Source organism: Bacteroidota bacterium, from assembly GCA_041658205.1.
Lineage (GTDB): Bacteria > Bacteroidota > Ignavibacteria > UBA10030 > UBA8401 > UBA8401.
The window spans coordinates 749,730-807,400 of sequence record JBBAAO010000001.1 but is presented as its reverse complement, the minus strand read 5'-3'; the positions used below and the strand labels follow the sequence as shown (position 1 = coordinate 807,400).

Genomic DNA, 57,671 nt, shown 5'->3' with positions numbered 1-57,671 from the left:
ATCTTTCTTCTTCTTCGTGTTCAGCTCATCCATCAGAACATCAACGCGGTACCTCGCTTTACACTGTTTGCAGTCCACCATAGGATCAGTGAAATTTGCAACGTGACCGGACGCTTCCCACACTTTCGGATGCATCAAGATGGATGCATCAACACCTTCCACATCGTCGCGAAAGGTCATTGATCTCCACCAAGACTGCTTAAGATTGTTTAAGAGTTCAACGCCCAATGGACCGTAGTCCCAGCATCCGTTGAGTCCTCCGTAAATTTCACTTGATTGGAAAACAAATCCGCGGCGCTTTGCAAGCGACACGATCTTTTCCATTACCGAGTTTGCTTCTTTGGCAGCGATGATGAAACTCCTTTCTTTACAACAGTAACTGGTTCTTTACTAAAGATAAAACTTTTTAAAATCACTTCTTTATTTTTAATTTGAACAATCGAGGTCTTCTCTTTTGCATTTTCAAAAGAAATAATCTGCGCTTCAAATGATTCCAGCGAATCTTTCATTGCCCGCACGAACAGGATCGGATCGAATGATGACGGTATAAACACACGAACATCGTTCCGATTTTTGATCGGACGGATGTTCTCCTTTTTTAATCCAAACGAACGGAGCGTTGTATCGGCCATGCGATATACTCTGTCGCCGGATATTGGATTGGTCGATGAAGGCATCAATGAAAATGTATCGCTTTGCGCGTTTTGTGTCTCTCGCACAAAGGAAAGGATCAATCCAAGCGTTGCAAGCGCGGCGATAATGTATATTCGTTTATCCATTAGATTCGTGCTTCGCTTCTTACTCTTTTTGTAAAGATGGAAACTTTTCCTTTTCCATATTTTTCGATTAACACTTTGGCAAGATCAAAATCCCGTCCGACATCCGTCGGCGAATGTGCATCGGAACCAAGAGTCAAAGGAATATCGCATTCGGACAAAATTTTCAAAATGGATTCACTCGGATACATTTCTTTTACCGGTTTTCTCAGTCCGGATGTATTGATCTCCACCGCCATCCCGGATTGTTTCACTACTTTGAATGTTTCGCGAAGAATCTCTTCCATATTCTTGGTCGGTCGATGTCCGAACTTTTTGACAAGATCGCAATGCCCAATGATATCAAACATTCCGCATTCCGCTGATCGCTTTATATGATCGTAATATTGCGTATAAATTTCATTAATATCTTTAAGATCATAATTGGCGACAAAATGCGGATCATCAAATCCCCACGTATCCAGATAATGGACGGAACCAATAACGTAATCAAAATCACTTTTTGCATTGAATTCTTTCACCCATTGTTCTGAGCCGGGAAGGAAATCCCCTTCCAGCGCAAATTTAATGGTGATCTGATCCTTATATTTTTTCTGCAATTCAAGAACGGTCGGTGCATATTCGTTCCAAAATTGTTCCTCAACCATACGAACAGCAAGATCCCAGTTGCCTGGCATCGGTGTATGATCTGAAAGTCCAATTTCATCCAGTCCAATGTTAATGGCATGCTGAACATATTCTTCAAGTGTACCAGTGGCGTGTTTACACAGATAATTATGGGTATGGTAATCGATGAGCATTATTTCTTTCGTTTTGCTAGTCTGGCCGTTTCAATTCCCAGTGTGGAATAGAGGGGGACTAAATGTTCTAATGATTTGGATGATTCCAATGTTTTTAAGTGTTTTGTAATCGTCTGATAATCGCTTCGCGCTATTGGTCCTGTTAACGCTTTTGCCGGAGAAGAAGAAAAAACATTTTCCAATGTTTGATCAATTAACGGTTGGAATATTTTCCATAATTGTGCTTTCGGCATTTTGATTATTGCTGCGATCTGTTCAACAACGGAAAAAAGTGTTACTTGATAATTCGACGCAAACACTGCAGCAATATGATACAGCGTTTTGTCTTTCTTTGAAACTAAAAAATATTGTGCCCCAATTTTTCGCGCGAGCACCTTTGCCACGGTAACCGCAGCTGAATCTCCTTCGATTGCGCAATAAATATTCTTCAGCGAAGTACGCTCATTCTTTTTAACAAATGTCTGCAGCGGATGAAACGAACCGATGGATGCCCCCTTTTTTTTCAAGGGGAGCAGTATGTCACTTGTTAATGCTCCAGATGTATGGAGAAATGTCTTCCCGCGCAAGGATTGCGTCATAGCTGAAATACGGGTTACCACATCGCTCATTTTATCATCGGGAACCGAAATAATAATCAGATCCGATATCAACTGCAGTTGTTCAACCGTGCCGGACACTTCTGTTTTTACTTTTTTTGCCAATGCCGATGCAGACTTCCCATATTCAGAGAATACGGCTTTCGGCTTCTCCCCGTTATAAAACAAAGCAAGGGCTATTGATCTTCCAACAGCCCCTGCACCAATGATGGAATAATTTTTCAAGGATCTTATTTTAGCAGCATTAATTTTTGAGTTGCAGAGTGTGTCCCTGACTGCAAACGATAAAAATAGACACCACCAGACAGATTGCTTGCGTCAAATTTCACGGAATGTGATCCCGCCGAAAGATGTTGATTAACAAGCGTCGTTACTTCAGTGCCCAAAACATCATAGACTTTTATCGTTGTCTGTTCACTGCGGGATAATGAGAACAAAATTGTGGTGGACGGGTTAAATGGATTCGGATAATTTTGTTTCAATTCAAATATTTCGGGTGTTACCATTCCATTACTCACAGTAGTTGATGTAGTATATGTAATGATTAATTGGGGTCTGTTTGCTTCTGCCGCGGCACTACGAGAATCAAATCGTTTTGCCGATTGTGCGGCTTCGTTTCCAATAATGATCCATCCAAAATTTGTTGATGGTACCAAATACCAAGAAAGTACATCTGCCCATAACAACGTATCTTCCCACTGATACGATCCTGTTCCGGCAACAGATTTCACAGCGCTTTGTAGCGGATTAAAATCTCCCCCTAAGCTTACCCAAGATTGCGTACTAAAAAATTTATGTTTCCACGTAGCATCGTTCATTGTAGCAGCTGCTCCACCCCCTTCTTGTGTTCCTGCATCAGAAGTTCCTTCTCCCCAATCTCCTAACAATCGATGAACTTTTACATCGGATGCACCCGTAACGGTCTTAGAGACGTTCATCTTCAATATTGCCCTGCTGATGACAGCATTTTCAGGAAGCTTTCCCGTAAGATCAAATTTCACAACTGCGCGTCGGAGGTTATTTGCTGCCTGATTTGTTCTTCCTGCAAAGAGAAAAGCTCCCGCCCCATTGCTTGATGTTCCTTCTGCATCCTGATACAGCGTATTATCTTTTGTTGCAGTAATTGTAACAGTTTGCTGGGCATAAACTGTTGAAATAGCAATCAACATTGCAACGGCAAGAAAAATTCCTTTCATAGCTTCGACTCCAAAATGATATTAAATGACTGAGGTAAATGTAACTATTTTTTAAGTGATTCGGAAAATCCCCTGGTGTATCACTTCTTATTTTTCAGATATTGATTATGCCCATGTTTTACGGATTCCAGTGCTACCACAACATTGTCCCAGCCAAAACTCTCAACATGTTTCCCTTCGAGAAGTTTATAACTGGTAAAAAAATGTTCAATTTCCACCAACAAATGTTTCGGTACTTCTTGCACATCGTTAATACTTCGATACGTGGGATCATTTACTGCAACCGAAAGCAGTTTATCATCCGGACCTTTTTCATCTCGCATTCTCAGTATACCGATCGGCTTTACTTCCACGACAACTCCCGTAAAGAGAGGTTGATCAATGAAAATAAGAATATCGAGCGGATCGCCGTCATCCCATAATGTATTGGGAACAAAACCGTATGCTTCCGGATAGTGCATGGAAGAATATAACACGCGATCTAGTTTGAAAACACCTAAGTCAACATCATATTCATACTTGTTTCTACTCCCTTTTGGGATTTCGACAACTGCATTAATAATACGTGGAGAATCCTTGCCAATAGGGAGATCTTTATAATTCATACTTTTCCTCATAAAAAAAGAATGCCGAAATCGAATTCATTTCGGCATTCACGATGTTGTAGAAACGAGATTATTTCAATTTTAATGACGCAACAACTTTATCAAACGCCGGTTTGAAATCATTCGTCAGCGGTTTGTACCACGTGACCACTATTTGGAAGATTTTTTCACCTTTGGTAACAAAATAGACGCTTCGTTCAATATCCTTTGCAGGAGGCGCTGCGGTAACAACAATCGCATCGGCACCGTCGATTTTTTGCGAGCTGGTTCCTTTCGGTTTGAATTTCGATTTGTTATCCTCAACAAATTTTTCAAACTTCACTTCACCTTTATCCGTCTTGGTCGCGAAAACATCCAGATCAAACGTACAGTCTTTTCGCAATCCTTCAAGATGTAGCGTATGCATTGATCCGCCTTTCTTTTCCTTAGGCATTGTCACATCGTAATTTTCAGGATGTTCAAACTCTACAAAGTCATTGCTGAACTTTGTGACTTCAGCTGAAGGTAATGCAGCGGCATTAGGATCTTTGTACGATACTTTTGGTTTGGGAAGTTTTACGGATTCTACGATTTTTTCCAACAGCGGTTTATAGACTTCAAAATAGTCATTGAATCCGGAAATACTGACTGTATAAAATGCACTGTCGTGTGAGACAATAATTTTTTCTCCTTGAAGCGTGGTTTCTTTTCCTACTTTCACTTTGTAGGAAAACTTAAATCCATTTTCTTTTCCGATCATTGCCGGTTGTTCTCCCGACAGGTTCAGAGCAGAGTAGTTTTTCATTGTGGTTGCTTTATACTCTTCCAACGTACTAACATTCACTTCCTTAAATTTTTCAGAACTGATTTCGATTTCCACTCCTCCTTGTTCTTCATTCACTGTACCGCTCCCCTGCGAATATACTTCATAAAACTTATCAGCAACAATCTGAGAGGAATAGATTTTGTTACGCTTTGGATCCGAATTACGGAGCCACCCTTTAGGATACTGCACTTCTAAACCGTTGATGGGATCTTGAAAGGTATCCCATTCAGCTACGGTCGGCAATTCTGCCTTTTTCCTGCACGAGGAAAATGATCCGGCAATTCCGACAACGATCAATGCAATAAGAATAAACGAAATATGTGAAAATGGTTTTTTCATAGATCACCTTTTTAGATTGAGTGATAGGAAGAGATTTTTACTTTCCGCAATTCATTTGTTTTGATTCTTTGAGTGCCGCCGCATTCTTCGGATTAATTTTCAACACAATGGCATATTCCTGACACGCACGTTCCTTCATCTTTCGAGCTTCGTCTGCGAGCAATTCCTTATCACCGCTCGAGATAGCATACATTTGAGCAAGGAACAAATGGAGACTCTCTCCCTTTTTCTCTTTTTCGTATGTTACACCCTTCTCCAGCTTTTCAATCGCTCCTTTGACATTTTTATCTTTATATTCAAACATCCCTAAGGAATAATACCCACTAACAATCATTTGCGTCTGCTGAGCCGCTTTACTTGGATCTGCCTTCAGAATACTATCAGCAAGAGTTATCATCGTTGTTACATGATATCGTCCCAGCTCTGCGGAATCCTGTAAACTATAGATCTGTCCCAACGACTGGTGAAATTGAGGGTTGTTCGGTCGCAAAGTGACTGTTTTTTTGTAATAGTCTTTTGCAAGATCAAGTTTATCCAGAACATAATATGAATACGCAGTCCAATAGAGCGCAGTGATATTTTTCGGATCTTTCGCCAATAATTTTTCATATTGAACAACTGCTTTGTCAAATTTTTTCTGTGAGAGAAAAATTGCTGCCAGTGTACCGGCTGCATCGGTATTCTCTTTGTCAAGACTTAATGTCTTGTCAAGATACATAATGGCATTGGCCGTATCTTTCAGTTGGTAGAAAGAAAAACCCATTCGATAAATTTCTTCGCTGGAAAGTGAATCCATGGGAAACGTCTTATACAATGTCAGTGATTTTTGGTACTCTTTTGCTAAATACAATGAATGAGCAAGCATCGATTTCAGTTCATTGTTCTTTGGGTTCAACGTAATCGCCTGATCCAAAATTTGAATGGCATCCGTATATGCTTTGGCATTGTATGCGGCAATACCATATTTTTCCCACGCTTCCGCATGATCTTTTTTCTGTTCAACATATTTTTTAAAGAACTCCGCAGCTTCACGCCAGTATTTAATACGATAAAAAATATTGGCAGCATCATAGATTGCCTGAATGTTGTTCGGATCTAATTCGATAGATTTTTGCAGCGCGGCGACAATCTCTTGAATTTGTGCAGAATTGAGTCCGCGATTCTTCATAATGGTCGTTGCCAACTTATACCATAAGGCAGGATTGGTTGGATCCATTTGTGTAGCGGTACGAAGATTATCTACTGCAAGCACAATAACATTTTGCCGGGCATAGACTTCGGATAAACCGACGTAGGCATCAACATTTTTCACATCAATCTCTTTTGCCTTCGAAAAATAGATAGATGCTTTATCCAGAGAGTCAACTTCAAGGTATGTTTGTGCATATCCTATCGGTCCGACCGTACTGGTTTTATGGTATTTTTCAATCAGTTTGTATCGCTTCGCAGCTTTATCCCACATCCCTAATTTTCCATACACCCTGATGATGGAAACCAACGCCGGTTCAAACTCATCGTCAAAATCCAGCGAACGTTCTAAGTTTTCTTGTGCATTCTGAAGGTCACCCTTCATTCTATAGGTCTCTCCAATATAGTAGTTTGCTTCAGCACTGCGGGAATTTGCCGTCAGATATTTTTGAAATAACTGTAATGCTTCATCATACGACTTCTTGTTGAAGGCATCCTTACCTTTCGCAAGATCATCCTGTGCTATACTGAACGACACAATTACTAAGAGTGCAACGAGTACTTTCATTATACTTCCTTTTCGATTATGGGGTATTCAATTGAACCAATCGGACCGGCATAGTAGCGGGGACCAATCTATTACTCACAATAATTTTCTGACCGTCTGAACTCGCTGCAAACGAGGTAAATCCTAATCCGACTCCCTTCCCCACATTATGGGAATAGATATAAATGGTTCGTGAGAGCGGATAATACTTCCTATAGATATGCGCTTGATGCGGTAAAAAATATTCCATGGCTGTTACTGTACTGTCTCTTCTAAAATTCGGGTCGCCAATTTCCACTACAGTAATATTCTTCGGCATATTTTCCAGCCATGCAATACTGACAAAACCGATTGCATTCGGCCGTTCGCTCACCACAGAAAGAACTTCCGACGATGTTGAACACGGAAATACGTTTGCCGTCATCATCCCATTTTTCACCAGCCGCGATTTCACAAATTCGGCCACTCCGCTATTGGGATCTCCCATGGCAACAACCACGGCGCTCGAAAGGCCTGAGCTCTGCACTTGAGACCAACGTGCCTTTGCCCCCGAGAGAAGTTCGCTTAATTCATCTGTTGTTAATTTAGTAAGTGAATTTTTTTGATTCACTATAACAGCTACTCCGTCGTATGCAATCTTTGTTGAATCCACTTCCAGCTGATTTTTTGCGATAACATTTTTCTCTTCATCGTTCAGTTCCCTGGCACAAACAATCAACGGCACACTGTCATTAATCAAGTGCACAACAGCTTCGCGGGTAGAGACGGAGAAATTCTTTATTTTCACCTCGTCATACATACGTTGAAAATCACCCACTTGAATATTAATCACCGGAAAAACATCTTCCGAAGTCATCATCGTGAGACTCCCGCTGGTGAGCGTCTCACGTTTTTCAGTGGAACATGAACATAGTATGACAGAGGAAAGAACAACGAGAAGTGAATACCAAGTTTTACAGTTCTTCATCTGCTTGCCGTTGTTTGATTCGGAGTGAAATAAATCGATAAAATCCATACAGAAGAAGGACAACGCCAAACATCACGCGAAATTTTTCCGGCATCTGTATTTCAACCGGAAAGAAGAAGAGCATATAGATCCCCATCCCAACGAACAGCACTGACATCGCATACTGGAAGTACACCAACACTTTTGAAGGATCCATGCTATCCGTTACCGCCCTGCGTTCAATCTGAATTTAAATGGTATCGAAACCCACACAGACACCGGACCATTGTTCATGATCGCCGGAGTGAACTTCCATTTCATTGCTGCATCAACAGCCGGTTGGTTAAACAATTCTGCATCAGATTTTAATACTTGCGCTTTTTTCGGATTACCTTCTTTATCAACCCAGATCTTTACCCAAACTGTTCCTTCAACTCCGGCACGCCGTGCAATTTCAGGATACACCGGTGCTGGATTGTTTCCCGGAATCGGCTGCGGTTGTTTTTCCACTGGTACAAAATCCGGCGGTGGACCATCTTCTTCAATCTTAACATCAGATTCAATTTCTACCGGCCCTCCTGCACCTTCACCTTCGCCAATAGGACCTGTCTGCGCCATTTCTTCCTGTGTTGCGATTGTTTGTTCAGGATTGATTTCCGCATCAGGAACCGGAACCGGAGTACCAACGGTCGGTTTTGCCACCGGTGCTTCCACCGACACTGCCGGAGCAGTCTGAGAGTTTGTGATCGAAGGAGGAGGACCAAGATCGCTGTATTTCATAATGCGAACGGAATACACCGGTTCATCTTCTTCAAGCAATGCCTGAACTCCGTAATACGCTCCCATTCCAACAAAATGGAAACTACCTGCGATAATTAATGCGGTGACCGAATACTTTCTCGACAGAAGCCGCAGTTCTTGATATCCATATCCTAATTTTTCGGCTGTTGTTATTGCCATAATTCATTCTCCATTACATGTACGCTATAATGTACCGATCTCTTTTTTATCTTGATCCAACATCGGCGCTAAACTAAATCGCGAGATGTCGTTGATATTCAGTTCATCCATAATATCAACCATATCAATATACTTCGCTTTTCCGTCAACTTTAATCAATGTGATCAATTTTGGGTTTGCTCTGTTTCGGTCTTTTAAGAGTTTACCGAGATTGATTAAGCGCTCCTTTTTATTGCTCCCATCGACTGTTGTCGGCTTCTCCGTTCCAATATTCCAGAAAACTCTGAAATCATCCGTTATACGAAGCGTCAGCAAGTTTGATTCTGCCACATCCGCCTTCGTTTCTGAAGGAGGTAAATTGATTTCCATCGTTTGAGGTTTGCTCATTGATGTCGTAAGCATGAAAAAGGTCAACAACAAAAATGCAACATCGACCATCGGAGTCATATCGATACGCACGTTTATGCGTTTTCGTTTTTTCTTCCCGCCGTGTTTCTGCTTACCCTTCGATTGCGATAAATCTACATCTGCCATAGGTCGTTACTCCTAAAAATTATTTTTCCAAATCCGTAACCAAATTGAAACGTGTGATGTTCTCTTTTTGCAGAGTCTCCATCACGCCTTGGATTACTTTATATTCCGCATCACGGTCTGCTTTGATCACCGTCCGAAGTTTTGGATTTCTTATGCGCGCATTTCTTAGCAATTCCGGTAAATCCGCCATCGAAACACCAACACCGGCTTTCAATACATATTCCGGACCAAAAATTGCGCCTCGAAGATTCTGGTTATCAACACCAAGAAAAACCGACCCTTCTTTATCCACTGTCACCGTCATAACATCGGTATCCGGTAGTTTAAATGCGGAATGTGAAACGGGAATAGATACTTCAGCAACATCCTGCGGTTTGAATGTTGTTGATAACATAAAGAACGTCAACAAAAGAAAGCCGACATCCACCATCGGAGTCATATCTAATTTGAATCCGACTCGTTTTGTTTTTGACATAGCGGCTCCGCTCTCTAAAATTATTCGTGTTTGGATTGGAGGTTCATTAAGATATCTTTGCTTGCTTCGTCAATCATATATGTCATTCCGTCGATCCTTGTGGTAAAGTAGTTGTAAGAAACGATGGCGACAATAGCGATTGCAATACCACCTGCGGTATTGATTAATGCTTCAGAAATACCAAGAGACAATGCTGCAGCATCCGTAGCACCTGCTTTTGCAAGAGCAGCAAATGAACGAATCATACCTAGCACTGTTCCCAACAGACCGACCATGGTTGAGATAGAAGCAATTGTTGAAAGTGAAATAAGATTCTTTTCAAGAATCGGCATTTCCAACATGGTAGCTTCTTCAATAACTCTTTTTACTTCTTCCATCTTCTCTTTTTTGTTGATGTCTTTTTTGTTCTGTAATTCCTGGTATCGTTCCAAACCGGTCTTGATAATGTTTGCCAACGAACCGCGTTGTGCATCGCACGCAGCGATTGCTGCTGTAATGTCATTGGAATTGAGATTGGTGACAAGCGTCTTAAGGTATTTCGGCAAAGGACCTTTTCCACCCGCTTTTTTCAGCGAAAGGAGACGTTCAACTACATACGTTACGACCATAATTGATAATGCGACGAGACCCGCCACGAGATAACCACCATCCTTAATAAACTGCGGCAGCATGAATTCATAAATTAAATATCCTAATGCAAGCGCACCGAAGGTTATGACGAAGTTGAGTGAACCTTGTTTCATAAAACGACTCCTTGTAATGTAAAAATATGGGTTTAGTTATTTACTTTGCTATTGCGTAGATCGCATCTTCGCGCTTTTCCGCAGTGGTGAAAATGGTTGAAAGTTTTGTTACGACAAAAACGTTGGTGATACTTTTATTCACATTGCAGAGAATCAATTTCCCCTGCCGATTCAGATAGGAGGTATGGGCAGAAACAAGAGCGCCGATCGCGGATGAGTTTAAGTATTCCACATCACCAAGATCGACGATTAATTTGCGGTTACCTTGATCCAACAAAGAAGCAACGGTCTTTTTCAATTCATCAGTTTCATCTCCACCAACCAACGAACCTTTCGGTTCAAGAACCACCACTTTGCCATCATCAAGCGTTGAAGATTTTATTTTCATTGGGGGGCCCCTCACAGTATAGAAATTCACGGTGCTATGACCGTTGTCAATTACATAGTATTATGAAGATAAAGAGAGAGAAGTCAAGTTGCAATAAGAAATTTCGAGATTTTCATGAGAATTCAACTTCCGAATCTCCCGACATGGGTCTGTCAATTTTATGTTATGCAAACCTTTTCACCTTAGAAAGTAAGTTGACGACGAAGTTCGGCAGGTTGAACCGTTGGCAATTGACAAGTATAATTTTTACAGAAATACGCAGCCGTTTTCCCCTCTTTTTGTTCCATTTTTTTCATAAAAGAAAATTTGGAAACAAAATGATCTCTACTTTCTTCACTCAGCACGACAATCGACATGGAGGGAAGATAGTTGCCGTCAACTTCATCCAGAAAATGCGACGCTTCGGATATCTTTCCCGCAACAATCACCAGATGTTCCGGTGAGGCGAGAAAAAATTCCACAACAGTCATCAGCTGCGGCATAATTTGAGGAGATTGCTCATGGAGTGTACAAAAATATCGTAATGTTTTTTCGGTGTACTGTTTCCATTGCTGATCGTTGGTCAAGTGATATAATCGAAGCAGGTCCATCGCCGCAACCGAATTTCCCGTAGGTTCAGCTCCATCATATGCCTCTTTCATCCGAACAAGAATCGATGCGTCTTTGCCGGACGTATCGTAAAATCCCCCTTCAGCAGAATCCCAAAACAACGTAATGAGTTTCCCCATTAATTCTTCAGCCCAATTCAACCAGCGGAGATTGAATGTTGCCTGATAGAGATCGAGCAGTCCCGATATCAAAAAAGCATAATCATCCAAATGTGCTTCAAATTTTACTTCTCCATCTCGATAGCGGCGGTGTAACACTTTTTTATCATGATCATACAATGCTGTAGAGCAGAATTCCGCCGATTGTATTGCAGCGCTCAAGTACGCATCACTTTTCAAAATTCGAGATGACCGTGCGCAAGCACCTATCATCAGCCCATTCCAAGACGTTATGATCTTATCATCGCAGAGCGGATGAGGACGATGCTTACGATGCTCAAACAGTTTTTTCTTTGCTGAAGACAATAACTGTTTCACATCATCTGGCAGCAGTAAAAGTTGTTCGGCTGTTTGTTCAATCGTAAACGGGTTGAAGAGAATGTTCTTCTTGACAAATTCCTGATGCGGATCGGCAAGAGCATTTCCATTTTCAGCAATAGAATAAAAATGCGAAAAGACTTTCGCTTCCTGCGGCGACAATACATCATCTAGCTCCGATTTTTTCCAGACGTAAAATGCCCCTTCGATCTTTTCTCCATTTTTTTCCGGATCAGCGCTGTCGGCATCTTCGGCAGAATAAAATCCCCCGGCCGGAGCGGTCATGTCGCGAAGGACATAATCCAATGTCTCGCGTGCAACCGTTGCAAAGAACTCATCATGCGTGATTTGATACGCATCCAGATAGGAATTAATCAACTGCGCCTGATCATACAGCATCTTTTCGAAATGCGGAATGCGCCATTGCGCATCGACGGAATATCGATGGAATCCTCCGCCAAGATGATCATACATTCCTCCGCTTGCTATTGCCATCAATGTCGTCAATGACATTTTTAACGCTTCGTGATCTTTTGTACGGTGAAAATATCGAAAGAGGAAATTGAAAATGACAGGACGAGGGAACTTCGTGCCGCTACCAAACCCAGAAAATTTCGGATCGTAGCCGGCAGCGATTTGATGATATGTCCGTTTGAGAATGGTTTCATCAATATCCGTATGACGACTGTCAACGGCGTGCCGTTGCTGCAATTGCTTTGTTAACTCGTCGCCGGAATGGATGATGTTCTCCCGTTCTTTCTGCCACACATCGTTTATTCGCTCTAATAATGTGGGAAATCCCGGACGGCCATGACCATCTATTGGAGGAAAATATGTACCGCCATAGAATGGCTTCAGATCGGGTGTCAGAAAAACAGAAAGAGGCCAACCACCTTGTCCCATCATTGTTTGAACAGCGGTCATATATACTTTATCGACATCGGGTCGTTCTTCTCTGTCGACCTTGATGTTGATGAAATATTTATTCATCACCGCAGCAATCAATTCATTTTCAAACGATTCCCTCTCCATCACATGGCACCAATGACAGGTAGAATATCCTATGGAAAGAAAAATCGGTTTGTTTTCTTTTTTTGCCGCGGCAAATGCTTCATCACTCCAAGCATACCAATTGACGGGATTGTGGGCGTGTTGCAAAAGATAGGGGGATTTTTCTAAAATTAGTTTATTGGACATTAAAAGTTAAGAATGTTAGAATGTTTAGAATGTTAAACTCTCTTCGATTTTCGCAGGTACTTTATAAAATTTGCAATTTGAGAAGAAACAGTACTAGCAAGTTCAAAAAGTTTGTCAAATTGATTGTCATCGATATACTTAAGATCGTTTGCAACAATCAGAAGGTTTCGCACTTCACCACACGAGCCTTTTGAATATAAAAGGGACCTTATAAACTCTTTATTGTTATTCCGTTCAAATCCTTCCGCAATATTGGACATAACAGAAATTGCTGCTCTTTGAATTTGATCTCTAAAGCCAAAATCTTTTGACGCATTACCACTTGCACAAAATGTATATACTGAAGTGGTTAGAATTCTTGCATGTTTCCATGCTTCAATATCTTCAAAACGTTTAATCGTCATATCACAACCTTGATTTGAAATTTGAAAAATCTTTCCGCTTAAAACTTTTAAACCTTCAAACTTTTAACTTTTTAGCTTTTTCAGTGATTTATAACCTGTCGTTATTCTGCTTCGTCACTTTAATATCCTGCAGCTGCGGGGCTTTTACTTTTATCTCGAAACGGTATCCGGAATATGGACCAATGGGGCTCCATGAAAAGTTCATCAGCCAGCAGTGAAGATCGCGGGAGATATTGATTTGTGGCGCGGCGAATTGTTTGGAAACGAGATCGTAACTTGACGACGCGGTAAATTTCCAATTCTCCGTCAAATTGAAGTCTAAGTTTCCGCTGATATTAGCAGATTTTGTTTTGCGACTTGGATTTTCCTGATTTTGAGCGAAATTGAAATTCAAGGACAAACTCCACGGGATGCTGAAATCGGGTTCCGCATTGTCATAGATCCCTTTATATCCGCTCGCTCCTTGATTTTTTTCATTATCTGCAACCCGGGAACTGTCACTAATTTCCTGCTGGGTTTGCGCTTGTTTTTTTTCTCCCCGTAAGGATGTGGAAAGACTAATGGAAAAATTGGTGAGCTCAGCAATACCTTTCCCTTGATCGATCAAATACTTATTGACACGGGAGTTGATTGATTTATCAAACTGATAAAAACGATACGTGCTGCTGCCGCTGATTCCCAGATATTGACCGATATCCGTTCGATAACTCACGGAAAGATCGGCAAGGCTAAAACTATCTGCCGCAAAGTTATAGCTTGTTCCGAGATTGATATTCATCAATTGGAATTTTTGCTCCTTCTGAATTGTATCGCTGGCAGTTGTTTTCATTTCAAAAATATTGCCGACCGAAACACTCACCGCTTGTTGTTCCCCGATTGATGACCCGCCAAATATTTCCTGTTGAAAACGATTAAATTTTTGGTTTCGTCCCAGTATGTCTACATATTCTGTAAAATAGCCGTACTTTTTTTCCGAAAAATCGGGCTGATAGTTGTAGCTGATTGATGGAAGCACAGTGTGCCGGAGCCCGGCTACACCGGGAATTGGGGGCTGCAGAATTCCATACAATTTTGTGGATGCACCAACGCCCATGCTAAATGTTCGGACAGCTTCAAATCCATTTTTGTCCGCAGTGATGATGTTACCCAATGTGTCGTATCCGACAATTGCTAAACTTTTATCATACCATTTTTCATTGTAGCTGAAATAGGGAGTAATAGTAAAATACCCAGCTTTCGGGGATGCGTTGAATGAAAGATTATGCGCCGCCCCTTGTCTATTATAGAGATTGAACGGCAGCGTATCGACAGAACGAGTTTTATTGTCGACTCGTTGATAATTTCCGCCGTAGCTCATACCGATCATTTCGTACCATGCATAATCTGTCTGTGGGGAATTTTTATTTCTTCCAAATCGCAAAGGGTATGATTGAGAATGATTGAACGAAAGAGAAGGAAGTGTATTCGTTATGGAGCCGGTAATAAGATCCTGACGGCGATTAATATTCACGCTCATGCTGTTGTTCGTTCCTTCCCAGCTTTTACTGAGCGTGGCATTAGAGATAATCTCTTGATTGAGATATTCATTCCTCGTGAGAGCCCGTTTGAAATTTTCAGAGCTGGCAAACGAAAAATTAACGCTCATTTGTGTTGTTGGATTGAACGATTGATTATGGATAAGATTCGCGTAATAATCGGCACGATCCAAATATTCGTTATCGCGCGGCTCATTCTCTATTGTATGCTGATAATATCCGGAGAATCTTCCGGAAAAATCATACCGCTTCACATATTGAAGAGTCGGGCTGACACGCCACGTACCGCTGGTGAGCCAATCTCCAACAACAGCCGCATCCATGTAATCATTCATCGCGAAGTAATATCCGAAATGTTCAAGTCCTGTCCCGCGTGACCCTTTGTCCACAAACGCAGGAGCAATTATACCGGATCGTCTTCCTCCCTGGCTTGGGAAGACACCGAATGGAAGCGCAAAGATCGGAACATCGGCGATATATAAATAGATGGGTCGAGCAACAATTTTATCCCGAACTGTGACGCGCATTTCCGGACTAAAAAAATAGAAGTGCGGGTGACCATATTCACATGTTGAATAATAGCCGTTGGAAATGAAGAGCATATCCCTATCCATTTTTTTGATCTGCTGACCTTGATAATACCCTTGATCTTCCTTCGTTTCACCCAGTGTTACTCTTCCCTTTTGGGATTTAAAATTGTAAGAGATCTTCCATCCTTCATATTTATCCGCGCCTTCCACCATCACCGGAGTACCGGTGTATCGTTCCTTGAGCGAATCGGTCGTTTGAGCCTTTGCCGAATCCAGCACACCGAACGATTCCAGTTCATTCGTATTCCAGTTGACGTTGATGCGTTCAGATTTGAGATTGAGATCTCGAAAACGGACATCTCCATTTCCAAAGATCTTCATCTGTTTATTATCAAAGGTGAAGACAATGGAATCTTCTGCCGTGTAGGAAACAACAGAATCAATTCCACCGGAAGTTTTTTTGAGAGTATCGATTACTGCAGAAGTCGTATCAGTTGCAATTGAAAGAGTATCTTTACTCTGGGAGAGTACAGTTGAAACGATAACGAATTGCAAAATTATCAACATTGCAAAATTGTTTAAATGATATTTCCATTTTGCCCGACTGATAAATTGTCCCATCAAATAATTTTGCAATCTTATAATTTTTGTCGTCTAAAAATATTTTTTTAGAGAACCATTCCTGCTGCGCCAAAAATGCCGGCATCGTTTCCAAGTTGGGCACGGACAATCTTAATTCCGTCACGGAGCGGTTTCTGAACATTTTTCAATACTGACTGATGAATTGCCGAATAGACAAAATCACCTACAGCCGAAACTCCGCCGCCGATAACCGTCACACGGAAATCAAGCGTGTTCATCACTCCGCCGATCATGACACCAAGCAATGTTCCCGCTTCTACCAGAATCTCGTTGGCAAGAGCATCACCTGCTTCGGCCGCTTTGGAAATGTACATGGGTGAGATTTTCTCGACATCTCCGCCGACTAATTCGAGGATTTTTGATGAGGGATTTGATTTCAATTTTTCAATAGTCCGTTTGGATAAATACTTTTGCCCAACATACGCTTCCACACAACCTTTTGTTCCGCAATTACACATAAGTCCATCATAATTGATAGAGATATGCCCCACTTCACCGGCGCCGCCACTTATTCCGCGGTAAATTTGATTATTCATAATAATGCCGCCACCAACACCTGTTCCCCAAATAATGAAAAGAAAATTCGGATACTCTTTTCCCGCACCAAACCTCGCTTCAGCAACTGCAGCAACATTCGCATCATTATCGACTTCAACTCGCATGTTGAACACTTTCGAAATCTCCTCTGCAAGGGGAACAACATCCCAATTGTGCATATTCGGCGGACTCTTTACAATCCCGCCCGGATTTTGGATGAGTCCCGGAGCACCGATACCAATTCCTGCAACCGTTTTTCCTTTCGCATGGGGAAGAACTTCCTGAATTGTTTTAACAATTTGTCCGATGACTGCTTGAGGATTTTCTTCTGCAAGTGTCGGCAATTTTGATTGTGCGAGAATTTTTCCATCACTGTCAATAAGACCGGTCTTTACGGTGGTGCCGCCAAGGTCAACACCAATTGCAAGTTGTTGTGCCATATGCTCTCTATTTTAATGCAGATATCTGCGGTTGATGGTTAAGGAGGAAATTATAATTTGATTGAATATAGTGCAAAATCTTTTCAGCGATCACTTTATGACCTTCTTTGTTGGGATGCATACCGTCCAAACAAATCAGTTTTGTGTAATCTTCTGACTCAAGAAACGATGAACGAATATCGATGAGCCGGGTTTTTGTTTCTTCCGCTACGCGAAGGATGGCAGCATTATATCGCTCGTGCCAGGAATAAATCTTGGAAACGTTACCGATATACTTCAAAATATTTTCTTTTGCCTTGTCACTGCTTTTGCTGATCCATTCAAAGTATTTTTCAGCATCTAATGGCGGAAGTGAAACAAGAACCGGAACAATATCCATTGTCTTCAAATTTTCTACGAGTCCGCTCAACAATTCATAGAATGTCATACACTCGGTCTTGGGATGAAACTCACCAGACGGATTTTCAGCAATCTCATCCCAGTGAAAATCACAATCATTTCCACCAAATTCAATTAAAACAATATCCGGTTTTTTCTTGAGCACATCACTTTGCAGGCGCTGCAGACCTTCGACAATGGTATTGCCGAATTTCGCTGCGTTAAAGACAACGCCTTTCAAATGTTCACGAACGAGATTGGAAAAATTTTCCAATAACAACGAGTGCCGTTGTTTTTCCTCGTCATAAATCACTCCACGGGAAATAGAATCCCCAAAGACAACAATGGTGCATTGTTGTTTGAGTCGTTCAATCATTACTTGTGCTTCGATCATATTACTTCTTCCTTTTCCATAAAAACTCCAACCGCTCTTTAATTTGTTTTTCTCTGCCATTTTCAGTTGGGGTGTAATATTGTTTGTTTTTTAATTGGTCCGGTAAATTTTGCTGTTCGATAAAATTATTGTCAAAATCGTGTGCGTATTTATATTCTTTTCCATAGTTCAATTCCTTCATCAGCTTCGTGGGTGCATTACGAAGATGTAACGGAACGGGAAGATTCGGCAGTCGTCGCACATCGCTCATCGCCTGATCGATAGCAATGTAGGAAGCGTTACTTTTCGGTGCGCTAGCCAGATATGTTGCAACATTGGAAAGGATAATTCGCGCTTCCGGCATGCCGACATAATCAACTGCAGTAAACGAATCGACCGCCAGCATCAACGCAACGGGGTCAGCATTTCCAATATCTTCCGATGCAAGAATAATCATCCGTCGTGCGATAAACTTTGGGTCTTCGCCCCCTTCCAACATTCGCGCCAACCAATAGACTGCAGCGTCGGGATCGCTTCCGCGCATACTTTTTATAAACGCTGAAATGATATCGTAATGCTGCTCTCCCTTCTTATCATACAACGAATATTTTCGCTGGAATGATTCCTCCAATATTTCTCTTGAAAGTGTATGAACACCGTTCGAATCTGCATTGGAAATTTGAAAAGCAATTTCGAGTCCGTTCAATAATTTTCGTGCATCACCTCCGGAGAGTAAAAAGAAATATTCTTTATCCTCTATAGCAACACTTTTTTTCGTGATAATTTCATCCTGATCCAATGCCTGCGAAAGGATCGTCTCCAATTCGGATTGTCCCAACGGATTTAACACAAATACCCGCATGCGGGAAAGCAGTGGCGAGATCACTTCGAATGATGGATTTTCAGTGGTTGCTCCAATAAGTGTAATCGTTCCTTTTTCTACGGAATGCAGTAACGCATCCTGTTGCGCTTTATTAAAACGGTGAATCTCATCAATAAATAATATCGTCTTCCGGAACGATTTCTGATATTCTTCCGCTTGTGCAATCACTTCTCGCACATCTTTCACACCGGATGATACAGCATTGAGTGCAAAAAATTCCGATTTCGTTTGATGTGCAATTATGCGTGCAAGAGTCGTCTTCCCTACACCAGGGGGGCCCCACAAAATGAACGACCGGAGTTCATCCTTCTCCACCATTTGACGAAGCGGTTTGTTTTCTCCAAGCAAGTGCGATTGACCAACAAACTGATCCAGCGTTTGCGGACGAACGCGTTCGGCGAGGGGAATGTTTTTTTCGAAGGATGACAAAATGTTCAATTCAATATTGTAATTACAAAATTATCAGGATTGTCAAAATTGCAAGATTAGAGACCGTTCAAAATTCCAATTCTGGAACTTTGAACTTGAAATCTTGAAAATTGAAGTTTATTTCTTCGGCGCAACTTTATACACTTTTTCATTTTCACGCACCATGCCGTATTTTTCCCTTGCAACCTTTTCAACAGCTTTCGGATCACCATCCAGTGCTTTGGATTGATCTTTCAATTTTTTCTGCTCTTCCTCAGCAGAGTGAATCTTTTCCAATGCCTCTGTTTTCTTCATCTCAAGGCGTATTCTGGCAACAACACCATTGCTATTAAACAGGACATACAGAAAGAGCAAAAATGCGGCTGCTACAATAGCGGTTGCACGCTTGTTCTCTTTTACGGTTTCGGCAATATTCTCCGCACTGACCTGTTTTTTTATTTTTCGATAAAACTTCATATTCTGATTGAAATGTACGAACAATTGACGTAAGTTGAAAACAGAGATTCACTTATTATAGAATACTTGATTGATTAAAAAATCCTTTGAAAACACTCTCCGAACTGCTGACACAAGCTTCATCAAAACATCCTTCCCGAAGTCTCCATGAAGGCGAATGCCAAACCACTAAACAACAGCGCTGCTCCCTCTGTTTTTCTTCCAAGATTGATTATGCTGAGGAATTAAAGAACAAACAGGGAGCGATCGATGAATTCTGGAATTCACTCGGAACATCTCTTTCCTGTGAGCCTCTCATTACTTCACCGTTAGGTCGTAATTATCGAACGGTCAGTAAACGGAAAGCGTTTATTGTGGGATACCGGTTTTTCCTCGGTTTGATCGGCGTGGATGATGATTCCGCAAAAAGTTATCCGATGGATATCGGTGAATGTGTGATTGAACCAAAATCGCATGCACACATTTACACTGTTATTCAGGAGATTTTGCAGCGGAAAGAGCAATCTACTCTCGTGAAAGAATTCAACTATGTTATCGTTAAAGGGGACGATCGAGAAGCCATTGTCATCTTCAATATGAATCATTTTTCTTCCTCTAATCGACGGGAGGTAAATGCGCTTTCGAAATCGCTCACGTTCAAAGCAAAAAATGTCACAGGAGTGTATGTGTTTGTCGATGAAGAGCGATCAAAATATTATCTTTCCGGAACTCCCAGAAAAGGGGTGCAATCAAATCCAAAGCCGATGACAAAGATCTATGGAAATGATTCACTCCTCCATAAAGTCGGGAATGTAAAATTTCTCTATTCACCACTTTCATTTTCACAGACAAATCATTCCATCCTGGAACAGTTCATTAATGCGGCGAATACTTTTCTTGCCCTTTCAAAGAATGACATTTTGTATGATCTGTATTGCGGTTATGGATTATTTTCATTGTCGCTCTCCACAAAAGTGAAAAATGTGATTGGCATAGAACTCTCACGAAGCTCCATTCATGATGCAGTTGATAATGCACAACGAAATAAATTGAATAATGTCCGTTTCCATGCGGCAGATATTTCCGCAGACAGTCTTGCTCGATTCTTTAAATTGGAACACCCCAATCTGAAATTCCTTATTGATCCCCCGCGGAACGGAACGGGAGAAGGTGTGATTGAATTTCTTGCAGAACAGCAACCGGAAAAAGTAGTGCATATCTTCTGCAACTCCGGCATTATCGAAAAAGAATTGCGCATCTGGAAACAGTGTGGATATCACCCCGTAAAAGCACAGCCATTCGATATGTTTCCGGGAACAGGAGAAATTGAAATGATGGTTTTATTGGAAAAACAATAATGTAATCCCGACTCATTTCCAGTAACCAAAGGACGAGACACTCCGATTCAACGTTAGGTCAATAGGATTGTCCAATAGATGGAATTTCGATCAACGAATTGGTACATTTGTATAGTACAAAAAACGGAGGTCACCATGAAACCTCTTTTAGTTTTTATCTCGCTCATTCTCGCGGGATTTTTTGCGGCCTGTTCATCCGCGGAACAAACAACAGATTTCATCCTTCCCCAATTAATATACCAACATCCACTTCCTGCATATCCAAAACCGATAACATCAGCAACACTTAAAATCTCTTTGGAAATGTATGTCTCAAAAGAGGGAGCTGTCAGCGATGTCCGTCTTTTAAACAGCAGCGGAAGTATCGATTGGGATTCTGCAGCAATGGCAGCAATCTACAAGTGGAGATACACTCCTGCGCTCAGCGGCGATACACCCATCAGCATTTGGCTTCGCCAAACAGCGGTGGTAAGATTCTCTGAACCACAGTATGTTATTCTCGGCGAGATATTGTGTAAAACAGCTGAAGAGGCAGATTCAGCATTTGCACATCTTGAGCATGGGATACCATTCAGTGAAGTTGTGGTTCAATATTCCATCGGAGAATCGAAAGAGAAGGAAGGAAAAATCGGCACGGTGAATATTCTGATTTATCCCGAGCACATCAAGAACATGCTGGCAAGATTGGGACGAAACGAATTCACAAAACCGGTTCAGTTCGGAACACGATATGCAATTTTCAAGCGTCTGAAAGAATAACTTTTTCTACAATTGTGTATTGAAACGAATTCATTTCATCGATACATTTCTCTCGCGATCAATCTATTGCCATCAAAGCATTTCACCCACCACGAGTGCAACATGTATTTTTGCATCTAACAAGGATTCCCCATGAAACATATTTTCAAAACCATTATTCTCGTTTGTTCGATCATGTTTTTTTTATCTACAAGCAGTACTGCTCAATTTCAGATTGGAAATCTTCATCTTGGTGTCTATACAAACACAAGTATTCACAATAATGTTGAACTGAAATGGAAATTTAAGACGGACGGTGCGGTTCGATCAACACCCGTTGTCGTTGGCAATAAAATCATCATCGGTTCGACCGATGGATTTTTATACTGTCTATCGGAAGAAGGAAAAGAACTCTGGAAATTTCATGCCGATGGTTCTATAAGTTCTACACCTGCAATTGTTAATGGAACAGCCTATTTCTCCTGTCGGAAGAATAATCTTTATGCTGTGGAAATTACACGCGGCAAGCTTCTCTGGAAAAAGAATCTAGGAATAGCTCTTCCCTACGATTGGGGATTTGATTATTACATCGGTTCACCCTCTATCGAAAATGGAAAGATCTATATCGGCAGCGCCGATGGTAATTTGTATTCTTTACATCAAAAGGATGGAAAAGAACTCTGGAAATTTAAAACATCCTCTCTTATCCGTTCAACACCAGCCATCGATGAAGTAAATATCTATTTTGGCGATTGTGCAGGAAAAGTGTTTGCCTTAAATAAAATGACTGGCAATTTGCAATGGCAATTTTCAACCATTGGTGATACGCTTGATAATGAAAACTTTGGTTTTGACAGAAAAGCGGTGATAGCATCACCCACACTGTATGATAAAAAACTGTTTGTCGGGGGAAGAGACGGATATTTATATGCATTAGATAAATCCTCCGGGAAACAATTATGGAACTTCGATTATGCGGTTTCATGGGTCATTTCAACGGTTGCAGTAAAAAATGACATTCTTGTTACCGGAACATCGGATGGGAGGTTTATTCATGCGATTACTATCCATAATGGGAAAGAACTTTGGCGTTTTATGACACAGGCGACAGTGTGGGCTTCACCAGCAATTTCCGAAAACGGATTCGTGGTTATTCCCAGCAATGATGGTTACGTCTATTCGCTCGATCTTGAAACAGGAAAAGAATTATGGCGGTTTAAGATAGGACCACAAATTTTTTCCTCTCCATTTCTCAAAAAAAACATGGCGTATGTTGGAAGCGACGATGGATATCTTTATTCACTGGAAACACAGACAAAAGAAAAAACTTCACTTCTGGATGTAAAAAGAGCAGTGTTTTGGATGAAGGATCCGGTACTACAATCGTTCCGAAGCGGGATGGATGTGTACGTGCGCGATTACTTCATTAAAGAAGGGTATGAATTTTATGATGAAACCGATGTGAAAGATTATCTTCTGAAAAGAATACACAGCGATACCGCCTCCGTACTGGTGTTTGCCACAAACTATTTTCTTCCATCATTAACCAATGACACACTCGGCTCAAACATTTTGCAGGCCTACCTAAAATCGGGAGGAAGAATCGTTTTGCTTGGAATGAATCCTGCTGCATATCAATTGGATAGTTCCAAAAAACAAGTTACTGCAATTAATTTTGATCAGGCGAAACAACAGACAGGGATTTCTTACCGATTTAAAGATTTGAGAACGCATGGAGGATTCTACGCATCGTTCATTACTGATGAAGGAAAACGATGGGGATTAAGGAATCCATTTACAGCTATAACAGGGATGTCGATCGGCGATGTAACAAAAGCGCTTGCAATTGATGAGCGGGGAAATGCGACGGCGTGGATAAAAACATTTTCTCAGAGAGAGAATTCAGGATTTGTTCAACTTTATCTAACGCCTGATCGACTGCACACACTCCCTGAAATTCAAAACGTTATCGAATACAAATTGAAATAATTGTTTTGTTCAAGAAGTTCTTCACCACTCGTGAAGTACTTCTTGATTTTTTTGTTGATCGGAGTAATTAATTTTTTGTCACCTTCAGATTTCTAAAATATCCATCCGTACCTTGACCAACCCATAATGCTATTCCTCCTGTTGATTCGGCATTAAGAAGAGAATTCACAATCAGCGATGGCTGCTCGGCATCGTTCACATAGAGTTTTGCCTGTTTTCCTTTTACTTCAATTTTTATCTTAGTCCACTCCCCCTCGACAATATCAACGTACGATTCGTACATGCTCGGAAATTCCTTCCGAAGCCGAAACCATGGATATTCGGGATGGGCAATATATTGTGTTGAATGATTCCTTCGGATTTGATCATCAGCTCTTCCGTTTGTCGGACGAAGATAGAAACAGTCATATCGAATCGTATCCCCTTTCTTTACACGAAATGCCACTCCGATGAATCCGCGCGCAGAATTATTTGCACTCGGAAGCGGACTGCCGGCAAGTTCGGCGGTTATTGTACCATCCGTAAATTGGATACCTTTTACGATTGCAAGATTTTCAGCAGCCTCCGGAGATTCGGTTAAACGAATTGCCGTTTTTGATTTGTAGGTCACCTCTTCAATTTTCACATCGATCCCTTCAAGATTCTTCGCAATCAACGAAATATCTTGACTTCTCGCTTGAGTAATAATTAATAACACCTTAAAAAGCATTATTAGAGTTTTCATCAGGCTTGTCCAAAATACATTGATAAAAACAACAAGATTCTTCACTCTCTTCTTTTCTTGACGGAGCAAGAAAAGAAGCAAAAGAACTCCTTACGAAATTTAACGCGCGCGATGAATCCCGTTCGCTCTTGCCCGTTGATGGTGCGAATCGCGCCATCAAAAGTCCCGTCATTCATCGCTTTCCCATTCGCTCAATCCTCCTAAATTTCGCACCCACGCACTTTATTACGCTCTCTACAATACAGCAAAGGGGGTTTACTACTTGTTATCAAAATATATTTGCCCAATTTATTTTGGACAGAAGTGAGTTTTCATATTTCTCTACAATTGAAAGCAACTACTCAGCAGAAGTACATAAATATTTAAAACATGCCACCCAATCCCGCCAAACAACGAGTCGGGCAGGGACGAAAACACGAAAGTGCACAAAAAGAATTTGAACCATTGCCCAAAAAAGGTTGGTGATATTTGGTGTTTTCGTGTTTTAGTGGTAAAAAATTATAAACGCTGAGTAGTTACAATTGGAATTAATTTCGCTTAAACGACTCAAGAAGATCAAACGCGATCTTCCATCCCTTTTCTTTTCTCCAAACCCGAATGTAGCCGCTTGAATCTTTCTTGGCATCAATCGAAAATCCATACGTGTATCCCAAATCTCCCGATGCGGCAATTTGTGTTGCCATCGGTGAAAAGTCCGTCTGGTGACTGGCATTCTTAATATATTTTATCCCGTTCTCTTTTTGTTTTACTGGAAAAGTCCCCTGACGAAATACCTGCATATTGGAAGCTGCAAATTTTTCATACGATTTTACAATTCCGTTTTTCTTTACTGACTGAATAAAAGCGTGCTCTGCATCTAATAATTCGGTGCCAGTATTTTCTCCAGTATTTTTATTGATTTTGTGCGGTATTAATCTTGTAACAACATCATTTTCCTTTTGCTTTTTTTCTTTAGGATAATTGATGCCGTTGTCGACAGTGACTTTCCATGTTCCATCCGACTGTTTTTTCCAAACAGAAAAATAATGTCCATACGAAACATTTTCATCCTTTTTTGATTTACGATATTCCCACGGTCCGGTTGAGATGCCGAAATCACCCGAGGCAGATACTTCAACAAACGTCGGATACCAGGTAAGCAGTGCCGAATTTTCCGGGCGACTTCGGTATAAATCTTTACCATTTACCGGATACGGATTGAACATGACACAATCATCCGAAAGAAATTGCAGAAACGATTCCTTGATGCCATATTTTTCGGAAGCAGTGGAAAAGGCACGTTCAGCATTGGCCAGATCCACAGCCACGGGATCTGGTTGAGAAAATGATAGTGACGCAAAAATTAAAAGAGCAAATATTTTTTTCATAAGGAGTCCCTTCGTTATGTTCTACTATTTCATTAATATCATTTTCTTTGTGGTGACGAATTTTCCGGATCTGATGGAATAAAAATATAACCCACTTGATAATTTTTCGGCGTTAAAATTAACAGTATACTTTCCAGCGGTGAGATATTCATTGACTACCGTAGCAATCTGTTTCCCAAGTATGTCAAAAACTGTTATCGAAGTGAAACCAGAAGTCTTCACAGTGAATCCAATAGTTGTGCTTGGATTAAACGGATTTGGATAGTTCTGGTCCAACGAAAATTCCAGAGGACTTGTCGTAACAGACGGCGACACCTTTGTGATAAAATATGATTGAAGATCTATCGCTTCAATTCCTTTTGTGGTCATTCCGCCGATCACTTTTCCCTTTCCGGATGATGTATCAATGCTAACCAGATAACTCTGCGATCCGGTCGTATCAATAACTCCGAACAATCTTCCCTTATGATCAAATGTAATGTCTTTCGTCGAAATACCGAAACCGGTCGAACCGACGAGAGTTGTTGTTCCGTTCGCTAAATTGATCTTATAAATATTATCTTTCCCGGTGGATGTTGGGCGGACGGATGCCCACAATATTCCTGTCAACGGATGATACGCAAGTCCTGACAACCTCAATCCACCTGTCGTCGCCACAACCGTTGCAGTACCGGTATTGATATCCACCGAATAAATTGAACCATTGAAAGCACCAATCAATAGTGTGCCATCCGATTTGAATGCCATCCCTTTCGGATTTGCGATTGTGATGGTTGAAAGCGGAAGATTATCTGCCCCAATCGAACTGACTCGGATAAGTTTCGTCCCAGCAGTTGAGGTTGCCAACGCGATAATCTCTTTCGTTTTAGGATTGATTCGCGCACTTATGACGGACTGATATCCCGTAGAGCCTTGCGCAGAAACACTTCCGTTTGCAGAATCCACGGTATACATTTTTGCAACATCCGTTGCACCGGAGAAAGCGTACATCACTCCATTTTGGGCAGCAGTGATTGTATATGATTTTCCCGTAAGTATAATCTTCGCCGGATTTGCTTGAGTAAGATCATTGTGATAAATGAATATAGTATCGTTTAATATTGACGGGGCAGAAGGACTCCACGTGATCTTTATCGTATCATATTCAGTCAACTTGTATGTTTTGGGAGCAGCGTGAGAATAGGATATTGCCGCAGTGTTGCCACCACGGATTCGTATGCTGTCGATCTTTAAAGGAATTGTTCCATGGCTCCAATAATATGCGGTGATTGTTTTTATTTGTCCGGGAAAAACTACATCAAAACTAAAAGTCGTTGAGGGGACAAATAGAAGTGTTCGGTTAAATTCTGGAAATTGCACTGCGCCTGGTCCGCCATACGCGCCAAGATCATTGCGTAAAGCACCTCGAGAAGGAAATTTCGCATTTCCCAGCGAAGAAAGATTTTCAAGATCATTATATTGTGTTGCTGGATCACCGGCATCAATTAAAGTAGAAGAAGTTGATAAATAAAAACTACTGTCTGCAAATTTTGGCTCTACAATGAGCGTATTTGTTCCACCAATTGCATTCATGCTGCTATTATAATCGATTGTTGCTGTGCTGGCAATGATGGCAACAGGTCCTAACTGAGATGCAAAATGATTTTCCCACATGAGATTATTCCTGATAATCACTTTTGCACCATTCCATGCCAGGATCGCCGCTCCCGCGCCTGCTGGAGAACTGCCGCGATCAACGGAAAAATTCATAAAGAACGTATTATTTTGAATTACATTCGCCGGGCTTTGTGCGGATAAAACATCATTAATCCAGATACCGCCTCCGCCAAACGTGGGTGCACCCGAAGAATAATTGTCTACCTTATTGTTATAGATAATATTATTTTTTACAACTGCTCCGTCGCAATAATTTAGCACGATACCGGCGCCATACATTGCTCTATTCATCATGATCACATTTTGATAAATCTTCGGTGCACCATCACCGGAGCGAATTCCGCCACCGCCCGCACCCCGTATTCCTGACGAATTCACCGCTTCATTATTAAAAATATAATTATTCCGAATAACCGGAGACGTTAACGCTGTAAGAACTCCGCCCCCTTCACGATAAACTCCTGCACCATGTTCGTCCAGCCATTTTGTCCCTTTCCCGCCAGTGAGCGTAAATCCCTGCAACACGGTTGTTGAATCTTCTCCGTTGATGATCAACACACAACTGGCACTATCAGGTTGCGCCGGTGTGCTCCCATTGATGATGGTGGAAGAAATAAAGCTGACATCTTTCGATTCATAATAGCGGCTGGTGAGAACGATTTTTTTTCCACGGAAAATTACGTTTTCAAAATACGTTCCAGGATACACGACAACTGTATCACCATTCGAAGATGCGTTGATTCCAGATTGAATCGTTGCAAAATCTGCCGGCACCTTACGAATATTTGCCGATAATACAGTTGTAACAATGAACATTAACAGAAGATATTTGCGCATATATTTATCCTTGTAAATTGTAGTAGTGAGTTTTTTGAATGGAACAATCTACGCCACAGAAAAGAAAAAAGTTACCGTTTGGGGATAAATGACCGAATGGTCGGGATAAACTGCAGTTTCAGGGACTACAAATGAAAGAATTCGTTTACAGATTTTTTATACGTTCGTCCGATTGGAAGCTGGGTTCCGTTCCGGAGAATTGCTACATACTCATCATTAAACCAAGGCTTAAGTTCTTTGATATATTCTGTATTCACAATCACCGTTCGATGCAGGCGAAGAAAAGCAGCGGGGTCTAGTTTTTTTGAAAAATTCGTCATCGTATCGCGAAGAAGGTGTGAATCCGTTAACGTATGAATCTTTAGGTAATTCGCATCGCTTTCCAACCAGAGGATCTCGCGTGTTGGAATAAATCGCACTTTCCCTTCACTCTTCACAACCACTTTATCAGCATATTGTTGTTTTTGAACAACAGATTGGATTGTTGTCAGCATTTGTGAGAGATAAAGATCTTTATCATCGGAAAGCATGTTCTGTTTCACCCGTGATAACGATTCCTGAAATCGTTTTTTGGTAAACGGTTTTAAGAGATAATCGATCGCATTTAATTCAAATGCTTTTACTGCAAATGAATCGAACGCCGTGGTAAAGATAATTAACGGAATCCGTTCCGCCGGAAGTTTTTCCAACAGTCGAACTCCATCAAGTTCAGGCATTTGGATATCCAAAAAAACAAGATCGATCTCTTGCTCCATTATCGCACGAAAGGCTTCTTTTCCATTTCCGCATTCTGCAACAACGCGAACATCTTTTTCATCATGCAATAGTGTGTTAATCCGTTCCCGGGCGAGCGGTTCGTCATCAACTATGAGTGTTCGTATTTTCATTCTTGAGACAATGAATAAGGGATGACAACTCGAACAGTGACCCCGTGATTATTATTTGCCGTTATGACAAGTGATGCCTGATCACCATAAAGCGCTTGAAGTCGCTGTCGTGAATTCGTTAAACCGATCCCCTCTTGAATATTCCCTAACTTTTCTGATGGAACAGCATCATCGCTGACGGTGATAATCAACGACTGATCTTTTTGTTCAGCGGAAATGCTCAGAATATTTGCATGTTCAAATTGCGAAAAACCATGTTTGATTGAATTTTCTACGAGGGGCTGCAACAACAGCATTGGGATCTGTGCGTCTAGAAGTTCAGTCGGAACGTTATCCTTGTATGAAAGTCTCCCGCTAAAGCGTATCTCTTCGATTAATAAATACGCCTTAATAAAATCAAGTTCCTCCTTCAACGAAACAATCTGCCGTCCCGACGCATCGAGTGTAATTCGTAAAAAATCACTCAATCGGACGATCATTTCTTCTGCAAGATTGGGATCTTTATGGACAAGCGTTACAATAGCGTTTAATGTATTAAAAAGAAAATGAGGCTGTAACTGCATTTTTAGCGCAAGCATTTGCGCTTGTGACAACTGCGTCTCGAGTTTTGAAGCAGTCAATTCTTTCTCCTGATAACGTTGATAGAAATCCATGGCATGCTGCATAATGACCAGTGCCGAATAGACGATCAACATTTTATCAATGTTATAGAAGAGTGACGTCAGAATGATATTTATTTCGAACGTCTTTACATCGGGATGGAAAAAATAAATGATGAAGCCATGAATGATACATTGAAGAGTCGATAACATTAAGCCTGCAGAAAAAAGGATCACTCCATTCTTCACATGGTCGTTCTTTTGCAGTGAATATATTCTGGCAATCCACAGTGTGATTGGTGTTCCAATAATCCATATGGCAGAAAATCCAAGTTCCCATATAAATTCAGCCCAAATACTGATTGGCCGATTTGTGATCGGGTGGACTAAAGTCATCACTCCTGTCATAAAAACAGCAAGGAGAGACCAAAAGATAATGATATTTAGAAATTTAATTTTCAAAGCTTATTCGGGAAAAATCAACCACAAAAACACTCAAACACAAAATTACGTGAAATTTTTGGTGTACGTTTTAGTGCTTTCGTGTTTTATTGGCATTATCGAACTACCGAATGTAAGGAAAAAAGAGAGTAGAATGTAACTCAAGGATAGAATATGGGATAAAACACGGCTGGAAAGGGACGAACGGGAGAAATTCTTGAGACCGTGATGATTACAGTCTCTATAGAAAACCATCACGGCTATCATGTTTTGAATTATTTCAACTGTTAATCTGAGTGAGCTCCAGATTTTTATTGAGGCGATGCGAAGCTCCGCACTACGGAGTGCCGCACAAAATATGAATATGACGGCAAATCTGAAAGTATAATCAGATTCTTCGCTGCGCTTAGTATAAAACAATCAAGGCTTGCTCAGAATGGCATTGACTACATTTTTTACACTGGCTTCTAATCAATCACATCGCGTGAAAACTCTTTGTCCACAACAGGACGTTTAGGAAGATTGGCGATCTTCCAGCCGAGCGCATAGACAGTCTTCGTTACTTTCATCAATTTTTCGAAATCGATTTTTTCCACTTCGTCGCTGACCCGATGATAGTCTTCATGGATACCGTCAAAATAAAATACGATCGGGATTCCCTTTTTTGCGTAGTTGTAATGATCGCTTCTGTAGAACAGACGGTTTGGATCATTTGGATCGTCAAACTTATAATTCAGCTTCATATTGTACAACGAAGCGTTGACACTCTCATTCAGTTTCCCAAGTTCTGTGCTCATCATAAATGAGCCGATCGAGAATACTTCGTTTGGTTTTGTGACTTCATCATTGGCAGTCGAATCGTTCTCAACAGTACTTCTGCCAATCATGTCTATATTCAATTGCGTGACAATATTTGACAACGGGATGGTCGGATTCTCAACGAAATATTTAGAACCCCATAATCCTTTTTCTTCTCCCATATGCCAAACAAAAAGAATTGACCGTTTTGCTCTGCCACCCTTCGCAAACGCCTCAGCCATTGAAATTAGTCCGACTGTTCCGCTGCCGTCATCGTCTGCTCCATTGTTAATGGAATCACCATTGATCGGTTCGGATCGGATGCCGATGTGATCGTAATGCGCGCCGAAGGCCACATATTCATCCTTCAATTTTTTATCAGAACCTTCCAAGACAGCAACAACATTTTGGGTGTACAACGTATCGATATTGACGCCGACATTAATTGACATTTTTTTCGTTGAGGATAAGGCAAACGATGAAACTGAATCTGCTGATGCGCGATTGTTCATGGATTGGACACCGGTCTTTTCTCCGGCAAAGATGGCATCCACTAATTTCGGATCAGCAGTGATCGAGGGGACTGCCTGAGGTTCATCGATTTTTTTGAACGCGGGGACGGTCAAAGTCCCTTTTCCGGTAACGTAATTCTTATCCCGCTCCCATGACGCCAATGCTTTTGTAGAAGGAATGTAAATGATGCCAAGCGCCCCTTTCATTTTCGCATAATTCGATGGTGTATCATATCCTTCACCAACTTTTCCTTTAAAATCTCCTCTGGTGACTCCTTTTGGATATCCATCGATCACAACGATGATCTTACCCTTCACATCAACCCCATCATACGGATTGATCTCTTTTGCTTTAAGTATGTAACCGTTCTTTGCATAGATCATCGGTGCAGAAACATTTCCGGCAATGGCAGAAGAAATGAGATCCTGACCAAAGGAGTACTTCTGACCATTCAACTCTGCGTACGTCTCCGCAGATTTCACTTTTGTTTTGTGCAATACAATCTTCTGAAAAAATGTTCCGCCATCTCCGGCAGGTTTATATCCCCATCGGGATAAATGTGTTGCGATAAATTTTGCTGCAATATTCAATCCGCGGGAAGGTGTATCGCGTCCTTCAAGTTCATCGGAGGCAATAAATTTTAGGTAGTCCTGCAATTGCTCTTTGGTTATGTAATCAACATTACCTGCATCAATCGGTTTTTTGACAGATTTTTGTGCAAACCCAAGAGAAAATGAAAAAAGAAGTGTTACAACAAACATTCGACGAATCATTACAGCTCCTCTATGATAAATGACTCGTGAATGTAGAGGAAAAATAAGAGTAATCCAAGCAGGTTATTTTACCAAAAGGACTTTCTTGACATCTGTAAATGTCCCTGCGATCAATTTATAGAAATAAACTCCCCCCGAAAGCGAGTACTCATTTGATGACAATGTTGTGTGATAAGCCCCTTTATCTTGAAATTGATCTATCAAAACAGCTAGCTCTCTCCCAAGAGCGTCAAACAACAATAGTTTTACCCGACTTGCAAAAGGAATGTAATAGGAAATTGTTGTACTTGGATTGAATGGATTAGGATAATTTTGATGAAGAGCAAATGAGGTAATAGAATTGTCGTTTGAAAGATCGTTAAACCCTGTCACCGGTGAATTTGTATTAAATATTTTTCCCTGTTGTCCAACTGACCATCCATTCACATTGTCGGTAAAATCTACTCCGTACAAGTCACCCGTAAAACTGACCGACTGTGGTATCCAACTTGTACCTGCATTGGTTGTGCGGAGAATGATACCGTTCCCCACTGCTGCACCATTGAGTTCATTAGAAAAAGTGATCGCATAAAGATTGTTGGAACTTCCGCTGACGAGTGCATTCCAATTTGATCCACCATTGGTTGTCTTCAGAATTTTTCCTCCCATGCCGACGACATAACCTGTATTCGCGCTGGTAAACCAAACGCTTCGAAGATCGTTGATGACAGTACTTGTTTGCGGAACCCACGTAGCACCTCCATTTGTCGTTCGAATGATTGTCCCGGAAAACCCAATTGCACATGCTGTTGTATCGTTGATAACATAGATTCCAGTGAGCTCAACATTTACTCCCGTAGTGGTGTTCTTCCACGAATTCCCTGCATCAGTCGTTTTTAAAACTGTGCCGATATGACCCGATGCCATTCCGATTGAACGGTTAGCAAAATGGACGTGGACCAAATGTTCAGTTGTTCCACTTGAAACCGGAGTCCATGATGTTCCTTTGTTTGTGGTTCGAATGATTAATCCGCTTTCACCCACTGCCACACCGGATTCAACAGACGAAAAATAGACATCCCGCAAAAATTTTGTGGTGCCGCTTGGTTTTGAATTCCATGAACTACCACCATTTGTTGTTGCCAAAATTAGACCGCTCGTTCCGACGATGTAACCGGTATCGTTTGCAGGGAATGAAACACCCAATAACACTTCAGCTGAATTACTGGTTTGCAGAAGCCATTGAGAATGAAGAGATGTTACAAAGAGAATACTTACGACAACGACGGTTTTCATACTTCCCCTTTATGATGAATTGTTCTCAATAACGGTAAATAATCACCGATCTGAAAATTGAATGTGATGAAATACATTGGAGAGGGATAGAATGATTACGAAATACATGCAATGACGATTCATTTCGTTTATCGCAAGGAGGGAATAACATACCGAACAAGAATATTCATAATCTCATCCTCCTGCTGCCCGGCAATTTCTGCCGGTACATTTGGATTTGCCGTAGCAACAATAACAGCATTCTTTGAGGGAACGATCATAATATACTGACCTCCTGATCCGGCAGCAAAATAGAGACTATCGTGACTGTCATAATTTGTCCACCATGAAAAACCATAATTGACATTTGATAAATCTCCCCATATACCATTGGCAGCATTGTTTGGAAGAGTGCTTTGTTCAATCCAGCTCTGGGGTAATATTCGGACGCTGTCCAACATTCCGTTGTGCAGATAGAGAAACCCAAATCTCGCCATATTTCTTGGTGACATTAATAGACCGGAACCGCCTGAGTATATTCCCTGCGGATCTTTACTCCAATATCCGGCATTGATCTTTGCAGGAGTGAACAAATATTTCTTGGCAAACTCCAGCGTAGACATTCCTGACCGTTTCGTGATGATCGCCGAAAGCAAATGTGTCTGTACCGATCCATAATAGAATCGCTCACCCGGATTGTATTTCAACGGAAGTTCTATGATCAGTTTTACTCTGTCAGCTGTCGGAGAATCTAAATATGGTGGAGGATTATTGTCGCTGAAATCAAAACCAGCTCGCATAGTCAGCAAATGCCGGACAGTGATCAATTTCTTCCTCGGATCGAGTTCCGGAGAATCATATTCAGGAAAGAACGATAGCATCGGTTGATCGAGACTATCGATCACTCCTTTCTGTAACGCGATACCGACGAGTGCCGAGATAATACTTTTTGTCACGGAGCGGAGTTCAAACTCATTGTAAAAATAGAATTGAGACCGATAATATTCCTTCACCAAGTAACCATTACGAGCGAGAATAAAGGAATAGATATTCTCATTTGCACCAAATTGTAACACAGCAGAATCGATCTTCACCGAATCGATATTCTGAGAAACCAACGATGCACTCTCCCATTGATACTGCGGTGTATTGACAATCGGTATGACAGGATCAATGGCATTCTCTTCGCAGGAGGGAAAGAAAATAAAAGAACAGGATACAATGAAACGGATGAGTTTCTTCATTGCCAAATATAGTAATCTTTACTCATTTCATCTATTTCAGTAGCATCAACTTTTTTGTCTCGGAATAACTACCGGTTCGAAGAGTATAATAATACAACCCGCTTGAGAGTCCCTCGCCATTCAAGGAAAAGGAGTATTCTCCTTGGTCCCGTTCTTCACTGATCAATCTCTTTGCTTCCCGTCCAATCGCATCATAGAGGATCATTGTCACCATGTTTTTTTCGGGGATTTGAAATTGTATGATCGTCGAGGGATTGAACGGATTGGGATAATTTTGCGATAATGAAAAAGCACGCGGTTTCAACTCTGAGTCGTCAACTCCCATGAGTGTTCCCGATAATTTGAAATACATATCCTTTTCAAATACCTTCTTTCCATCGTTGTTCTTTGATGTGATGATCAATACAGGAGTATATGTAATGGTCAAATTCGTTCGTGTTACTTTTCGCGGAAAGATTGTAAAAGTGATTTTTTGAGAATCATAGGCGGCAAGGAAGAAACCTTTCGTTGATATTGACAGAGCCGAATCGGGTTTCACTGTTCCCGGACCGGAACTGCCGTACTTCAGGGAAACAAAAATGGAATCCGTTCCCTTCCCCAAATTATAAATTGTGATCGTCGTATCTCTCTTTTCGGTATTCACATCGATCGTTCCAAAATGATGCTGTACCGTGTTGATGCTGACGACGGATACCAGCGGCTTAGCAATAATGTATTTTTGGCGGACAAGCGTATCGCTCGTTATTCCGTCCGAGATGATCAGTTTTACAGAATATGTATCAGGTTTAATGTAAGTAAATGACGCATTTTTCGTTGTCGCATCGATGATCCCGTCATTGTTGAAATCCCATTTCCACGACGTTGGCGTTGATAATGAATCTCCGAAAGATACATTCGTAAAATTCACCGTAAAAGGAACTTGATCGACCTCGATATCGCCGTAAAAAACCGATCGCAAATATTTTTGTTTTCCATTTTCAGTGATGTTCAGAAGCTGTTTTGCCGGAACATTGACCAGGGTGCTCTTTGATCCGGAGAGCCATTCAATAATTACGGAATCAGCTACCGTTGCATTGCCTAGTCCAAAATGAGCTATCATGCTGTTGTGACCGTTAAAACTATTCTGCGCTGTGATCTCCCGGAACTGCCAGTACGATTTTCCATTGATGGTTGCTTTCATCTTCACTTTTGCACCGATGGCAGATCTGTTCAAAGGGAAGCCCTTAACATTCAGTTTCAACCAATTATTCGATGCAGATTGATCATTTCGGTATAGTTCATTGTTCGATCCTCCGCTCACAACAAAAAGATCCATGTCACCGTCATCATCATAATCCCCCGCAACAGCTGCAATGTGAGGAACTGCGTTTTTTACCATCGGCAGAGAATCAATTTTGATAAACGTTCCATTTCCATTGTTGGAAAAATACTGTGATGTTCTTGCACTGTCGCGCGTGACATAACAATCAAGATCCCCGTCATTGTCGCAGTCGATCCAAATATTTGAGAGCGAACCTCTATTTGAAGAGACAATCGGACCTACATCGGCGGCAATAGTTTTGACAAAAGTTCCGTTATCATTTCGGTATAGATTGTTGTTCGACACTCCTGTGTAATTTGTGAGATATGCATCAAGATCACCGTCATTATCATAATCGATCCAATTCCACACCTGGCCATCGACAAGATCGGTACCCAGGATCCCATCATTGATGCGCTGTAGTATCGCGCTTCCGCTCTCTTTTAATAGATTCTTAAAAATATAATCCCTTGCCGGAGTTCCTGCGGGACCACTTCCTATGAAGAGATCCTCGTCTCCATCGAAATCATAATCATACCATGTTGCTACGGTGTATGGAGCAAGATCCTTCACAACATCTCCGGTGACAACTTTCGAAAATTCACCAGCACCAAGATTTCGGAAGAAAGGATTCCTGATCGGCGTACCGACAAATCCGCGAGGATGAGTAATGATCATGTCCACAAAGCCGTCATTATCAAAATCTCCCCAGGCACCTGCCCATCCACGATTATTGACAGAAGCAATAGCTCCACGCTTGATCGAAGTGAAAGAAAAATTGGAATCCTTACCGTTATTTCGATATAACACGGAAGCGGCCCCTGAATACATACAATCCAGGTCACCGTCATTGTCCATATCCGCCCAGGTTACACCGGTGGCAGGTGCGTGGGGTAACCCTGCGCCAATTCCGTGATTCAACACTTCAGTGAATGATCCATTTCCATTATTTTTATAGAGATGATCCGGGCAGGCAAAAAGATCAATATCGCCATCATTGTCATAATCCATCCAGCTTGCTCCCGAATATCCAGCGGCACCGGAACCTGAAGCTGAAACAATTGGATTTGTTGAATCTGTAATTTTCGTGAAGTTTTGAGCAATGGCACATGAGAACTGAAGTGACAAGAGAGTGACAACAAATGCGGCTCTGATGAGCATAGATTATCTCCAACATGATGAAATGAAAAATGAATGATGAGATAACCTACATAAACGGAAAACTGAAGGCTTGGTGAAAATTGACTATTTCAAATGTATCGAATAAAAAACGAAAACTTGTCGCCTCAGTTTGATCTACTTAAGAGCGTCAAAAATTACGATAACGCTATAGAGCGATATCGTTCTGGTGAAAATCCTGTCCGGGTTTTAAAGAGTTTGCTGAATGAACTGAGATCGCTGAATCCCACACTCATACAGACATCTGAGACAGATCGTTTCTTTGCCAGCAACAAATATTTCGCCTCTTCCAACCTGCGCTGAGTGAGATATTGATGAGGAGTGAGATAAAAATTCTTTTTGAATTCACGAAGAAAATAAACGGGAGCAAGATGTGCCGTTTTCGCGATCATATCCAAAGAAATATCCTCTGCAAAACAGGAATCGATATAATCTTTTGCACTATGTAATCGCTGATACAACTCTTGCTTGGTTGAATGACGGATGGGAGTCATAGCGGAAACCTCCTGTTCGATCTCTTTTTGTGAAAGGATCAAACGTTCAAGCACTTCACAGAACAATTCTGTAATACGGCGTTTATTTGAATAAAGCGACAACGACATTTTCTGCAATCTTAACAGCAACGGAGTCAGGGAATGATTGTGCGGATATAATCGCTCAACGAATCGAACTTCTTTCTCACCATCTTCATTTACTTCAAGATCGCGTTGCACCATGCTTTGAACCACTTCCTGAACGAACGCAGGATTGAAGTTGATCGTGAAGGAATCAACCTTCGAATCCGATTTGATATAACTGGAATAGACCTTCCCTTCATTAAAGATCAAAAATGAGGAATCGTCCACTGCAACGGTCTTGCTTCCAGCATGATAAAATTCTTTTCCATGAAACGCGCATTTGATCGACAACGGTCCCCAATGTTCTCCATATTCTACATCGGACGATTGTGCATTGATGATGACATTGTTCTCTAAAAAGAGTGAATAATATCGTTGCAGATCAAATCCCGGTGCATTGAAATCGGGAAATTGATTGATCAAATAAATGTCATGCTGAGGGTTCATATATTCGATGCAAATACGTCAATTTCCTGCTGCTCAGGTATGAAAAAGTGATTAAATACAGAATTTTTGGGACGAAATGCCTAAATCCGTTGTCTTCAAATCATCTTGCAGCATTTCTAAATAAAGTTTGAAAAACGATAGCTTGTATCACTTTATGAGTGTCAATTTTCTTAAAAGAGAGCGATCACCATTTTGAAGCTTTGCAAAATAAACTCCGCTGGACAATGCATCAGCTTGAAATGTTCGTTGATGATGGATATTTGCTTCCAGAAATTCATTTGCCAGAACTGCAACTTCCCTTCCTATTGCATCATAGATTTTCAACGACGTGAACCCTGAAACCTGGAGCGTAAATCCGATCTTGGTCGTTGGATTGAAAGGATTTGGATAATTTTGCTCCAAAAAATATTCCATCGGCATCTCCATCCCTTTTTGGATCGAAAGCAATGTTCCCTGTAATTTTATCCACATCGACTTTTCGAAAATCTTTACGCTAGGATTATTTTTTGATGTAATAACAATCTTTGGAGTATACGTAATGTTCAAGTTTGTCCTATTTACTTTCGGTGGATAGACTGCATAGATAATTGCCTGAGAGTCATTCGCAGCTAATACAAACGATGTTGGTGATATTTTCACAGCTGAATCCGGCTTGATCGTTTGAGCCGAAGTCGCACCGTACACAAGTGAAATGGAAATTGAATCATTTAATTTCCCCTTATTATAAATATACATCGTTGTATCTTTTATAGGAGTATTCACATCAACGATACCAAAATTATGGGTTGTGGTATTAAATTGAATGATCGCTGTTGCCGGTGAAATAATGATGGCATCGTTACTGCGAAGAGTATCGGTTTTCACGCCATTGCTTACGATAAGCAAGATGGAGTATGAGTCTGGAATAGTATAAGTAAAACTGGTTGTAGCGGTTGTTGCATCGATGACATTGTCACCGTTCAGATCCCATTTCCAGGACGTAGCGGGTTGAGTCGGATCCGTGTTAGAAATATCCTTGAATTGAATAGTAACGGGATCGGTATCTTCGAAATTCCCAATCTGCATTGCTCCCCTAAAATAGCCAGCAGGCAAATTCTCTTTGATAACCATGAATTGATTCGGAGCAATATTCGTCTGAACAATCTTTTGTCCAGACGGAAACTCGACAACAAGCGAATCAATAACGGTTGCATTTCCTAATCCAAAATGCGATTCCAGATTTTGGCCGCAATATCCCGATTGGCCGGCAACTTGTCTCACCTGCCAAAATGTTTTTCCATTGATCGTTGTTTTTACTTTCACTTTTGTACCGATGGCAGAAAAATTGGAAACCTTGCCCACCGCTTTAATCGTTAACCATTTGTTACCATTTCCTTCATTCCGGTACAATGCATTATTTTGGTTTGCTCCGAAACAATTGCCGGTAGCAATATCTAAATCTCCGTCCCTATCATAATCTCCAAACGCAACACCATAGGACCACCCAAGATCGGTCGACACAATTCCGGTATCGACTTTGATAAATGTTCCGTTACCGTTATTGAGAAATAAAAAATTCTTTGTTGCAGAAGCTCCGGAAAAAGCATTTGTAACCATCAAATCAAGGTCGCCGTCATTATCCAGATCGCCGAACGCACTACCAACAGAATAGCCACTGCTTTTTACAACAATATCCGATGTGTCTTTGGAAAATGTTTTATTCCCGTTGTTTCGATAAAGAAATTCACTTTCATTCGAGTTATTGACGACGAGAATATCAAAGTCTCCATCGTTATCGATATCGGCAACACTGCTTCCGAACGATTTTCCTCCATCGGATACAATCGATCCGGAAGTCTCAGCGGTAAATGTGCCATTTCCATTATTCCAATACAGTGCTTCATTTGCCCCACCCTCATTGGCGACAAACAAATCGAGATCGCCATCATTATCAAAATCGCACCAGTCTACACTTCTTGTCGGCGCTTCATCCGTAACAATAGCGCCAGTTTTCACTTCTGTAAATGTTCCATCTCCGTTGTTGTGATATAAAATATTGGCGAGATGTACGGCACTGTTTGCCAGATACAGATCGACATATCCGTCGTTATCATAATCTCCCCAGCTTGCAGTTTCGGAATGTGTAAAGTCTTTTGAAATATCTCTCGGAAACACTTCTTCAAACTTCCCATTCCGTTGACGGTGCAGACTGTTTTGTTGGCCATACCACGTCGCAGTAAATGCGTCTATGTATCCATCATTGTCATAATCTGCCCACGTGCTTCCGTCATAACTTCCCGGATCGTTCACGATAGATGCGTCGGTAATTTTTGTGAAGGTGCCATCACCGTTATTTTTATAAAGAAAATTATTTGCCTTAGCGCTTGGTCCGTTGGAAATAAACAGGTCCAAATCGTTGTCATTATCATAATCAATCCAGTTAACACTGCGGGAATCCCCTCCATCATTTGATTGAGGACCGGTGGTGACTTTCGTAAAATATTGCGCGGATACATTAAGCGTTATGAAGAGAAGTAGAGTAAACAGCTGTTTCATTAATCCTCCTATTATTATAACTCAAAATTATACGAAACAAGAGAAAGAATGAACTTTTTTGCGACGAAATGGAGGTGGCGAGGGATGAATTGCTGAATCAAAAGAGGAACTATTCCAACAAAAAAGAGAGTTTTTCTTTGTATTTCCTGCTCACTGTGAGTTTGACACCTTGATCTAGAATGGCAGTATAATCACCATGATGCTCAGGTTGCAATTCACGAACAGCATTAAGATTGACGATGGATGAGCGATGAATGCGAATAAATTTTGAAGGATCAAGCTGCTGTTCAATGGTGCCAATTGTTTCGCGCGTGGTGTGTTTCCCACTTTTTGTATGGATGTGAATATAATCAGCCGCTGCTTCTATCCAGAGGATTTCTTCAATATTTACAAAATAAATTTTCCCCGCATTGCGGATGGAAATGCGTTCGATATATGTAGAAGTTGACTGAAATGATTTTAACGCTTCCATCATCCGTTCAGAGTACGACGCAGTCTGTTTCAGTCGTATCATTTCCCTTACACGATGCAATGACGAGTATATCCGTTCAGCATCATATGGCTTTAAAATATAATCCAGTGCGTTTGCTGAAAATGCTTTAATTGCATATTCATCGTATGCCGTTACGAAAACAACAAGTGGCAGGTCTTTCGTTTTAAGACTCTTCACAACATCAAAACCATTCATTTCCGGCATTTGAATATCCAAAAACAAAACATCCGGCTTGTATTTCTTAATGTGTTCTACCGCTTCTTCTCCATCACTCGATTCTGCTATAATAACAATATCTTTTTCCTCTTCGAATATTTCCCGTAATCCATGACGGGCAAGCGGCTCGTCATCAACAATCATTACTGCTATTTTTTTTGAGGAAATCATAGATGGAAATGCTTGAAAGGAATTATACTTAAACCGGTATTTCTATTCTTACCGTAAATCCATTCTGCTCATTAGGGCGCATTTCAAAATTGAATTGATCGCCATACAATTGTTTCAAACGCTTTTTGGTATTCTCCAATCCAACACCAATCCCATCTGAATTTTCTTTTTTGCGTCTGGATTTTGTTCCGCCATCCTCCACTGAAAGAAAGAGTTTTCCCTTTTTCACCTCAGATGATATTTCAATCCATCCATCTCCGGCACGCTGCGCTAATCCATGACGGATGGAATTTTCCACAAGAGGTTGCAAAAGGAATGTCGGAACAGATGAACTCAGAGCCGATTCTTCAATATTCATTTTAATGGACAACCGATCTCCAAACCGGACTTTCTCGATGGCAAGATACGTATTGAGGAATTCCAGTTCTTGTTCGAGGCTCACGGTATTTGCATTTCCCCGCTCCAGCGTCAATCGAAGAAGATCGCTTAATCGGACGATCATTTTTTGGGCGAGTGAAGGCTCTTTTTTAACAAGGACAAATATTGCGTTTAGAGTGTTGAATAGAAAATGCGGCTGCAACTGCATTTTTAACGCTTGTAATTGAGATTCAACAAGCTGCGACCGAAGTTCTGAAGCATTCTTTTCTTCCTGCTGGTAGCGGTGATAATATCCGATGGCGTGATACATAAAAACAATTGCCCAATAAATCAGCACGCCAAATTCAAAAAAACCAATGATCGAAGGGAAATATCCTAAAAATGATTTTGTTAATTGAAATCCGCTGTCAACAAAATTCACTATATACACATACACCAACTGTTGCACAAATGCTATCACAAGTCCGAAAGAAAAATGATAAAAGAGATTCCTGCGAAAACTCTTCGCATCTAATCGGAACCGCTCTACAATTTTGAGAACTAACGGTGTGAGGAAACCCCATTCAATGCAAAAGACGAACGAATGGAAAAGCGATCGCTGCCAGACATATTCCCGCCCCACACTAAGGGAATAAAAAAAGGATTGACTGGAATAGATCAATCCTAAAAAAAACCACAAACCGCCGATAATGACCGGTCGATTGAATTTCATTTTTTTGTCTTCTTTTTAGCTTTGACAGGACTCTTCATCAAATTAAATTCTCTTCGTATGTGCTCCATTTCTTCGTCCAACAACCGATCCATTTTTTGATGTAATTGCTGCAGCATCAATTCCGATTTTATATTGACTTGATAATCGAGATCGGCTTTTAAACGATCTTTTTTCTGAGCACGATTTTGGCTCATCATAATAACCGGCGCTTGTAGTGCCGCAACTGTAGAAAGCATCAGGTTCAAGAATGTGAATGGATATTCATCAAACGGCTTAACAATAAACTGCAACACATTAATGGTAATCCACATAAACATAAATGCACCAAACGAAAGGATGAATCTCCAACTTCCGCCAAATTCTGCAATCTTATCTGCTATACGGTCACCAATGCTTAATGTCTCTTCGATTTCATCATTTGGATTCTTGGATGCAAGCGATGTAATGAGTTCGTTCGTCATTTGCAAACGTTTCGCCATCTCGCTTAACATGGAAATACCAATCGACGGACGCTCCATCACAAACGTGATAAAATCGCCCCGCTGCATCTCGACAAGATTCGTATTCGTTAACGCGCGTGCCGTTGCAGTCCGAGGTGTATCAGCAAAGAGGGAAAGTTCGCCAAAGAATTCCCCTTCCTTCAAGATGGAAAGTTGAACTTCGTTCACCGGAGGATCAACAGGAAGAAGGATTTCGATCTCTCCATCTTCAATAACATACATGGATGATCCTGGCTCTCCTTTCCGAAAAAGCACTTCACCCGCTTTCAATGTTTTCACTCTCCATAAACTGACAAGCGAAATGTGGTCTTCTTCCGGAAGAAATTTAAAGATGGGTATCTTGGAGAGAAATTCTTTGGTGATCATACTTTAGCTCTATAAATAAAACATCCGTTCTGCCGATCAGAACGGATATAGTATACCAAAAGTTTTGTATCGTTCAAAATATTACTTCGTCAACAACCATTACGCATATCGTGTTACAAATCAGCGGGCAGCAATAAAAACTCCTAACAACAGGATTATTTTAGGAACAGTAATTTTTTTCGATGATATTCTTGTTCCCCTTTTTGATTATAATAAGAGAGTTGGTAAATATATACTCCGGTTGCAACATTGGTAGCGTCCCAAACTTGTTGATGAAATCCTGCGACTTTCACCTCATCAAATAACGTAACTACTTCTCTTCCCACAACATCAAACACTTTCAGAGAAACATCACCTGCTGTTGGAAGTAAAAAACTGATTGTTGTGCTTGGGTTAAACGGATTGGGATAATTCTGATACAATTCAAACTGTTCCGGAGCGGCAACTTGAATGGAAATTTCTTTCTTCCATTCTTCACCGCTCAGTGATGAAATTACAAATTGCAGTGCGTGCTCTTTTCCAACAGGCGCCGATTTATCCACCGAGAATGTAAAGCGTGAAGTTCCAGATTCTCCCGATTTAAGATTTTGAATTTCAGATGCTACGTGCCCGCCTTCTGCTTGGCGGGGATTATTGAAGCGAATCCATGTTGGTGCGTTTGAGACGGTAACCGTTACATTTCCAGCATCAATGGTTGCAGAGTTGGTAATGGCAAGTTCAATAGTGTTGTTTTGTGAGGCAAAGGGAAGTTTGTGCTGCGAAAACAGCATATTGAATAATAATGCAAAAAAGAAAAACTTTTTCATTTGTCATTCCTTCCCTTTGTCTTCGCTGGTAGTCGTTCTAATAAATATTCGCCATTATATTTTAAAAGTGCAAACGATTCGCTCGTCATAATAACATCATCTTCCTTTTTTTTCTGTTCAGCTTTTACACTTCGATCATGGATAGTTTCAACTTTTTTCAGGAATTTTCCCAACTCTTTCCGAGCTTTAACAGAATCGCCTCTGACCAATTCGGTTTTCGCTTTTTGCAGACGTTTAGCCAAATTGTTTACAATTCCGTCTTCAGGTTTCTCCTCGCCATCATCACTATCCTCGTCTTGTTTGGATTTGAGCCAACCAAGTGCTGCGGACTGGTGAGTGTAGGCAATGAGCGTGTCAAGATATGATAAATGGACGAATGGGATTGGAGGTTGAACGGGACCGACGGTTTTGCCGACAACACCAGGTCCATAAGGGGTGAGGTCAGTATAGCCAGGAATGGTATCGGTTTCATCACCTTCTTCGAAGACTGGAGCTGGGGCCCATCCTTCAGAATAATAAATGAGAATTCCGGGAAGAGAATTACTGCTATTGAAGGAGAAATCGCTTAGGGAAACGCTGTGACCAATTACGTTTTTTCCATAATGGTCCGTTTCGTCATCAACATCGGCAATCCAACGAATCAATTGTGGTGAATCAGAAAATAATACTTTACCCCAATTTAAGGGTCCATTTAGATTGTTTATCGGAACATTAGTGGGGAGACGAAGGTCAAATATGTACACGCTCTCCTTTGCAGTTGCACTGTTTGTAAGAGAATAATTGTAATTATATATCTGGTTATTAACTGTCAAATTAAAACCAATCTTTAGATCAATTTTATTGCGTGTTTCAAAAGTTTGACCGCTGAGTATTTTTACAAACAAGCTTATTGTAATAATAGCATAAAGTATTTTCATAATTTTCTCCTTATCTTATGGAACTGTTACATGATAATGTCGAGCCGTTAACACTTCATTTTGAATTGAATAGTATCTAAATCCTCTTGATGAAGTCCCAAGCCAGTTACTCAGCCGATCCTCAGTGACACTTCTGCTACTCCCATTATCAGTAACTGCAGTACTACTAACATCAACACTGACACCTTCTCTATGATTCTGATGAGGTGTATCCCAATTATTATTGATATCAAAAGGTCCACCATATATTAAACTCATATCATTGAAACGAAGTCTATATGATTTTTTAGAATAAGCCGTATCTGCAATAGTTTTTAAAGTATTAATCAAGTTTGCCTTCCCGTAATGATTCTTATTATGATGTGAACCCCCTGCATTTGCACCAATCAAATCATAATGGCTGCCAGAAGTTAATTCCGTCAAACCAGGTACTTTTACCACAATTGTTGCAGACGCCGTATCTTTGTTGGTTTCGCCTTGAACAAAAATGGAATCGACACCACCAAAGCCACTGCATAAATAATCAAGTTTAATTTCACCTTTTACATCAGTTGTGCATTTCATTACGCTTACAGTATCTTTTTTCAAAATAAATCTTCCAACCGGACGTGTAGTATTGTGATCATGTCCGCCGGAATAACCTCTTATCAATGCGTTTATTGTAAACGGGTAATTGGGCATTGGAGTATCTGAACCATCTTTTACTATAACTGTAACTTTTGTTCGTTTCACATTCGAAAAATCAATAACTCGCGCTTTTTTAGGTCCCTTGTTATCGCTATCTGAAAGTGGTAATAAAGTTTCATCGGATACCGTTATAGAAATTTTTGCACTTTTTGTCGTGTCAACATAAAGCGTTGCAGTGCCATCTAAAATGTAATGTAATGGCACATCAAAATGATAACTAAATACAGCAGAATCTCCGGCATCATTAATAGTAAGTCCTGTTGGACCACCGTGGTGCATACTGAAATTAAACAAACCCTCTGACGGTAAACCGCTGCCATAGAGATCGAACACATCTACAGTTCCTGATTGGGTTACTTGATTGCTTGGCGGCACATCGACGGAAAAAATATACGGACCTAAATAAATTGGCACCATTGTAAAACTAAAACCTTGCGGATAGTACGCATCGAGATTTAGCAACGTAAGATTATACGTCAATTTCAAACGGACATTTTCGAGTGTACCGGGAAGAAAGACAAAATCAGCCGCAGGAAATCCGGCATAATCGCTTGTCATAAAATATTTCGTCCTTGGCAATGGATCGGGATCGGGAAGAGGATCTGGAATAATAATGCTCGGGATAATCTGCGTTTTGGGAATGATAACGATCGAATCTTTAATCACAATCTGCGAAGAAAGCAACTGGGAAAATAGGGCAAGAAATGGGAAATAAATAAGAAGATTAAAGAATATTGTTTTGTTTTGTTTTGTTTTGTTTATCACAACAGCACCCCTGTTTTATGATACCTTGTTAATTATTTCTACCTCACAATACAATATATTGATGGCGATTGCAAGAAACGAAATTGTTTCGTATTCATTATTCTTTGTACCAATCTGATTTTGGTGTATAAAATGTTTTTAACTTCTTCTTTGATTCATATCGTTCAATGGCATATCCGATCAACCGATCGAGCAATTCAGAATACGAAATTCCTGACGCTTCCCATAATTTTGGATACATGCTGATGGAAGTAAAACCGGGAATTGTGTTAATCTCATTCAGATAGAATTTCCCGTTTCGTTGCAGCAGGAAATCGACTCGAGCCATTCCCGAACAATCCAACGCAATATATGCTTTCAATGCACAATCCTGCAATTTTTTTATGACTGGTTTGGTGAGTTTTGCAGGAATATGAGCAGACGATTTTCCATCCACATACTTCGCATCGTAGTCATAAAATTCGTTCGAGGGGACGATCTCACCCGGCAGGGAAACGATTGGTTCATCATTACCCAACACACTTAATTCAATCTCTCTCGGTCTGTTCACCGCTTTTTCTACAAGAATCTTTCTGTCATATTCTCCCGCAGCATGAATTGCGGCAATAAGTTCTTTCCGATTATGTGCTTTACTGATCCCAACGCTCGATCCTTGGTTCGGCGGTTTCACAAAGCAGGGATATTTCAATTTCTTTTCAATATCGACAATATATTGTTTGGATTTCGTTTTGAACTGCGAATACATGAACGAGATACCCGGCGCAACCGGAATATGAACATTTTGTAATAATTGTTTTGCAATAACTTTATCCATTCCTACAGCCGAGCCCAATACGCCGGCACCAACATACGGTAGATCTGCTAATTCAAACAATCCTTGAATCGTTCCATCCTCGCCGAATGTTCCGTGGATTACGGGAAAGATGACATCCACTTTTTGCGCATTTTGTGGAAATGCACCGCTGATGTTGACGAGCGATTGTTTTCGCGGATCGGGAAGAAGCACGTGCTCGGGGAGCTGTTCAATCGGCGAATGGTCTTTCAGCAATTGAATAGCATTTACGGCACTCAACCACCTTCCCTCTTTTGTAATGCCGATCGGAACAACATCGTATTTCGATTTGTCCAATGCATTGATCACCGATGCCGCGGATACGAGTGAAACTTCGTGTTCGGCAGAGCGGCCGCCAAATAACACGCCTATTTTGAGTTTAGCATTCATAAGGAAATTGATTCATTAATTCATTTATTCATTGATCCATTGATTCATTTGTTTTTGCCATACTTGGCAGTATTATATGAAGCCGCAAAAATTGCAAGAAGTTCATTCCCCTCTTTTAATAAAGAGTCCGTTACTGTAGAAGGTACAATTTTCGAATCCGTAAGCATTTCCAACCACATAACTGTCTCGTCTGCTTCTTCAACAACAATTCCAATCTTAGCAATAAATTCCGCTTTTGATCTTGCTCTACATGTTGCACGGTAATTAGCAGCAACAGATGTTCCGGATCTAAGCATTTGTTTACCTAACACACGAGCATCGTCAGATTTTGGCAAAGATTGAAACAATGCTACAATGCTTAACGCAAACCTTTTTGAACGAAGTTTTAACTCTTCTGACTGATACATGTTCACCACTGAATAAAACTAAAAATGATTCAATGATTCGATGAAACAATGATTAAATTTCAATGGTATCTCATCGATTGCTCCATCGATTTCCATTTGTCGTTCGGTTCGAAATATTGCCACAGCGTGCGCGAAACATTTCTGAGCAGCACATATCCTTCATTTTCATTCACCCAGCTTTCATCCACCTGATTTTTTGTGATCACACAAAAAACATAATCGCCGCTTGGCGCATTCACAAGAACTACTTCTGATCGAGATTGATTTACTGCACCTTGTTTTGATGCAGCATGAATGTATGGCGGTAATTCAGAAAGAGACTCACCATCCCAATAAATTCTGGCAAGATTCCGGTACATTCGTTCGCTGACCCATGGAGTGATCATTTTTCCATGATGTATCTTAACAACAAGTTCGGCCATTTCTCTCGGTGTGGTAACACCCCATCCATACTGCGTTCTCATTTCTTCTCTACCTGGCGTGCGGGAATTCACACGAGTTACCTTGAATCCATTCACTTCCATAATCTCATTAATGCGTGTACCTGTTCCTGCCAAAAATTGACACCACAGACTTGCGGTATTATCACTTGTGGTGATCATAAGCATCACAATTTTGCTCAACAATATTCTTGAGGAATCTTTCAGCGATCCGGTAATATCCTCTCCCGGATAAATCAATGAATCTCTGAACACCAGCAAGGAATCATATTTCAGATCACCTTTTTCAATCTTATCAAATACCCCCGTCATGATCGGAACTTTTATCATACTCGCCGTTGGAAACAATGAGTCTGCATTGATCTCTACTGTTTTTCCGGTTTTCAAATGACGAACATACACTCCATACTCTCCTCGAAAACCAGTGAGCAAATCCTGAAGTTTTTTTGAAAGAATTTTGTCCGGATTTGAAGCAGGGAATTCGTTTTGTGTTTGTGCGGCACTGAAGCAAACAATGATTGCCATAGTGAGAATAATTTTCATGAATGCCTTATTTTTTATAAACGGTTTCCGAAAGCAACCGCAATCTTGCAATCTGTTCACTATTCAACTGTTTCGCCCCGCCTAATGATTCGGCCACAAACAACATCTGCGCAATCTGTTCCACTTTTTCCATTTTGAAATATGCGTCCCAAAGATCTTTCCCATACGTTACAACACCATGATTTGTAAGAAGAATAGCATTATGGTTTTTTACAAAGGGTAAAAGGGATTCACCAAGTTCATCTGTTGAAGGTGTTGCATACGGTGCAAGCGGAATCGTTCCTAAATTAACGATCACTTCGGGAAAGACATTTTCCTTGAACGGAATTCCGGCAGCAGCAAAACCTGTTGCATAAACAGGATGACAATGAACAACAGCGTTTACATCGCTTCGATGCTGATAGATGAACAGATGCATTTTCATTTCCGTGGATGATTTTCTTGTCCCACGAATTTGTTTTCCATCCATCGTCAATTCGACAAGATCATCTTTCTGAACAAATCCTTTGTTCAGCGAAGTCGGTGTTGCAAGAATATTCCCATTGGGCAAACGAGTGCTGATATTTCCATCCGTTGCAACAACAAATCCTTTTGCTTCGATGCGATGTGCAATGGTGACTAATTCTTCAACAATATCCACCACGGGAATAACACTCCACTAAAATTATGATAACGGAACAGGTGCTTTTCGCAAACTATCAGATGATTTGATTCCTAGAGAGTCGTAAATTTTCAAGGTTGGTTTTGATCGATTGAGTGTGTAGAAATGAATCCCCGCAACGTTGCGATCGATCAAGTCCCGCACTTGCTCTGTTGCCCAATGGATTCCGACCTTCTCTACAGATTCGTCATCTTCAGCGCGGGAAACAGCACGAAGGAGTTTCGCAGGAAATCGAGCACCAAGCGCAAGATCTGCCATGCGTGCAAACCCTTTTCGGGATGTTACTGGCATAATTCCGGCGATGATCGGAACTTTTATTCCCGCAATGTCACATCGCTCACAAAAATCATAGTAGTCACGATTTTCAAAAAACAATTGAGTGCAGATATAGTCCGCGCCTGCATCCACTTTTGCTTTTAGATTGTCGATCTCTTTCAAACGATTCGGGGTATTGGGATGTCCCTCGGGAAAACCGGCAACACCAACTCCCATCCTGGGAAAATGTTTTTTAATGAATGTCACCATCTCTGCAGCATAGGCAAAACCATTTTCTGTCTGCACAAATTGTGACTGCCCTTTCGGCGGATCTCCGCGAAGTGCCATAATATTTTGTATACCATTAGCATCATACTTGGTAAGAATCTCTCTGATTTCATCCTTTGTGGATCCTACACAGGTAAGATGTGAAACAATGGTCAACTGTGTCTCTTTTTGTAATCGCACAATCAGATCGTGTGTTAACTGTCTGGTTGATCCTCCCGCACCGTATGTTACACTGACGTAGGAAGGTTTTAACGGTGTCAGTTCTTTAATAGACTCAAATAATATTTTTGAAGCCTCTTCTGTTTTTGGCGGAAAAAATTCAAAACTAAAATGCGGCGCTTGTTGTTTAAGAATTTCTGCAATATGCATTCACTACTCTCCCTAAAAATAAAAAAATCCATCCTTATCAGGACGGATACAGTATAACAAAAATGTTGCTGTTGTTCAATTGAACTGTTATTTGCTCAAGAGTTCCTTATACTCCTTTTCAGTTTCCTGCAGATCCCTTTCAAACTCTACTAACTGAATCAGATCAAAGATCAAAGGACCAAACGCTTTGTCATGCAAATTTACAATTTCCATGTGTTTCGGACATAACGTTACACCGTTTTTATAAAAGAGGGAATTATCAGGCGGAGTTTCATTATCCGTTTCAATCAAGAAAAGAACATCAATGTTCAGTGTGCTTCCGCATCCTGGCCATTGGCAGCACATCTTATCCCGTCGTAAGACATACTTGCGCATCTCTTCATTGCGTTTCGGAGTATTTTTATTTGGAGGTGCCATAGGTCAATACAATTAATTTGTGCAATATATATTATTTCACTGCGAACGCAAGAGCTAATAAACACAATAAATATCAACTGTGCGATACGACAACATTCAATGATCTCGGATTTAGCGAAATTTCCGTCTTTTTTACTTTTAAGCCGAAAATTTCACCATCACCGTGAACCGGAAATCCTTCATTACTTTCAACAACAAGTGAGGTCGCATCAAAAGTTTCAATGTACTTTTTCCCTAGATGCTTTCCCGCCATCACAAGTGGCAAAACAGGAAGTACTTTAAGAATTGAATCACCTGTCACTCCGCACACTTCAAAAATTCCGTCATCGGGAAGTGCGTTCGGTGTGAGCATGAATCCACCCCCTTCCCATCTTCCGTTGCCAATACAGAGCAGAAAATAGTTCTTCTGCCATATTTCATTGCGATGCTTCACAAAAAAATAATGCGGCTTATATCCTGCAACTGTTTGGAGCAATGCTGTAAGATACAGAGGAATTCCCTTGAGCCAACGGATTGAGCTCACTTTTTTTGCCACAGCAGCGTCAAACCCAAGTCCGACTGAATTGAAAAAGCTCCGCTCACTCATCGATCCGTCTTCGTGCGTTAACCTGATTTTTCCCGAGTCGAATTGTTTGAACTGAGGATGTTCGAGTAACCATAATAGATCTTTTGGATTATTCGGGGCATTGACGATCCGTGCAAAATCATTCCCTGATCCTTCGCTCATGACAGCCAGAGCAGCATTCGTTCCGACTAATCCTGACGCAACCTCGTTCACCGTTCCATCACCGCCGATAGCAACAACAATCGATGATGAAGTGCTTGAAGCTCTTGCAAGCGTTGTCCCGTCACCCGGTCCGGAGGTAAGATGAAACTCATAATTCAATGACGAATGTTGAAGCATCTCTTCCAGCGCAGCTTGAATATGCTTCGCCTTACCGCGGCCAGCGACTGGATTTAAAATAAAAGTAATATGCGGCTTTGATGTCATTCGTACCGAAGGGCATCAATAGGATTGAGTTGTGCCGCTTTTCGTGCTGGGTATAATCCAAAAAAAATTCCAACAGCAGCAGAGAATGCAAACGCTAAAATGATAGACATGAGAGAGACACGTGTTGTCCATCCTGCCAACACAGAAATAAGGTTGGAAGAAAGAAGACCAAGTAAAACACCGATGAAACCGCCGAGAAGACTCAAGACGATTGCTTCAATTAAAAACTGCATGAGAATATTTTTTCCGGTTGCACCGATTGCCATTCTGATTCCAATCTCTTTTGTCCGCTCTGTAACGGAAACAAGCATGATATTCATGATCCCGATTCCGCCGACAATAAGTGAAATTGACGCAATGGATGCAAGTAAAATCGTCAACACTTGCGATGTGGATTGTGCCGCCGTGGCGATCTCTGTTTGACTTCGGACAGTAAAATCATTCTCATCCCATGGCTGCAGTTTGTGTCTCACACGAAGCAATTCTGTGATTTGCGCTTGTGCATCTTGCATTGCTTCTTCAGTGGTAGCAGATGCTAAGATACTTCCAAGATATGTCTGTCCTGTCATCTTTTTTTGCACAGTAGTATATGGTGCAATAATAATATCATCCTGATCTGAACCTTGTGCCGATTGCCCTTTGGGTGAGAGCACACCAACAATCTTAAACGGCATTTTTTTTATGCGAATGATTGCACCAATTGGATCGCCTCCTTTAAATAAATTATCAGCAATGGTTTGACCAATCACGCAAACTTTCGTTGCGCCGCGAACATCAGCATCCGTAAAGTATTGTCCACTGCCGACCGGCCAGCTTCGAATGGTAAAATATTCCGGTGTTACACCAATAACACCTGCGCGCCAATTCTGTTCCTGATAAACAATCTGTGCGCCATCGCGAACGGATGGAGTTGCCAGCGCTACGGAAGGACATTGTGTTTGAATAGCAATAAGGTCATCGGGTGTTATAGAAGCAGAGGTACCGGTTCCTGCACGCACGCCTCCTTGATTGAATGATCCGGGAAAAATAAGAATCACATTTGTACCGAGCGACGCGATTTGCTGTTTTATGCTTTCCTGTGCACCAGTCCCCACGGCCATCATCGCAATCACTGCGCCGACACCAATGATGATTCCAAGCATCGTCAGAAACGAGCGGATCTTGTTGCGCGTAAGAGAAATCAACGCAATTTCAAACGTATCGAAAATTCCCATTGTTAGAATCTTCGCGGCATGCCGCCGCCTTGGCGTTGTTGATTGAATGGAGATGAGTTCGTTTGTTGTGATTGAGAGCGCTGTGCAATTGTACCGACTATAATCTCTTGTCCTTCTTCAATCTTCCCTCGCACCACTTCGGTAAACGTTCCGTCCGAAATGCCGGTACGAACCATAACAGGTTCAAGTTTCTTCCGCTCATTCATTATCCATACACGATTGATGCCTCGGGATTGCATTCTGCGCTGCATAGCCTGAGGATCGGATCCACCAGGTACGCCCCCTTCTCGCTGCATCCTTTCCATCCACTGTTTTCTCCGTTCTGCTCGCGCTGAATCATCTCCTCCGTTTTGGGATTGGGAGGAGTCTTTTCGTTGTTCGATATACGCCTCCGGTGGATTAAATCGTAGGGCAACAGTCGGAATTTTGAGGACCGACTCTTTCTTCGTTATTTGGATTGTGACAGTAGCGGTCATTCCTGGCATCAATTTCAAATCCGGATTAGGCACATCGATGATGACGGTATAATTGACAACATTCTGTTCTACTTTTGGCGAAAGTCGAACCTGTCTTACTTTTCCTCGAAATGTTTGTTCCGGATATGCATCAACGGTAAAGGATACTTCTTGTTCTTCTTCAACTTTTCCAATATCTGCTTCATCAACATTTGCCTGAACCTGCATCTTTGTCAAATCATTGGCTATGGTGAATAACGTCGGGGCAGAAAGGCTTGCCGCCACGGTCTGGCCGACATCGACTGCCCGCGAGATAATGACTCCATCGATTGGCGATTTGATGGTAGCGTAGCGAAGATTAATTTTGGCCCGCTCAACTTGAGCAACAGATTGTTTCCTTGCAGCGTCGTTTGCTTCGAACTGTGCCAGTGCTGCATCGTAGTCTGCCTGCGACGCCAGATTTTTATCAACGAGTGTTTTGACCCGTTCATAGCTTCGTTTCGCTTCATTGTATTGTGCGGTAGTCCGTTGCAAACTCGCTTCCGCATCTCGCACGCTGGCTTCCAAAAATGTCGGATCGATCTGTGCAACGATCTGTCCCTGTTTCACTTTATCGTTGAAATCGACATTCACTTTTTGAAGAGTTCCCGAAACCTGCGAACCGACTTGCACTGTCCGCACTGCGCTGAGCGTTCCGGTAGCAGTGACAACAACTTGAATATCTCCTTTCGAAACTTTTTCGGTTCGGAATTGAACTTCTTCGACTCCATTCTTAGAATAGAAATAATATCCAGTAGTTCCGCCGAGTAATGATAGTGCAACAATAAGAAGAGTTATTTTTTTCATGATATTGTAATAGTCTTAGGTGTCAACTTAGACACGCTATACCAACTCTAAGTTTAGTTGACACCTAAGACAAATTTACCGACCAACTGTTCCACAGAATATCGTGGAAGAGTTAATCTATTGGATTTCGATAGCATCAACAGCGCAGATCGCTGCCATGTTCACAATATCCGTTACTTCAGCACCTCGTTGTAATACATGAACCGGTTTTGCCATTCCCATCAGGATCGGTCCAATAAGTTCTGCTTCACCGATTCGGCCCATCAATTTATAGGCGATATTTGCTGAATTCAGGCTCGGGAAAATAAGAACATTCGCCGCACCTTTTAGTGAACTAAACGGAAATTCCTTTTCAAGCAATTCAGGCGTTACCGCTGTATCTGCCTGCATTTCGCCATCAACCATCAATTTAGGATTTCTTGTTTTGATGATTTCCACAGCACGCTTTATTTTTTCGGATCGTGGATGTTTGGTGCTACCAAAATTACTGAAGGACAACATAGCAACTCTCGGATCGACATCAAATCGCTGCACGGTTTCCGATGTCAACAAGGCAATCTCGGCGAGTGTTTCAGCATCAGGATCGATGTTCACCGTTGTATCGGAGAAGAAATACGTTCCTTTCTTTGCAATCACGGCATACATTCCGGAAACGTTCTTAATATTTTGCCTCATGCCGATCACGTGAAGTGCGGGACGAATCGTGTCGGGATAGTTCGTTGTCAATCCAGCAATAACACCATCGGCATAGCCAAGACGAACCATCATCATGGAAAAATAAAAACGCTGCTGCATGGTTCGTTCCGCATAATAATGTGTTGCACCTTTGCGCTGGCGAAGTTTATAATACTCTTCCACAAATTGATCTTTCTGCGGAAACGTTTTCGGATCAACGATCTCTACGTGTGCATCAAATTCCAAATGAAGATCCTTAATAACCTTTTGGATTTTTTCTTCGTTCCCGACAAGGATCGGCTGAGCAATATTCTGATCGACGAGAATCTGTGCCGCTCTGAGAATTTTTTCTTCATCCCCTTCCGGGAAAATAATTCGTTTTGGATTTTGTCGCGCTTTCATGAACAACAAGTTCGTAAAGCGTTTTGAGCGGCCGAGTCGTTCTTCCAATTTATCGCCGTATTTTTCCCAATCAGGAATAAGTACACGGGCAACACCGCTATCGACCGCCGCTTTTGCCACAGCAGTTGCCACATGACGAAGTGCGCGCGGATCGAGTGGTTTTGGAATGATATAATCTTTTCCAAAGATGATCGGTTTTCCGCCGTACGCTTTGATAACCGAATCTGGAACATCCTCTTTGGCTAGCGCAGAGAGTGCCTTCACAGCAGCTTTCTTCATCTCCTCGTTGATGGTAGTTGCTCGAACGTCCAGTGCGCCGCGGAAAATAAATGGGAATCCTAACACATTGTTCACCTGGTTTGCATAATCTGAACGGCCAGTTGCCATAATCACATCATTGCGAACGCTTGCTACATCTTCAGGAGAAACTTCAGGGTCTGGATTTGCCATGGCAAAAACAATTGCGTTGGGCGCCATCGTTTTCACCATTTCTTTCGTAATACTGTCTTTCGCGGAAAGACCAACAAAGACATCGGCACCAACGAGTGCTTCCCCGACAGTTCTTGCCGCTGTATCGTTCATGAACTTCTCTTTGTACGGGTTCATATCATTCTTACGACCTTTATAGATGACTCCTTTGGTATCGCACATAATCAGATTCTCTTTTTTCACACCAAGAGCAATCTGCAGATTGGCGCAAGCGATAGCAGCAGCACCCGCACCATTATACACCACCTTCACTTCATCGATTTTCTTCTTTGCAATTTCTAACGCATTGATGAGAGCAGCTGCAGTAATAATTGCTGTGCCATGCTGATCGTCATGAAACACGGGAATCTTCATTGTTTTGCGAAGTTCTTCTTCAACAATAAAACAATCCGGCGCTTTGATATCTTCAAGATTAATACCGCCAAACGTTGGTTCGAGTGCCTGCACCACTTTGATGATCTCATCCGGTGTTTTGGCATTAATCTCAATATCAAACACATCGATATCAGCAAATTTTTTGAACAACACTGCTTTCCCTTCCATGACGGGCTTCCCAGCTTCCGGACCGATGTTGCCAAGCCCAAGAACGGCCGTTCCATTGGAAACAACAGCAACAAGATTTCCTTTGGCGGTGTATTTATAGACATCTTCAGGATTTTTTTCGATTGCTAAACAAGGAACGGCTACTCCGGGGGTGTATGCTAGGGAAAGATCGCGCTGAGTGGAAAATGGTTTTGTGGGTGTTACTTCTAGTTTACCTTTGCGCCCTTGACTGTGATAGTCAAGCGCATCTTGCTCTCGTATTTTCATAAATACCTCTCATCATTGTAAAGTGAATGTGGCTTCCATATTTCTGTTTTTAGTAATGTTCATCCATTGAACCAATGGATGTTTTGCGTTCTGATAGACTACTATTCCTATTGAATCGATCATTGACTTGCCAATCACCGACCCTTTTTCATTG

53 protein-coding genes (2 of these 53 cut by a window edge) are annotated in these 57,671 nt (G+C 41.3%); 3 read left to right on the top strand and 50 right to left on the bottom strand.

What is annotated here, in order from left to right; all coding sequences use genetic code 11:
* The 22 genes from WDA22_03340 to WDA22_03235 all read right to left on the bottom strand — a co-directional run.
* A protein-coding gene (locus WDA22_03340; protein MFA5832492.1) for a glycine--tRNA ligase crosses the window boundary here: on the bottom strand, positions 1–324 show its beginning. 1,098 nt of this gene lie to the left of the window's left edge; only the first 324 of its 1,422 coding nucleotides appear in the window; it begins with the start codon at positions 322–324; its stop codon lies beyond the left edge, outside the window.
* Positions 324–779 (bottom strand): hypothetical protein, encoded by a 456-nt coding sequence (locus WDA22_03335; GenBank protein MFA5832491.1) that lies wholly within the window; start codon positions 777–779, stop codon positions 324–326. Before WDA22_03335 ends, WDA22_03340 begins: the two co-directional genes overlap by 1 nt.
* A complete protein-coding gene (hisJ, locus tag WDA22_03330; protein ID MFA5832490.1) occupies positions 779–1,576 on the bottom strand; it encodes a histidinol-phosphatase HisJ in 798 nt (265 codons plus the stop codon). Before hisJ ends, WDA22_03335 begins: the two co-directional genes overlap by 1 nt.
* A complete protein-coding gene (locus WDA22_03325) occupies positions 1,576–2,397 on the bottom strand; it encodes a Rossmann-like and DUF2520 domain-containing protein (protein MFA5832489.1) in 822 nt (273 codons plus the stop codon). Before WDA22_03325 ends, hisJ begins: the two co-directional genes overlap by 1 nt.
* Before the next feature lie 5 nt (positions 2,398–2,402).
* The gene (locus WDA22_03320; GenBank protein MFA5832488.1) at positions 2,403–3,368 is read right to left on the bottom strand and encodes a DNRLRE domain-containing protein; all 966 of its coding nucleotides are present in this window, start codon (positions 3,366–3,368) and stop codon (positions 2,403–2,405) included.
* An 80-nt stretch (positions 3,369–3,448) separates the two neighbouring features.
* Positions 3,449–3,973 carry an inorganic diphosphatase gene (locus WDA22_03315; GenBank protein ID MFA5832487.1) on the bottom strand — a complete coding sequence of 175 codons (525 nt, stop codon included), beginning with the start codon at positions 3,971–3,973 and terminating at the stop codon, positions 3,449–3,451.
* Positions 3,974–4,043: 70 nt separating this feature from the next.
* Positions 4,044–5,117 (bottom strand): hypothetical protein, encoded by a 1,074-nt coding sequence (locus WDA22_03310; GenBank protein MFA5832486.1) that lies wholly within the window; start codon positions 5,115–5,117, stop codon positions 4,044–4,046.
* A gap of 37 nt (positions 5,118–5,154) precedes the next feature.
* Entirely contained in the window at positions 5,155–6,873 is a 1,719-nt protein-coding gene (locus WDA22_03305; GenBank protein ID MFA5832485.1) for a tetratricopeptide repeat protein, read from the bottom strand.
* 16 nt (positions 6,874–6,889) lie between these two features.
* On the bottom strand, positions 6,890–7,819 hold the full coding sequence (locus tag WDA22_03300) for a substrate-binding domain-containing protein (protein ID MFA5832484.1): 930 nt from the start codon (positions 7,817–7,819) through the stop codon (positions 6,890–6,892).
* Complete coding sequence (locus WDA22_03295; protein MFA5832483.1) at positions 7,806–8,015, bottom strand: hypothetical protein; 210 nt, start codon at positions 8,013–8,015, stop codon at positions 7,806–7,808. The genes WDA22_03300 and WDA22_03295 overlap by 14 nt, the downstream gene beginning before the upstream one ends.
* An 8-nt stretch (positions 8,016–8,023) precedes the next feature.
* Positions 8,024–8,758 carry a TonB family protein gene (locus tag WDA22_03290; GenBank protein ID MFA5832482.1) on the bottom strand — a complete coding sequence of 245 codons (735 nt, stop codon included), beginning with the start codon at positions 8,756–8,758 and terminating at the stop codon, positions 8,024–8,026.
* A gap of 24 nt (positions 8,759–8,782) precedes the next feature.
* Complete coding sequence (locus WDA22_03285) at positions 8,783–9,292, bottom strand: biopolymer transporter ExbD (GenBank protein ID MFA5832481.1); 510 nt, start codon at positions 9,290–9,292, stop codon at positions 8,783–8,785.
* A gap of 19 nt (positions 9,293–9,311) precedes the next feature.
* On the bottom strand, positions 9,312–9,767 hold the full coding sequence (locus WDA22_03280) for a biopolymer transporter ExbD (protein ID MFA5832480.1): 456 nt from the start codon (positions 9,765–9,767) through the stop codon (positions 9,312–9,314).
* Between the two features lie 20 nt (positions 9,768–9,787).
* Positions 9,788–10,510 carry a MotA/TolQ/ExbB proton channel family protein gene (locus WDA22_03275; GenBank protein MFA5832479.1) on the bottom strand — a complete coding sequence of 241 codons (723 nt, stop codon included), beginning with the start codon at positions 10,508–10,510 and terminating at the stop codon, positions 9,788–9,790.
* Positions 10,511–10,550: 40 nt separating this feature from the next.
* Positions 10,551–10,898, bottom strand: coding sequence for an STAS domain-containing protein (locus WDA22_03270; GenBank protein MFA5832478.1), 348 nt, complete (start codon positions 10,896–10,898; stop codon positions 10,551–10,553).
* A 182-nt stretch (positions 10,899–11,080) separates the two neighbouring features.
* Positions 11,081–13,180, bottom strand: a complete 2,100-nt coding sequence (locus tag WDA22_03265) for a thioredoxin domain-containing protein (protein ID MFA5832477.1) — start codon at positions 13,178–13,180, stop codon at positions 11,081–11,083.
* Between the two features lie 32 nt (positions 13,181–13,212).
* Positions 13,213–13,584: a four helix bundle protein gene (locus tag WDA22_03260; protein MFA5832476.1), complete on the bottom strand. Its 372-nt coding sequence runs from the start codon at positions 13,582–13,584 to the stop codon at positions 13,213–13,215.
* Between the two features lie 88 nt (positions 13,585–13,672).
* Complete coding sequence (locus WDA22_03255) at positions 13,673–16,270, bottom strand: putative LPS assembly protein LptD (GenBank protein MFA5832475.1); 2,598 nt, start codon at positions 16,268–16,270, stop codon at positions 13,673–13,675.
* A gap of 47 nt (positions 16,271–16,317) precedes the next feature.
* Positions 16,318–17,268, bottom strand: coding sequence for an ROK family protein (locus tag WDA22_03250; protein MFA5832474.1), 951 nt, complete (start codon positions 17,266–17,268; stop codon positions 16,318–16,320).
* 7 nt (positions 17,269–17,275) lie between these two features.
* The gene (locus WDA22_03245) at positions 17,276–18,040 is read right to left on the bottom strand and encodes an SGNH/GDSL hydrolase family protein (protein ID MFA5832473.1); all 765 of its coding nucleotides are present in this window, start codon (positions 18,038–18,040) and stop codon (positions 17,276–17,278) included.
* 1 nt (position 18,041) lies between these two features.
* Positions 18,042–19,331 carry a replication-associated recombination protein A gene (locus WDA22_03240; GenBank protein ID MFA5832472.1) on the bottom strand — a complete coding sequence of 430 codons (1,290 nt, stop codon included), beginning with the start codon at positions 19,329–19,331 and terminating at the stop codon, positions 18,042–18,044.
* A gap of 117 nt (positions 19,332–19,448) precedes the next feature.
* The gene (locus tag WDA22_03235) at positions 19,449–19,787 is read right to left on the bottom strand and encodes a septum formation initiator family protein (protein MFA5832471.1); all 339 of its coding nucleotides are present in this window, start codon (positions 19,785–19,787) and stop codon (positions 19,449–19,451) included.
* 86 nt (positions 19,788–19,873) lie between these two features.
* On the opposite strand from WDA22_03235, the gene WDA22_03230 reads away from it, so the two are divergent.
* From WDA22_03230 to WDA22_03220, 3 genes are all read left to right on the top strand, one after another.
* Entirely contained in the window at positions 19,874–21,124 is a 1,251-nt protein-coding gene (locus WDA22_03230) for a methyltransferase domain-containing protein (protein MFA5832470.1), read from the top strand.
* 135 nt (positions 21,125–21,259) lie between these two features.
* Positions 21,260–21,883 carry a TonB family protein gene (locus WDA22_03225; protein MFA5832469.1) on the top strand — a complete coding sequence of 208 codons (624 nt, stop codon included), beginning with the start codon at positions 21,260–21,262 and terminating at the stop codon, positions 21,881–21,883.
* A 132-nt stretch (positions 21,884–22,015) separates the two neighbouring features.
* A complete protein-coding gene (locus WDA22_03220; protein MFA5832468.1) occupies positions 22,016–23,851 on the top strand; it encodes a PQQ-binding-like beta-propeller repeat protein in 1,836 nt (611 codons plus the stop codon).
* A gap of 67 nt (positions 23,852–23,918) precedes the next feature.
* On the opposite strand, the gene WDA22_03215 is transcribed toward WDA22_03220, so the two are convergent.
* The 28 genes from WDA22_03215 to WDA22_03080 form a co-directional block, all read right to left on the bottom strand.
* Positions 23,919–24,575 carry a family 16 glycoside hydrolase gene (locus tag WDA22_03215; GenBank protein MFA5832467.1) on the bottom strand — a complete coding sequence of 219 codons (657 nt, stop codon included), beginning with the start codon at positions 24,573–24,575 and terminating at the stop codon, positions 23,919–23,921.
* Positions 24,576–25,102: 527 nt separating this feature from the next.
* Positions 25,103–25,942 (bottom strand): nuclear transport factor 2 family protein, encoded by an 840-nt coding sequence (locus WDA22_03210; GenBank protein ID MFA5832466.1) that lies wholly within the window; start codon positions 25,940–25,942, stop codon positions 25,103–25,105.
* 24 nt (positions 25,943–25,966) lie between these two features.
* A complete protein-coding gene (locus WDA22_03205; GenBank protein MFA5832465.1) occupies positions 25,967–28,435 on the bottom strand; it encodes a T9SS type A sorting domain-containing protein in 2,469 nt (822 codons plus the stop codon).
* Positions 28,436–28,560: 125 nt separating this feature from the next.
* The gene (locus tag WDA22_03200; GenBank protein ID MFA5832464.1) at positions 28,561–29,322 is read right to left on the bottom strand and encodes a LytTR family DNA-binding domain-containing protein; all 762 of its coding nucleotides are present in this window, start codon (positions 29,320–29,322) and stop codon (positions 28,561–28,563) included.
* Complete coding sequence (locus tag WDA22_03195; GenBank protein ID MFA5832463.1) at positions 29,319–30,383, bottom strand: histidine kinase; 1,065 nt, start codon at positions 30,381–30,383, stop codon at positions 29,319–29,321. The genes WDA22_03200 and WDA22_03195 overlap by 4 nt, the downstream gene beginning before the upstream one ends.
* A gap of 446 nt (positions 30,384–30,829) precedes the next feature.
* Positions 30,830–32,446 (bottom strand): M28 family peptidase, encoded by a 1,617-nt coding sequence (locus WDA22_03190; protein MFA5832462.1) that lies wholly within the window; start codon positions 32,444–32,446, stop codon positions 30,830–30,832.
* Positions 32,447–32,509: 63 nt separating this feature from the next.
* Positions 32,510–33,721 (bottom strand): YCF48-related protein, encoded by a 1,212-nt coding sequence (locus WDA22_03185; GenBank protein ID MFA5832461.1) that lies wholly within the window; start codon positions 33,719–33,721, stop codon positions 32,510–32,512.
* Between the two features lie 128 nt (positions 33,722–33,849).
* Positions 33,850–34,944: a serine hydrolase gene (locus tag WDA22_03180; GenBank protein MFA5832460.1), complete on the bottom strand. Its 1,095-nt coding sequence runs from the start codon at positions 34,942–34,944 to the stop codon at positions 33,850–33,852.
* Positions 34,945–34,975: 31 nt separating this feature from the next.
* Positions 34,976–37,405, bottom strand: a complete 2,430-nt coding sequence (locus WDA22_03175; GenBank protein ID MFA5832459.1) for an FG-GAP-like repeat-containing protein — start codon at positions 37,403–37,405, stop codon at positions 34,976–34,978.
* 155 nt (positions 37,406–37,560) lie between these two features.
* Positions 37,561–38,487 (bottom strand): AraC family transcriptional regulator, encoded by a 927-nt coding sequence (locus WDA22_03170; GenBank protein ID MFA5832458.1) that lies wholly within the window; start codon positions 38,485–38,487, stop codon positions 37,561–37,563.
* A gap of 147 nt (positions 38,488–38,634) precedes the next feature.
* Positions 38,635–41,022: an FG-GAP-like repeat-containing protein gene (locus WDA22_03165; GenBank protein MFA5832457.1), complete on the bottom strand. Its 2,388-nt coding sequence runs from the start codon at positions 41,020–41,022 to the stop codon at positions 38,635–38,637.
* A gap of 109 nt (positions 41,023–41,131) precedes the next feature.
* Positions 41,132–41,902 (bottom strand): LytTR family DNA-binding domain-containing protein, encoded by a 771-nt coding sequence (locus WDA22_03160; protein ID MFA5832456.1) that lies wholly within the window; start codon positions 41,900–41,902, stop codon positions 41,132–41,134.
* 28 nt (positions 41,903–41,930) lie between these two features.
* Complete coding sequence (locus WDA22_03155; GenBank protein MFA5832455.1) at positions 41,931–42,992, bottom strand: histidine kinase; 1,062 nt, start codon at positions 42,990–42,992, stop codon at positions 41,931–41,933.
* On the bottom strand, positions 42,989–43,858 hold the full coding sequence (locus WDA22_03150; GenBank protein ID MFA5832454.1) for a DUF1003 domain-containing protein: 870 nt from the start codon (positions 43,856–43,858) through the stop codon (positions 42,989–42,991). Before WDA22_03150 ends, WDA22_03155 begins: the two co-directional genes overlap by 4 nt.
* Before the next feature lie 155 nt (positions 43,859–44,013).
* Positions 44,014–44,664: a T9SS type A sorting domain-containing protein gene (locus tag WDA22_03145; GenBank protein ID MFA5832453.1), complete on the bottom strand. Its 651-nt coding sequence runs from the start codon at positions 44,662–44,664 to the stop codon at positions 44,014–44,016.
* Positions 44,661–45,581, bottom strand: a complete 921-nt coding sequence (locus tag WDA22_03140; protein MFA5832452.1) for a hypothetical protein — start codon at positions 45,579–45,581, stop codon at positions 44,661–44,663. The genes WDA22_03145 and WDA22_03140 overlap by 4 nt, the downstream gene beginning before the upstream one ends.
* A gap of 15 nt (positions 45,582–45,596) precedes the next feature.
* The gene (locus WDA22_03135) at positions 45,597–47,033 is read right to left on the bottom strand and encodes a penicillin-insensitive murein endopeptidase (GenBank protein ID MFA5832451.1); all 1,437 of its coding nucleotides are present in this window, start codon (positions 47,031–47,033) and stop codon (positions 45,597–45,599) included.
* Positions 47,034–47,130: 97 nt separating this feature from the next.
* Positions 47,131–48,255: a D-alanine--D-alanine ligase family protein gene (locus WDA22_03130; protein ID MFA5832450.1), complete on the bottom strand. Its 1,125-nt coding sequence runs from the start codon at positions 48,253–48,255 to the stop codon at positions 47,131–47,133.
* 44 nt (positions 48,256–48,299) lie between these two features.
* Positions 48,300–48,662: a four helix bundle protein gene (locus WDA22_03125; protein MFA5832449.1), complete on the bottom strand. Its 363-nt coding sequence runs from the start codon at positions 48,660–48,662 to the stop codon at positions 48,300–48,302.
* 59 nt (positions 48,663–48,721) lie between these two features.
* On the bottom strand, positions 48,722–49,645 hold the full coding sequence (locus WDA22_03120; GenBank protein ID MFA5832448.1) for a serine hydrolase: 924 nt from the start codon (positions 49,643–49,645) through the stop codon (positions 48,722–48,724).
* 7 nt (positions 49,646–49,652) lie between these two features.
* Positions 49,653–50,288: a class II aldolase/adducin family protein gene (locus WDA22_03115; GenBank protein ID MFA5832447.1), complete on the bottom strand. Its 636-nt coding sequence runs from the start codon at positions 50,286–50,288 to the stop codon at positions 49,653–49,655.
* Positions 50,289–50,309: 21 nt separating this feature from the next.
* A complete protein-coding gene (metF, locus tag WDA22_03110) occupies positions 50,310–51,218 on the bottom strand; it encodes a methylenetetrahydrofolate reductase [NAD(P)H] (GenBank protein ID MFA5832446.1) in 909 nt (302 codons plus the stop codon).
* Between the two features lie 87 nt (positions 51,219–51,305).
* Positions 51,306–51,635, bottom strand: coding sequence for a hypothetical protein (locus WDA22_03105; GenBank protein MFA5832445.1), 330 nt, complete (start codon positions 51,633–51,635; stop codon positions 51,306–51,308).
* 73 nt (positions 51,636–51,708) lie between these two features.
* Entirely contained in the window at positions 51,709–52,626 is a 918-nt protein-coding gene (locus tag WDA22_03100) for a diacylglycerol kinase family protein (protein ID MFA5832444.1), read from the bottom strand.
* On the bottom strand, positions 52,623–53,840 hold the full coding sequence (locus tag WDA22_03095) for an ABC transporter permease (protein ID MFA5832443.1): 1,218 nt from the start codon (positions 53,838–53,840) through the stop codon (positions 52,623–52,625). Before WDA22_03095 ends, WDA22_03100 begins: the two co-directional genes overlap by 4 nt.
* Positions 53,841–53,842: 2 nt before the next feature.
* The gene (locus tag WDA22_03090) at positions 53,843–55,141 is read right to left on the bottom strand and encodes an efflux RND transporter periplasmic adaptor subunit (GenBank protein MFA5832442.1); all 1,299 of its coding nucleotides are present in this window, start codon (positions 55,139–55,141) and stop codon (positions 53,843–53,845) included.
* Between the two features lie 117 nt (positions 55,142–55,258).
* The gene (locus WDA22_03085; protein MFA5832441.1) at positions 55,259–57,517 is read right to left on the bottom strand and encodes an NADP-dependent malic enzyme; all 2,259 of its coding nucleotides are present in this window, start codon (positions 57,515–57,517) and stop codon (positions 55,259–55,261) included.
* 12 nt (positions 57,518–57,529) lie between these two features.
* Positions 57,530–57,671, bottom strand: partial view of a hypothetical protein gene (locus tag WDA22_03080; protein MFA5832440.1) — the final stretch only. The gene runs 578 nt beyond the window's last position; 142 of the gene's 720 nt are visible here — the last part of the coding sequence; the start codon falls outside the window, past its right edge; the stop codon is at positions 57,530–57,532.

Coding starts and splice junctions, on each gene's coding strand:
- WDA22_03335 (MFA5832491.1), bottom strand. CDS start 779: ATGGATAAACGAATATACATTATCGCCGCGCTTGCAACGCTTGGATTG.
- hisJ (MFA5832490.1), bottom strand. CDS start 1,576: ATGCTCATCGATTACCATACCCATAATTATCTGTGTAAACACGCCACT.
- WDA22_03320 (MFA5832488.1), bottom strand. CDS start 3,368: ATGAAAGGAATTTTTCTTGCCGTTGCAATGTTGATTGCTATTTCAACA.
- WDA22_03315 (MFA5832487.1), bottom strand. CDS start 3,973: ATGAATTATAAAGATCTCCCTATTGGCAAGGATTCTCCACGTATTATT.
- WDA22_03310 (MFA5832486.1), bottom strand. CDS start 5,117: ATGAAAAAACCATTTTCACATATTTCGTTTATTCTTATTGCATTGATC.
- WDA22_03305 (MFA5832485.1), bottom strand. CDS start 6,873: ATGAAAGTACTCGTTGCACTCTTAGTAATTGTGTCGTTCAGTATAGCA.
- WDA22_03300 (MFA5832484.1), bottom strand. CDS start 7,819: ATGAAGAACTGTAAAACTTGGTATTCACTTCTCGTTGTTCTTTCCTCT.
- WDA22_03295 (MFA5832483.1), bottom strand. CDS start 8,015: ATGGATCCTTCAAAAGTGTTGGTGTACTTCCAGTATGCGATGTCAGTG.
- WDA22_03290 (MFA5832482.1), bottom strand. CDS start 8,758: ATGGCAATAACAACAGCCGAAAAATTAGGATATGGATATCAAGAACTG.
- WDA22_03285 (MFA5832481.1), bottom strand. CDS start 9,292: ATGGCAGATGTAGATTTATCGCAATCGAAGGGTAAGCAGAAACACGGC.
- WDA22_03280 (MFA5832480.1), bottom strand. CDS start 9,767: ATGTCAAAAACAAAACGAGTCGGATTCAAATTAGATATGACTCCGATG.
- WDA22_03275 (MFA5832479.1), bottom strand. CDS start 10,510: ATGAAACAAGGTTCACTCAACTTCGTCATAACCTTCGGTGCGCTTGCA.
- WDA22_03270 (MFA5832478.1), bottom strand. CDS start 10,898: ATGAAAATAAAATCTTCAACGCTTGATGATGGCAAAGTGGTGGTTCTT.
- WDA22_03265 (MFA5832477.1), bottom strand. CDS start 13,180: ATGTCCAATAAACTAATTTTAGAAAAATCCCCCTATCTTTTGCAACAC.
- WDA22_03260 (MFA5832476.1), bottom strand. CDS start 13,584: ATGACGATTAAACGTTTTGAAGATATTGAAGCATGGAAACATGCAAGA.
- WDA22_03255 (MFA5832475.1), bottom strand. CDS start 16,270: ATGGGACAATTTATCAGTCGGGCAAAATGGAAATATCATTTAAACAAT.
- WDA22_03250 (MFA5832474.1), bottom strand. CDS start 17,268: ATGGCACAACAACTTGCAATTGGTGTTGACCTTGGCGGCACCACCGTA.
- WDA22_03245 (MFA5832473.1), bottom strand. CDS start 18,040: ATGATCGAAGCACAAGTAATGATTGAACGACTCAAACAACAATGCACC.
- WDA22_03235 (MFA5832471.1), bottom strand. CDS start 19,787: ATGAAGTTTTATCGAAAAATAAAAAAACAGGTCAGTGCGGAGAATATT.
- WDA22_03225 (MFA5832469.1), top strand. CDS start 21,260: ATGAAACCTCTTTTAGTTTTTATCTCGCTCATTCTCGCGGGATTTTTT.
- WDA22_03220 (MFA5832468.1), top strand. CDS start 22,016: ATGAAACATATTTTCAAAACCATTATTCTCGTTTGTTCGATCATGTTT.
- WDA22_03215 (MFA5832467.1), bottom strand. CDS start 24,575: ATGAAAACTCTAATAATGCTTTTTAAGGTGTTATTAATTATTACTCAA.
- WDA22_03210 (MFA5832466.1), bottom strand. CDS start 25,942: ATGAAAAAAATATTTGCTCTTTTAATTTTTGCGTCACTATCATTTTCT.
- WDA22_03205 (MFA5832465.1), bottom strand. CDS start 28,435: ATGCGCAAATATCTTCTGTTAATGTTCATTGTTACAACTGTATTATCG.
- WDA22_03200 (MFA5832464.1), bottom strand. CDS start 29,322: ATGAAAATACGAACACTCATAGTTGATGACGAACCGCTCGCCCGGGAA.
- WDA22_03190 (MFA5832462.1), bottom strand. CDS start 32,446: ATGATTCGTCGAATGTTTGTTGTAACACTTCTTTTTTCATTTTCTCTT.
- WDA22_03185 (MFA5832461.1), bottom strand. CDS start 33,721: ATGAAAACCGTCGTTGTCGTAAGTATTCTCTTTGTAACATCTCTTCAT.
- WDA22_03180 (MFA5832460.1), bottom strand. CDS start 34,944: ATGAAGAAACTCATCCGTTTCATTGTATCCTGTTCTTTTATTTTCTTT.
- WDA22_03175 (MFA5832459.1), bottom strand. CDS start 37,405: ATGCTCATCAGAGCCGCATTTGTTGTCACTCTCTTGTCACTTCAGTTC.
- WDA22_03170 (MFA5832458.1), bottom strand. CDS start 38,487: ATGAACCCTCAGCATGACATTTATTTGATCAATCAATTTCCCGATTTC.
- WDA22_03165 (MFA5832457.1), bottom strand. CDS start 41,022: ATGAAACAGCTGTTTACTCTACTTCTCTTCATAACGCTTAATGTATCC.
- WDA22_03160 (MFA5832456.1), bottom strand. CDS start 41,902: ATGATTTCCTCAAAAAAAATAGCAGTAATGATTGTTGATGACGAGCCG.
- WDA22_03155 (MFA5832455.1), bottom strand. CDS start 42,992: ATGAAATTCAATCGACCGGTCATTATCGGCGGTTTGTGGTTTTTTTTA.
- WDA22_03150 (MFA5832454.1), bottom strand. CDS start 43,858: ATGATCACCAAAGAATTTCTCTCCAAGATACCCATCTTTAAATTTCTT.
- WDA22_03145 (MFA5832453.1), bottom strand. CDS start 44,664: ATGAAAAAGTTTTTCTTTTTTGCATTATTATTCAATATGCTGTTTTCG.
- WDA22_03140 (MFA5832452.1), bottom strand. CDS start 45,581: ATGAAAATACTTTATGCTATTATTACAATAAGCTTGTTTGTAAAAATA.
- WDA22_03130 (MFA5832450.1), bottom strand. CDS start 48,255: ATGAATGCTAAACTCAAAATAGGCGTGTTATTTGGCGGCCGCTCTGCC.
- WDA22_03125 (MFA5832449.1), bottom strand. CDS start 48,662: ATGTATCAGTCAGAAGAGTTAAAACTTCGTTCAAAAAGGTTTGCGTTA.
- WDA22_03120 (MFA5832448.1), bottom strand. CDS start 49,645: ATGAAAATTATTCTCACTATGGCAATCATTGTTTGCTTCAGTGCCGCA.
- metF (MFA5832446.1), bottom strand. CDS start 51,218: ATGCATATTGCAGAAATTCTTAAACAACAAGCGCCGCATTTTAGTTTT.
- WDA22_03105 (MFA5832445.1), bottom strand. CDS start 51,635: ATGGCACCTCCAAATAAAAATACTCCGAAACGCAATGAAGAGATGCGC.
- WDA22_03100 (MFA5832444.1), bottom strand. CDS start 52,626: ATGACATCAAAGCCGCATATTACTTTTATTTTAAATCCAGTCGCTGGC.
- WDA22_03095 (MFA5832443.1), bottom strand. CDS start 53,840: ATGGGAATTTTCGATACGTTTGAAATTGCGTTGATTTCTCTTACGCGC.
- WDA22_03090 (MFA5832442.1), bottom strand. CDS start 55,141: ATGAAAAAAATAACTCTTCTTATTGTTGCACTATCATTACTCGGCGGA.
- WDA22_03085 (MFA5832441.1), bottom strand. CDS start 57,517: ATGAAAATACGAGAGCAAGATGCGCTTGACTATCACAGTCAAGGGCGC.